This is a genomic window from Nonomuraea sp. NPDC052116, assembly GCF_040680035.1.
Taxonomy (GTDB): Bacteria; Actinomycetota; Actinomycetes; order Streptosporangiales; family Streptosporangiaceae; genus Nonomuraea; species Nonomuraea angiospora_A.
Genome location: NZ_JBFAWA010000005.1, coordinates 171,441 through 227,733 on the forward strand (window position 1 = coordinate 171,441; position 56,293 = coordinate 227,733).

Consider the following 56,293-nt stretch of genomic DNA (forward strand, 5'->3'; position numbering starts at 1 on the left):
CTGGCGCTGTCCAACTCCGCGTCCTCGCTCGAGACCGCCGCCTCGGCGCTGCGTACCTCGCACACCGAGATCAGCTCCATCTGCCGGGACCTGACCACCAGCGCCGCCACCTACAAGACCACCTACTACCGCGAGCACCCCGACGCCAAGGAGGCGGACGTGGAGCCCGGGTTGAGGAAGCTGGTCGAGCAGGCCAAGACCGAGGCCCAGCCATGGGTGGACTCGGCGAACAAGGCGGTCAGCAAGGCCAAGAAGGACATCAACGGGCTCCTGGACGATCGCACGCTCACGTTCCACGCGATCCCGGATGTCTCCACGCAGGAGTTCACACCGGCGCCCGGGCGGAAGATCGAATGGGAGCCGGATCCCGAGTACCAGCCGCGCACCACCCTGCAAGGGGCCGGCGGGAACGGGCCCGGCGGCGGTGGCCCGTCCGGTTTCGGGGGTTACGGCCCCAGCGGCCCTCCGCCCGCCGGAGGCGGTCCCGCGCCGACGGGCCAGGTCAAGGAGTGGATCGAGCAGGCCATCGCGATCCTGGCGAAGAACGGCGTGCCGACCTCGAAGATGAACGCCAGCGACATCTGGATGATCATCCAGCACGAGTCCGGCGGGAATCCCAACGCGATCAACAACTGGGACTCCAACGCGGCCAAGGGCACGCCGTCCAAGGGCCTCATGCAGACCATCGACCCGACGTTCAGCTCGTACTCGCTGGCCGGGCACAAGAACATCTACGACCCGGTGGACAACATCATCGCGGGCGTGCGGTACGCGATCTCGCGCTACGGCTCGGTGTCGAACGTGCCCGGCGTGGTCAACTCCAAGCGCGGCCTGGACTACGTCGGCTACTGAAACGACAGATGGGCCCGGATCTCAGCGATCCGGGCCCATCTGTCGTCAGAACGGGCGCTCAGGCTCCGCAGCTGCCCCAGGCCGCGCTGGTGCTCGTGCCGCCGGCGCTGCCGGAGAAGCGCACGCACTTGCCCCTGGCGGGCAGCTTGACCGGGCCGGCGTAGTACTCGAAGCTGCCGGAGTCCGTCTGGCTGCCGCCGCCCTGGACCTCCAGGGTCGCGCTGACCGGCGTCTTCTTGCCGATGTCAGTGGTCTTGATGGTGACCACGCAGTTCTGGCCGGTGCTGTTGTTCCAGAGCTGGTACGTCACCCCGCCGCCGAACGGGCTGGACCGCTGGACCGAGAAGCCGGAGCCGCACACCTGGGTGGGCGAGTACGGGTTCGTGGTCTTGGTCGGGGTCGGCGTCGGCTTGGCCGTCGTCTTCGTGGGGGTGGGCGTGGGCTTGGCCGTCGTCTTGGTGGGCGTCGGCGTGGGCTTGGCCGTGGTCTTGGTCGGAGTCGGCTTGGCCGTCGTCTTCGTGGGAGTCGGGGTGGGCTCCGGCTCCCTCGTCGGCTCCTTGGTCGGAGTCGGGGTGGGCTCCGGCTCCTTCGTGGGCTCCTCGGTCGGCGTGGGCGTCGGCGTGGGCGTCCTGTCCACCGTCTTCGTGACGGTCGCCGTCGGCTTCGCGTGCCGTGTCTTGCTGGGCGTCGGCGTCGACTCGGCCGTGTTGTCCGCGGCCGGCTGCGTGGCGGTGGGGACCGGCTGCGTCGGGACCGGCTGGGTCGGGATCGCGGCCGGGGTCGTGGGCACGGTGGTCAGCTCGGGCACCTGGGGCGCGGTCGAGGACGAGGACCACTCGGTGGGCAGCGTCAGCGGCCCGACGCCCGAGTCGTCCGGGGCGGCCGTGGCACCCCAGGGCACGGTGGCCTCGGGCTGCGTCTGCTGCGGGTCGGCGCCGCCGCCGAGGGGGTCCGTGCCCTGCGGGCCGGTGGTCGCCGGGGCGCTGGCGGGCACCGGGATCTCGTCCGCGTTGGCCTGCGCCATGGAGGCCGGGTTGACCTGCTGCAGCTTCACGTACCTGTTCGCGCCCCACAGGCCCAGGACCGAGATGAGCGCGACCACGGCGACCCCGGCGACCAGCCCCAGTGGGAAGCCCCGGCGCGGCCGGGCGGCGGCCCCGGAGGGCACGGCCTCGAGCCTGATGTGCTGCGGCTGCTGGTCCGGCTCCGGCGGGCCCCACATCGGCGTCTCGGACTGGTGCTGATGCGGCACCGGCAGGCCCTGCATGGGCGGACCCTGCATCGGGGGACCCTGCATGGGCGGGCCCGGCACGAACGGCGGGCCCTGGACGGGCAGCGGGCCGTCCTGCAGCATCGGCGGGCCGGCGACCAGCGTGTCCTGCGGCGGCACGGGGCCGCCCTGGCCGGGCACGCCGGGGACCGGGATGCCCTGGATCGGCACGCCCTCGATGGCGGTCTGCTGGGCCGCGGGCGGCTTGGCGTTGCCGCCGAGCAGCTGCATGAGCGCGCTGTACGTGGTCGGCCGCTTGCCGACCTCCTTGGACAGCGCCGCCAGCACCACCCTGCGCACCGGCTCGGCCTCGATGTCCACCTCGGGCTCGCCGGTCAGCACCGCGTCACGGTCGGCGAACGGCGCCTTGCCCGTGGCCGCGAACGCGATGGTCGCCGCCCAGGCGAACACGTCCGCGTAGGGGCCGTACTGCAGGCCGAGCAGCTGTTCCGGGGCCTGGTAGGCGATCTCGCCCACCGGCTCGCCGATCCCGGCGTCGGTGACCCGCGGGCCCTCGGGGCCGAGGATCACGTTGTGGGGTGTGAGCGACTTGTGCGAACGGCCGGCGAGGTGGACGGCCGACAGGGCGGTCAGCACCCCGACCGCGACCCGCTCGAGCGCGTCCCCGGTCAATGGCCCGTCATCGGCCACCGCCTGGGCCAGGCTCTTGCCTTCGACGTGCTCTCTGACGACGTACGGGCGGTCCTCGTGCATTCCGGCGTCCAGGACCCTGGCCACGTACGAGCTGGAGACCTGTTTGGCTGCCAGGTGCTTGACCGGCGCGTCGGCGTCGGCGTCCGGCTCCGCCGGGAGCAGCTTCACCGCGACGATGGGGGCGTCCTCGGCCTCGCGGCCAAGGAACACCTCGCCCCGCGGCCCCTCTCCCAGCCGGCCAACAATGCTGAGATCGCCGATCCGCTCGGGATCACCAGGGCGCAAAGCGTGCATGACTAAACCTTTCACGGCAAAGCATGATCTGGACACATTGAACCAGATCTTTCACTTCAGCATCAGAAGTTTCGGGCCGTACCCGACAATTCACCGTTTTGTTTCCTTGCAGCCCGAGTCACTCCGGGCGGCCGGGCCGCCAGCCCCTGCGCCGGCCCATCGGGATCATGACGCGGGCGATCGCCACCAGCAGCGCCAGCCCGAGCGCGGACCCGGCGACGATCAGGGCCAGGTCGATCGCGTCGTGGTCCACGGGCGGGACCTTGGCCACGGCCTCCGCGGCGAGCGGGCTGGGCGGAGGGGGCGCGACCACGGGGGCGCCGGCGGGCTCGTACGGGAGGATCGCGCTGAGCGCGAGCATCGGGTTGACCATGCCCGCGCCCTTGCCGCCGCCCGTGGCGCCGTCGGCGGTGGCGATGATGCGCTGGCGTACCTGGGCCTGGTCCAGCTTCGGGAAGCGGGCCCGGACGAGCGCGGCCACCCCGGCGACGTAGGGGGCGGCGTAGCTGGTGCCGTTGAGGTCCTTGAAGTAGGAGCGGCCGGGCCAGGTGGACGTGACGCCCTGGCCAGGGCCGAGCACGGCGACGGGAGTCTTGACGTTGGAGAAGTTGGACAGGATGCCGTTCGGGCCCGCCGCGCCGACCGCGAGCACCCCCTCGTAGGCGGCCGGATAGGCGGGTACGGGGGTGCCGTCCTCCTTCGTGACGTTGCCGGCCGCGGCCACGATCACCGCGTCCTTGGCGAGCGCGTACTGCACCACCTCGCGCAGCGAGGGCAGGTCGCTCGTCGAGACCGACACGTTGATGACCTTGGCGCCCTCGTCAGCCGCCGCCTTGATGGCCTTGACCAGCAGATCGGGGTCGCCGTTCCGCTCGGAGGCGGTCTGCTTGTACGACAGCAGCCGCGCGCCCGGCGCCATGCCGTAGAAGAGCACGCCCTGCATGTACTGGGCGCCGATGATGCCCGCCACCGCGGTCCCGTGGCCCACGCAGTCGCGGTAGCCGGTGCCGGTGAGGTCGGCCCGGCCCGCCAGGCGGATCTGCGGATGCTGCAGATCGACGCCGCTGTCGACGATGGCCACTTTCACGCCCGCGCCGGTGGACAGCGACCAGACGCGTTTGGGGTCGAGCCGTTTCTGCGCCCAGGATTCGCCCACCTGCATGGTGCCCCTGGGCGGCCGGCACTCGTCCCTCACGGCCGCGGGCGCCAGCGGGACCTGCAGGGCGAGCACGCTCGCCACCAAGGCGCGACCAATCATGAGGAAAAAGCGTAGCTTGCCGGATTCGGGCGGCGGCGGGGCCTGCCCGAATCAGCCCCGAATCAGGCCCGAATCAGCGCCGGTCCGGCTTCGGTCCGGCATCGGCATCGGTCTGGCTTCGGCTTCGGTTCGGCTTTGGCGGAAGGAAGCCCCGGCTCCCTTGCCAGGGCCCCGATCCGTTGCTCATTTCGTTGCGGACTCGATGTTCTGGCGGTAGGTGCCGATGACGCGCGAAGCCTCCTGCAACTCCTCGGTCATGCGCTGGAAGGCCGTGCGGTAGTTCTGCCACGCCTGTTGGAAACGCTGGGCGCCCGGCCCCGTCCACGCCGTGCCGACCTTGGCGGCCTCGCGGTCGAGCGCGGTCATGGTGGTGCGGACCGCCTCCGACTGCTGCGTGAACTGACTGGCCATCTGCTGCATTTCCGCGGGGTCGCCGCCGAGCATGCTCTGGCTCATGCATACCTCCTGGAACATGGGGAAAGCGCCCTCAACTTAAGGGGTGACCACCTACCGTCGCCTGAGTTATACCGAGCGGCTATGGTCTACCCGAGGACTGTTCGGATTCGTCTCGGGGAGCGCTCGGGTCATGCGCGAGGTTGTGGTGACCGGCGGAGGCACCGGCATCGGATACGCCGTCGCGGCCGCGTTCGTCTCGCTCGGCGACCGCGTGACCATCACCGGCCGCCGCGAGCACGTGCTGAAGGAGGCCGCGGCGCGGCTCGGGGCGGCGCACGTGGCGTTCGACGCCTCCAGCCCCGCCGCCGTGAAAGAGGCGCTCTACAGCCTGCCACCGCACGTGGACGTGCTGGTCAACAACGCCGGCGGCAACACCAACCTCGACCGCAGGCAGCCCGGCGAGCTGACGGACGTGGCCGAGGCCTGGTGGGCCAACCTCAACGCCAACCTCATGTCCGCCGTCCTCGTCACGACCGCCCTGACGCCGCGCCTGACGGAGGGCGGCCGGATCGTCTCGATCGGCTCCATCGCCGCGCGCGGCACGGGCTCCGGCTCGTACGGCGCCGCCAAGGCCGCCCTGGAGTCCTGGACCGCCGACCTGGCCGCCGAGCTCGGCCCCCGGCGCGTCACCGCGAACGTGGTCGCCCCCGGCCTCGTCCTGGACACCGAGTTCTTCCGCGGCCGGCTGACCGAGGACGGCATCAGGGCACGCGTGGAGAACACGCGGAACGGGCGTCCCGGCACCCCCTCTGACGTCGCCGATACCGTTCTGTTCCTGGCCTCCGCGGGAGCCAGGCATGTGACCGGGCAGGTGCTCCATGTGAACGGCGGCGCGTACCTGGGCCGCTGAGCCTCTCAGGAAGGACTTAGGTCGGTGCGGAAGGTTCTGATCGCCAATCGCGGCGAGATCGCGGTACGGGTGGCCCGCGCGTGCCAGGACGCCGGGATCGGAAGTGTGGCCGTCTACGCCGACCAGGACCTCGACGCCCTGCACGCCAAGGTCGCCGACGAGGCGTACGCGCTGGGTGGCCGGTCCCCCGCGGAGACCTACCTCGACATCGCCAAGCTGCTCGACGTCGCGCGGCGCTCCGGCGCCGACGCCGTGCATCCCGGATACGGCTTCCTGGCCGAGAACGCCGCCTTCGCGCAGGCCGTCATCGACGCGGGCCTGATCTGGATCGGCCCGCCGCCGGAGGCCATCGCCGCACTCGGCGACAAGGTGCGGGCCAGGCACATCGCGCAGAAGGTCGGCGCGCCGCTGGTCGCGGGCACCAAGGACCCCGTCTCCGGGGCGGCCGAGGTCGTGGCGTTCGCGGAGGAGCACGGGCTGCCGATCGCGATCAAGGCGGCGTACGGCGGCGGCGGGCGCGGCATCAAGGTGGCGCGCAACCTGGAGGAGGTCGCCGAGCTGTACGAGTCGGCCGTGCGCGAGGCCGTCGCGGCGTTCGGACGGGGCGAGTGCTTCGTGGAGCGCTACCTCGACCGGCCGCGCCACGTCGAGACGCAGTGCCTGGCCGACGCGCACGGCAACGTGGTCGTGGTCAGCACGCGCGACTGCTCGCTCCAGCGCCGCCACCAGAAGCTGGTGGAGGAGGCGCCGGCGCCGTTCCTGTCGCGGGAGCAGCTCGAGATCCTCTACTCCGGCTCCAAGGCCATCCTGAAGGAGGCGGGCTACGTCGGGGCCGGCACGTGCGAGTTCCTCGTGGGGCAGGACGGGACGATCTCGTTCCTCGAGGTGAACACCCGGCTGCAGGTCGAGCACCCGGTCACCGAGGAGGTGTCGGGGATCGACCTGGTGCGGGAGATGTTCAGGATCGCCGACGGGGAGGCGCTGGAGTACGGCGACCCGGAGCTGCGCGGGCACTCGATCGAGTTCCGGATCAACGCGGAGGACGCCGGGCGCAACTTCCTGCCCGCCCCCGGGACGCTGACCGTCATGCGCCCGCCCACCGGGCCCGGGGTGCGCCTCGACGCCGGCTACGAGGCGGGGATGACGGTGCCGCAGACGTTCGACTCGCTCGTGGCCAAGCTGATCGTCACGGGCCGGACGCGGCAGGAGGCGCTGGAGCGGTCGCGGCGGGCGCTGGCCGAGTTCGAGATCTCGGGGATGCCCACCGTGCTGCCCTTCCACCGGGCCGTCGTGTCCGATCCGGCGTTCGTCTCCTCACCGTTCTCGGTGCACACGCGGTGGATCGAGACGGAATGGGAGAACACGGTCGCGCCGTACGAGGACGAGATCGTCTCGGGCCCGGACGCCACCGCCGCCGCGCGCGAGACGGTGACGGTCGAGGTCGGGGGCAAACGCCTCGAAGTGGTGCTGCCCGCCGGGTTCGGCGCGTCCGCGCCGGCCCCCGCGAAGGCGCCGCGACGCGGTGCCGCCCGCGCCGGGAAGGCGTCGGCGGCGGGCGGAGACGCGCTGGTCAGCCCCATGCAGGGGACGATCGTCAAGGTCGTGGCCACGGACGGGGACGTGGTGAACGAGGGCGACACGGTCGTGGTGCTGGAGGCCATGAAGATGGAGCAGCCGCTGGCCGCCCACAAGTCGGGCACGATCACGGGGCTCACGGCCGCGGTCGGGCAGACGGTCACGTCGGGCGCCGCGATCTGTGAGATCAAGGACACCTGACGGAGTTCCGGCATCTTCGCCACGGTGTGCGCCCGCGCGCTCGCGGACAGGTAACGTGCGACAGTGAGGAACTTTGCCGATCGCTCGTTCGTCCTCATGGGCGAAGGAGGCTTGCTGCCAATGACCCACTCGCTGCGCCGAGCAGGGGCCGCGCTTGCGGCTCTGATCGCCGGTCTAATCGTCGTGCTTGCGCTGTCCCCTGCCGCCAACGCGGCGGCACCCCCTGATGCTCAGTCGGTGGTGTCCTACTGGAAGGACAAGAAGGACCCGCTTTTCGTGGAGTCCGGTTCACCGCTGTCGTCGGACCAGCAGGATGAGATCCGTGACGCGCTGAAGGGGGCCAAGAGCAAGATCTATACCGTGGCGCTCCCCGACGGCACGCTGGACAACTCCACGATTGCGTCGTACATGAGCTCGCTCAACTCCGAGCTCACGAAGGCCGGCCGCAACCGCGCCACGTTCGCCGTGCTCGACGGCGAGACGTTGTTCGCGGCCTCGAGCGCCATCCGCCAGCAGGGTGTCGCGGGCAGGCTGGCCAACCTTGCGGTGAGCGCCAACTCCGGCAACGTCGTGGACGGCATGAAGGACTTCGTCAACCGCGTTGACCTCGCCGTCGACGGCAAGCGCTCCGCGCTCGACACCGGCAGCCAGGCCAACCCCGGCGCCGGCGGCACCGCCGCGCTGATCGCCCTGGGCGGCCTGGTCGTGGTCGGCGGTGGCGGCTACTTCCTCTACTCCAGCAACCGCAAGAAGAAGAAGGCCATCCAGGACGCCAAGGACCTGGCGGCCGTCAAGCAGACCGTGGACGAGGACGTCACCAAGCTGGGCGAGGAGATCACCTCCCTCGACACCGACGTGACGCTCGCCGGCCAGGGCGGCAAGCACATCGAGGAGTGGCAGCAGGCGCTCGACTCCTACGAGAAGGCCAAGACCCAGCTGGCCAACGTCCAGCACGCCGAGCAGGTCCGCGAGGTCACCCAGACCCTCGAGGACGGCCGCTACGCGCTGGCCGTGGTGAAGGCCAAGGTCCACAACGACCCGGTCCCCGAGCGGCGGGCCCCCTGCTTCTTCAACCCGCAGCACGGCCCGTCCGCCCGCGACGTCCGCTGGGCGCCGCCCGGTGGCGCCGTCCGCGACGTGCCCGCCTGCAAGATGGACGCCGAGGCCGTGGAGCGCGGCTTCGACCCGCAGATGCGCGAGGTCATGGTCGACGGCCAGCGCCGCCCCTACTACGACGCGGGGCCCGCGTACCAGCCGTATGCGTACGGCTACTACGGCGGCTTCGGCGACATCATGACCGGTATGTTCATCGGCACCATGATGGGCAGCCTGCTCAGCGGCGGCTTCGGCTACGGCGGCTACGGCGCCGGCTATGCCGAGGGCTACGCCGACGGCGGCGGAGGCGACTTCGGCGGTGGCGGCGGAGACGGCGGCGGCTGGGGCGACTTCGGCGGTGGCGGAGGCGACTTCGGCGGAGGCGACTTCGGCGGAGGCGACTGGTAACCCCCAGCCCCTACGGAAACCACGACGAGCGCTCCCCCTGGGCCCACAAGCCCGCGGGGAGCGCTCGCGCGTCAGGCCTCACTCGGCGATGTGGGCCAGCAGCCTGTCCAGCGGTCGCGGCACGCGATCGAGATCGAGGGCCGCGACGAGCAGGCCGGCATAGCGGATTTTGCGTCCGCCGCCTGACCCCATGAACCGGCGCAACTGGTCGTGAGTGGCCCTCCCGCGCCACGCGGGTTGCTTCTGGAGCGAGCGGAACGAGCTGAGCTCGCCCTCGGCGTCGACGACCTGCTCAACCATGGCGGTGCCGAGAGCGCGGATCAGCTCGTCCTCCAGGTCGGCGACGCACACGAAGAATCCGAGCGCCTCCAGATCGCTGCGACTGAGGTCGGATCCGAGGCCGGCACGCTCGAGGCTCCTCCGGAAGTCGCCCTCCTCCCCGACGTCGCACAGACCGGCCAGCCGGAGATCGCGACCGTTAGGGCCGAACTTGCCGAGATACGTCCCGATGTTCGTGGCACCGCCCATCGCCACCAGGGAGATGCCTTCGGCCGCCAGGTTCCGGCCACGGCGCTCGGCCAGCGCTTCGACGGCCGACTTGTCACTGACTCCCTCGACCAGGACCACGGTTTGCGTGTCGCTCACGAGCCCAGCCTCGCACCGAACCCTGGAGAGGTTCATCCCCTTTTATGCGCTGGAAGATCACGAACCGCCGAGCATCGGTTCAGTTGAGAACCGCGGTGGCTTCGATCTCGACCAGATGGTCGGGGATGTCCAGTGCCGCAACGCCCAGCAGCGTGGCCGGTGGGACCGGAGTGACCCCCAGCTTCGCACCCGCACGGGAGATGCCCTCCAGGAGCGCGGGCATCTTGTCGGGGGTCCAGTCGACGACGTAGACGGTCAGTTTCGCCACGTCGTCGAAGGAGCCGCCCACCTCGGCCAGGGCGGTGGCGATGTTGAGGTAGCACTGTTCGACCTGCGCGGCGAGGTCGCCTTCGCCGACCGTGACCCCCTGCGCGTCCCAGGAGACCTGTCCGGCGAGGAAGACGAGCTTCGTCCCTGATGCGATCGACACCTGCCGGTAGACATCGATTTTGGGCAATCCGTCGGGGTTCACGAGAGTGATGGCCATGCTGCCTGCCTCCTTGTCCGGGCGTCCGCCGAACCAGGACGCCCGTGATCTCTTGTAGTTACCCAGAAACCATAAGAGAGTGTGCCCTGACATGGAAGAACGCACTTTTTAGTGACTGGGGAACCTGATGGTGACCGCGGATCAGTCTTCCTCGGGCCATTTCTCCTGGATGTGCAGGCAGATCAGCGCGGCGTGGGAGAGCGGGGTGGCGGGGTCGTCGATGTCGCCGTTGGTGGTGTAGTCGAGGAGGACGACGTCGCGGTCGGCGGCGAGCAGGCGCAGGCGCTCCACGAGATCGCCGGTCTTGTGCTCCAGGACCCAGCGGTAGGCCGGGAGGTAGATGCGGCGCCGCGCGGCCTGGTAGGTCAGCAGCCGGTCCCCGTGGAGGCCGTCGCGGTGGCCGCGCACCGGCCCGTGCTTGCGTACGGTGCGTTTGAGGCCGGTCATGGTGGTGATCGCGAGCTTGGCCGGGTCGACGTCGGCGGTCTCGAAGACTTTGAGCGCCTGCCAGATCCCCTCGACGCTCTGGCTGGTGACGCCCGGGGTCTGCGGGACGGGGATGCCGCCGTGCGGGTAGAACGGGCTCAGCCGCACCCATGGCTCGTCCGCCTTGGAGGTCACGTCGATGACCTCGGCGCCGGGGAAGGCCTTGGCGAGCGATGCAGCCGAACGGCGGCGGCCGGCAACCTGGATCGACACGAACGGCACCCCTTCGCGAGAGCGGACGGGTTCAGCTTGGACTACGGGAGTGACAATTTCCGCGCTCGCCGGGTGGGCTTCCTAGCATGGGGTGCATGCTCATCGTCATCGGCGGCCTCCCCGCGACAGGCAAGACGACGCTCGCCCGGCTCCTCGCCGCCCGCATCGGCGCGGTGCACGTGCGGATCGACACCATCGAGCAGGCGATCGTCCGCTCCGGCCTGGCCCGCCACCCCGTCGGCCCCGCGGGATACGTCGTCGGTTACGCGCTGGCCGAGGAGCACTTGCGGCAGGGGCTGACGGTGATCGCGGAGTCGGTGAACCCGCTGGGCGTCACCCGCGACGCCTGGCGGGAGGTCGGGGTCAAGGCGGGCGTTCCGGTGGCCGAGGTGGAGGTGGTCTGCTCCGATCCCGCCGAGCATCGGCACCGCGTGACCTCGCGTTCGATCGACATCCCCGACCTGCGGCCACCTGACTGGCGGGAGGTCGTCGAGCGCGAGTACGAGCCGTGGGAGCGCGAACGCGTCCTCGTCGACACGGCCGGACAGGCCCCCGAGGAGTCGCTCGACGCCCTTCTCCGGAGTCTTGAGCGCGCTGGGGGCTCCGGCTCGTAGGGTCGGGCGCATGGGGGTCCGCGTGTTGTGCCTGCGCCATGCCGAGTCGGAGAACGTCGTCGCCGGGGTGGCCGGGGCGCTGCCTCCGGCGAAGCTGACCCCGAAAGGGCGGGTGCAGGCGGCGGAGGCGGCCGAGCGGCTGCGGGGAGAAGGCGTCACCCGGATCTACGCCAGTACGGCGGTGCGCGCCCGGCAGACCGCCGAGATCATCGCGCGGGCGCTGGGGCTGCGGGAGGAGGTGGTGGCGCTGCGAGGGCTCGTGGAGTTCGGGATCGGGCGGTTGGAGGGCACCGCCGACCCGGCGGTCCGGGCGCGTACCGCCGAGGTGTTGCGTTCCTGGGTCGTGGACGGGCGGTTGGGCGAGGCGGTGGCGGACGGCGAGACCGGGCACGCGGTCGTGGACCGGATGGTCTCCGCCTTCACCTCCATCGCAGCCGCCCACCCGAGCGAGCCAGCCGCTCACCCGGGCGAGCCAGCCATCCCCCCGGGCGAGACAGCCACCCACCTGGATCAGCCGGCCGCCTGCGGTGGCGGGGCGGTCGCGCTGGTCGGGCATGTGGGTAGTCTCACCGCCGGGCTCAGCGTGCTGTGCCGCGGGCTGGGCGAGCGGGTCTGGGGAGCGCCGCTCCCGCACGCGGTGCCGTTCCCGGTCGAGTGGGACGGCCGGGCCTGGCGGTGCGCGTCGTGGCCGGCCTTACGACAAGATCGATAAGTGACCTACCTCGCCCAGGGCCCCCGCGTCGGCATCCGCCGCATCGGCCACCGCGACCGTACGGAATTCCTGACCCTCAACCGGGAGAGCGCCGACCTGCTCGCCCGCTGGATGCCCGGCGCCCCCATCACCACCGACGAGGCCTTCGACGGTTACATGGCGCGCTTCGACGACCCGGCGAACGAGGGGTTCGTCATCTGCCGGGTCGACACCGGGGCGATCGTCGGCCGGGCCAACCTGAACAACATCATCCGGGGCACCCGCCAGGACGGCACCCTGGGCTACTGCGCCTACTCGTCCACGACCGGCCGGGGCTACATGACCGAGGGGCTGCGGCTGCTCGTCCGGTACGCGTTCGGCGAGCTGGGGCTGCACCGCGTCGAAGCCAACATCCAGCCGTCCAACACCCCCTCCCTGAACCTGATCAGGCGGGCCGGCTTCCGGCGAGAGGGGTATTCGCCGGACTTCCAGTTCATCGACGGGGCGTGGCGGGATCACGAGCGATGGGCCGTCACGGCCGGTACGGGCCCGGGTGGCGCATAGCCCAGACGGTGCCGCGGGCGATGCTCTCCTTGAAGGCCGCGGAGGTCCTCCGCGCCAAGGTCGTCCACTCACCCGATGCTAGGTCACCCTCCTGCAGGTGGCCCATCCGCGTCGCAGCGCCGGTAGCGCCGCAACCTCCGGTACGACCGCAGGCCGCCCTCCGCGTCGATCCGGGCCTCGTAGAGGGCGAGGATGTCGTCCGAGGAGGGGATGCGACGGTCTTCGACGACCTCGACGCCGATCTTCCAGCCGCCCTCGACCGGTTCGACCGCCGTGACCCCTTCGGCCTCCTTCGCGGTCAGATCGATGATGTGGCGGAGCCCGATCCCGCCGGCCGTCACGGCCGTCAGCCCCTCCGCACCCGAGTCGGCGGCCCTTGAGGGCATGCGCGGCTCAGTCATTGCGTCTCTCCCCTCGCCTCGGCCAGCCTGCCCCCAGAGGGGGACGCGAAACTCCACGAGGCGAAAGGCGGACAGGGTACGAACCGTTCCTGGGCGTGCGGGTCGTGCTGCGGCTGTGGGCCGCCGGGTGGATGTGCTTCACTGCGGCGATTTGGGCGAGTGGACAGTATTCGCGGATGTCTATCGCTCAAATGTTCTAGCCATGGATGCAAACTCTTGGTAGCGTTTCGGTGACACATCGTGGAGGCGAGAGGCGGGGTGGACGGATGCAGGTCGTGCTGTACACGCCCGGGTGCCGCCACGAAACCGCTCCGAGGCAGGGGCGGCGACGTGAGTAAGCTCACCGCGACCGCGACCTGCACCGCCCACGGCTCGATCGTGGAAAAGACCGGCCAGGTCGTTTCTCAGCCGCTGCTGGCGCAGCGGGTCGCCTGGCTGACCGGCCTGGCGCGAGAACTCACCACCGGTATCGTCGCGGCCCGATGGAATGCGGCTGATCTGGATGCGCTGGCATCCGGGGTGGGGCTGGACGGGCGCGCGTTGCCGCCCAAAGGCTGGATGGCCGTCCGGCGCCTGGGCTGGGGCATGACCCCCGCGACGGGCGTGTATGTGTGCGATCGCGTGGTGCGGTGCGCGCAGGAGCAGGCCGCCCGCGCGTTGCGGCTGGCGCTGCACCGCCGCCGCCTGGTGGCGGCGATCGTGGCGACCTGGCCCGGCAATCCGCGCGCCCGCACCGACGCCGAATGGGACGCGCTACGCGCCGTACTGCCACAGGGAGTGACGGCAGCGCAGATCCGCAACCGCACCCGACAGATCACCACGTATCTCAACAAGCATGAGGCGTTCCCGACCGACCTGACCGACCTGGAGCAGCCCCCGAACGTCGCGGCGCAGATCCTGCTGGCCGCGGCCGACCAGCAGCTGGTCACCCTGCAGCGCACCGGCGACCACGGCGCCCGGTTGCGGGTGCGGCTGCCCCTGCTCGCCCGCCTCCGGCCGAGACTGGGCCTGGCACGTGCTGCCGATCACCTTGCCACCGACCGTGCCGCCACAGGCAAAGCTGTGCACGCCCACCCTGCGGGTGAAAGACGGCCGGGTGCGCGTCGATCTGCCGTTCCAGATCCCGATCAGCTTCGCGCCCGCCACCGGACATGTGAGCGGGATGGGGTTCGACTGGGGCGTCAACACCCTGCTGACCAGCGTGACAGGGAGTTTGGCCGAAGGCCGGGTGATCTCCGATGGGTGGCCACTCACCTACGACGCGAGCGGCATCTCCGCCAAGCTGCACCGGCTGCGAGCCGAACGCGAGCACCTGGCCGCCAAACACCAGCATCAGGAACGGCTCCTGACCGGCATGACCGTCACCGATCCCCGCTTCGCGCAGCTGACCAAGGCCCGCCAAAGCATCGGTGTCGAGCATGAGCGGCTGTGTGCCCGTATCCGGCACTTGAACAAGGCGCTGGCCTGGTCGGCGGCACGCTGGACGGTCGATCAGACCGTCGCCGACGCCGCGACGGTCATCTACCTGGAAAACCTGGCCACCCTGGAAGCACGCGGGCGCCGAGGACGCGCGAACGCGCGCCTGTCGGGGCAGGTGCGCGGGCAGATCGTCGAGGCGATCCGGCACCTGGCGGCCAAGCACACCATCGCCGTGGTCACCGTCCCGGCCCGCGGCACCTCCCGGTACTGCCCCCGCTGCGGCGACGGCACCTCACGGCTGCGACATGGCCCAGCCCCGGACCGGCTCGCCGAACGCGGCTGGGCGTGGGCATACTGCCCGGCTTGCGGCCTGTCCTGTGATCGGGACTGGGCCGCGGCCGAACGCATCCTCGCCCGCGGACTGCTGGGCCAGGACGCCACCCGCACCGACCGCGCCACCGGGACCCGCACCATCGGCAAGGTCGTGGAGGGCAACGTGGCCCGCGCCCGCCGACCGGCCAAGCCCACCCGCGCCGCCCGGCGAGCCCGCCGCACCCGAGCCGACCTGCACCCCCGGCCGGCGGCGCGGGACAGATCCAAGAGGCGTCCCACCCCGAAACGGCCGGCCCGCACCGCGAAGAACCCGGCAAACAACCCGGTGACCACATCGATTGATCATGTCAGCTCGGCAGACGATTGGCCGACCTCCAGCCGTGAGCCCGACCGGCGCACGGTGCCCGCCCCGGCCCCCGGCACGCCCGGGGTGGGACAGCGTCCGGCGGGCCATGCACCCAAGCCGGGACGGCGCGAGCCGTACCGGACAGGGCATGTCAGGAATTCTCACCACCGGACCGGCTTCCACCACGCCAAAGCCACCCCCGTGCTCGCGCTTGCCAAGCACGGGAGCAGCCCACAGCAGGCTACGCCCACCCGAACTACCTGATTCCTTCAGGGAACCACAGAGAATTCAAGACGCTTGACGCCGCTTTGGGTCAGGTGCTGGCGCGCACGGCCAGGAGCGGGGTGAGGAGGGTGGAGTCGGGCACCGCGCGGCCTTCGAGCTTGTCCATGACCAGGCGGACCGCCTCCCTGCCCACCTCTTCGGCCGGGATCAGCACGGAGGAGAGCGGCGGGCTGGCCCGCTCGGCCACGTCGTCGGGGCAGATCGCCACCACCGCCACGTCGTGCGGCACCCGGCGGTCGAGCTGCCGCAGCGCCGCCAGCACGTGGCCGACCGCGGCCTCGTTGTGCACGACCAGCCCGGACAGGCCGGGGCGGTCGAGGAGCAGGCCGCGTACGGTCTCGTACACCTCGTCGAACGTGTCCTCGCACGGCAGCGCGACGCCCTGCAGACCGTGGGCGGCCACCGCCTCCACGAACCCCTCGCGCGTCCGCCGGGCGAACCCCGTCCCCCGCTCGTACACCACGGAAGGCGCCCCGAGCAGCGCGATCTCCTCGTGGCCGCGTTCGGCGAGGTGATCCACGCACCGCGCGCCCGCGGCGGCGAAGTCGAGGTCGACGCACGTCAGCCCGGCGGGCTCGGCGGGGAAGCCGATGAGGACGCTCGGCTCGGCCAGTTCGCGCAGCAGCGGCACCCTGCGGTCGTCCAGCTCGACGTCCATGAGCACCAGCGCGTCCACCAGCGCGCTCGCGGCCACCCGCCGGATGCCCTCGGTGCCCTCGTCGGCGGTCAGCAGCAGCACGTCGTGGTCGAACCGGCGCGCGGCCGTCACCACCGCGCTGGCGAAGCGCATCAGGACGGGCACGTGCATACCCGCCCGCAGCGGCAGCACCAGCGCGATCACGTTGGAGCGCTTACTGGCCAGGGCGCGGGCGCCGGCGTTGGGGTGGTAGCCGAGCGCGCTGATGCTGTCGAGCACCCGGCGCCTGGTGTCGGCCGAGATCGTCCGCTTGCCGCTGAGCACGTAGGAGACCGTGCTGACGGCCACGCCCGCGTGCTTGGCAACCTGGGAGATCGTGACCGTGCGCCCGCTCAAGCCCGGGCTCCGAAGTCGAGCCGGGCCAGCGTGACGCCGTCGTCCTCGAACACGGCATAAAGGTCGTGCACGCCGTCCGCGGCCGCGAGCGGGGCCGTGATGGCGTGGTAGGCGTAGCGGGCGGTCCTGGGGACGGGGAAGGTGGCGAGGGCCTCCCCGTAGAGGGGGTCGCCGCGGCGGATGGTGATCATGCCGCCTTCCGCGCTGCCCGCCGTCGCCACGCACGTCGTGGCCCCGCTGAGATCGACCTGCCGGAAGAGGATCCAGGCGCCCTCCGCGTCGGACCTGACGGCGTCGCCGTCCACCTTGGTCTCGTCCACGAACGTGATCGCGTCGTACTCGTCGTGCGCCGCCGCGCGCAGCAGCCCCGACTGGGGCGGCACGCTCTCGCCGTCCACCTCGAAGCGGGCGCTCAGGCGCAGGTCGGTGGCGCTGCGGCCGACCATGAGCTGGTGCGGCGCGCTCTCCACGACGAACCTGCTCCTGGTCACGTCCCAGAACGCCAGCTCCGGCACCGGCAGGGTCAGGGTGACGGCGCGGCTCTCGCCGGGCGCCAGGCGGACCTTCTCGAAGCCGCGCAGGCGGCGCAGCGGCTGCTTGACGCGGGAGCGCTGCTGGTGGGTGTAGAACTGGACGACCTCCACGCCGGGCCGCGGGCCGGTGTTCGTCACGGTGACGCGGGCGCGCACCAGGTCGCCGTCCAGTTGTACGCGCAGGTCGGCGTACTCGAACATCGTGTAGCTCAGGCCGTGGCCGAACGGGTGCAGCGGGACGCCGCGGAAGTACAGGTACGTGGCGTCGGAGGCGATGATGTCGTAGTCGAGCAGGTCGGGCAGCTCCTGCTCGGAGCGGTACCACGTCTGGGTGAGGCGGCCCTCGGGGTCGGCGTCGCCGAAGAGCACCTCGGCCAGGGCGTGGCCGTACTCCTGGCCGCCGTGGGCCGACCACAGCACGGCCGGGACCTCGTCGTCGGTCCAGGTGAGCGGGTAGCCGCTGGTGATGACCATGACGGTACGGGGGTTCGCCTTGCGCACGGCCCGCACCACGGCGTCCTGCCCGGGGGCCAGGGCCAGCGTCATGCGGTCCTCGGTCTCGCGGCCGTTCACGAGGGGGTGGTCGCCGACCACCACGACCGCCACGTCGGCCGCCGCGGCCAGGCGGGCGGCCTGGTCGGTGCCGCTCCTTACCACGTCCATGGCCAGCCAGACCGCCTGGTCGGCGTCGTCGACCAGGCGCAGCACGCCGTCGTCGCCGGCGCCGACGTAGCAGCCGGTCGAGATGTGGCGCAGGGCGAGCGTGCCGCGCGGCCGCTCCTCCATCCGGAACGTCTGGCGCACCTCCCACCCGTTGGGGCCCGGCTGGTCGTTCACCAGCGTGACGCCGTCCACCGACACGAACCGGCCGGTCGCCACGGCCCGCAGCGCGTAGGCCCCGCCACCCCAGTCGAACAGGTCGAACGCGCCGGTTTCCGAGCTCACGCGCAGCGGCCCGCCCGCGGGATCGGCGGCCACCGGCCCGGCCTCGGCGGTCAGCGTCACCCGGTCCACGGCCTCGCAGAACACCGTCTCGCACCGCTCGCCCAGCCCCTGGCGGGCGGTGACCGCGTACGGGAGGGTGCCGCTGTACCAGTCCTCCAGGAGCGCGTCGCCGAGCTGCCCGATCACCGCGACCTTGGTCACGCCGTCGAGCGGCAGCAGCCCGTCGTTCTTCAGCAGCACGAACGAGCACCGCGCCGCCTCCCTGGCCAGCGCCTGGTGTTCGGGGCAGTTGACCACGTTGTCGCTGACGTCGTCGTACGGCGTCGCCGGGTCGAACTCCCCCAGCCGGAACCTGATCGACAACGCGTGCCGCACGGCCCGGTCCACGTCCTCCTCGGCCAGCAGGCCCTGGGAGAGCGCGTCGCGCAGATGGCCGAGCGTGGCCTCGCAGCGGTCGTCGTCCTGGGTGAAGCTGTCGAGCCCCGCCTTGATCGCGTGCGCGTACGCCTCGGGCAGCGTGTCGTGGTAGCCCTGGAGCGCGGTGAGGTTGCCCGGCGCGTACGCGTCGCTGACCACCAGCAGGTCGTCGGGCGCCCACGCGCGCAGCGCCTCGCCGATCAGCGGGCTGAGGTGCGCGGGGCGGCCGTTGACCAGGTTGTACGACGGCATGACCGCCACCGCCACGCCCTCCTCGATGGCGGGCCGGAAGGCGGGCAGCTCGTACTCGCGCAGCACCCGCGGCGGCAGGTTGCTGGAGGTCGTGCAGCGGTCGGTCTCGTTGTTGTAGGCCAGGAAGTGCTTGAGCGTGGGGGCGGTCTTGAGGATTGCGGGAGCGCTCCCACGAAGTCCACGCGCATAGGCCGTGGCCATCACGCCGGTCAGCCACGGATCCTCGGAGTACCCCTCCTCGTTGCGTCCCCAGCGGGGGTCACGCAGCGGGTTCACCACCGGGGCCCACACGTTGCGCCCCGCGCCCGCCGGGTCCTTGTGGTGGAAGGCCAGCACCTCGTCGCTGGTGGCCTCGCCCACCCTGCGCACGAGGTCGGGATCCCACGTCGAGGCCAGCCCCACGGCCTGCGGGAACACGGTGGCCGGTCCCAGCCAGGCCAGCCCGTGCAGCGCCTCGGTGCCGGTGCGGAACGCGCCGAGGCCCAGCCGCTCGACCGGCGCCTGGTACTGGTGCAGCAGCCCCACCTTCTCCTCGAGGGTGAGCCGGCGCACCAGGTCGTCGATCCGGTCGGAAATCGGGATCGCTGGGTCGCGGAAGGGTTCTTGCATGGTCATCCCTCTGAGAGTGTCGAAGCGCTTCGACGACCGGCCTGGGGAAGTTACACGGACATTTCGGTGGGTTGACTGAAGAGTGCACTTCCCGGTGACCAAGGTCAAGGGACTCGGGGCAATCTCCCCGAATCAATGGAGTCGAGCACCCTCGCGGCACCGCCCAGCGCGGCCGCGTCGTGGCCCAGCGTCGAGGCGACGACCTGGCAACCGCCTGACCCGGAGGCGATCACGCGGTCGTCCATCTCGTCCTGGACGGCGGGCAGCAGCCACGGCGCCAGCGGGACGTAGTAGCCGCCGAGGATCACCACCTCGGGATTGAGCAGGTTCGCCAGGATCGACACGCCCTTGCCCAGGCTCCGGCCCACCGACTCCAGCGTGGCCAGGGTGGCCGGGTCGCCGGCGCGGGCGAGGCGTACGGACTCCTCGATCTCCACCTGGATCTCGGCGGGAGAGGGGTCCTTGCCCAGCACGGCGCCGATCCCGGCCATGACCTCCAGGCAGCCGCGCCGCCCGCAGTGGCACTCGGGACCGTCGGGATCGAGCTGGACGTGGCCGATCTCGCCGCTGTAGCCGAGGCGGCCGCGGCGCAGCCGCCCGTCGAGGATGATCCCCGCACCGACGCCGATCTCGCCGGTGAGGTAGACAAGGTCGGAGGCCCCCGCGTGCGCGCCGAAGCGCTGCTCGGCCAGGGCGGCGAGGTTGGCGTCGTTGTCGACCTGGATCGGGAAGCCGGGGTCGCGCAGCGCCTTGGTCAGGTCTCCGCCGATGTCGGCGTCGCGCCAGCCGAGGTTGGGCGCGATGCGTACGGTGCCCTGCACGTCGACCAGGCCCGGCACGGCCACGGCCAGGCCCAGGACCTGGCGCTCCTCCCTGGCCATGCGGTTGACCACCCGCCGGATGATCGCGCCGACGCCCGCGACCCCCTGGTTGACGGACTCGCCGCCGCCGAACGAGCGCCGCCACGTCAGCAGCCGCTCCCCCGCCAGGTCGGTGGCCACGGCGGACACGTAGTCGACGTTGATCTCGACCCCGATGGCGGCGTACGGCGAGCCGTCCAGCACCAGCATCGTGGCCGGCCGCCCGACCCGGTTCTCCGTCAGCCCCGTCTCACGGACCAGCCGCCGGTCGATGAGGTCCGCGACGAGACTGGAGACCGTCGCCTTGTTGAGCCCGGTGGAGGCCGCGATGTCGGCCCGCGAGCAGGGCGCGTGCTCCCGGACGAACCGCAGCACGACCGCGAGGTTGGTGGCCCGTACGTCGGCGAAGTCGGCCGGCTGAGGGCCGGTCGTAGAAGTGATCAAAATCAGCCCCGTTCCCGCCAAGAGATGACCCCAGCATGCCGCATCCCGGGCTCCCTTCACCAACAGGAGTCGATGCCGCGCAGCTTCTCATCGGCACCAACCTGTGACGTCGCGATCCCTTGTGGCCACGGTCACAGTCTACTAATTTGTTTGGTCGTAATACCAACTAATTTTCATAAGGCCATCCCCACTTGGAGAAGGGAGCGGGCCATGGCAACCAACACGTCCCGCCGCGGATTCCTCGGCCTGGTCGGTGCGAGCGTTCTGGTGGCCGGCTGCGCCGAGAAGAAGCAGCTGTCCAAGGGTACGGCCGTGGCGGCCGACAAGCTCAAGAGCCTGGTGCCCACGCGGATCCCGTTCGAGATCCCCGGGCTCAAACCCGATCTGCCCGGCGCCGAGTTCGTCTCGCCCGGCTTCCTGACCCGCCCGGCCACCATGGTGCAGGCCGTCACCACCAAGCCGCTGACCAGCGGCAAGGAAGTGACCGCGATGACTCCGCTGTGGGGCACGGTGCCGCCCGGCCTGGGCAGCAACTCCTACTACGACTACGTCAACGAGCGCCTCGGCGGCGTCGTGCGCTTCAACATCTCCGACGGCAACACGTACGGGCAGAAGCTCAGCACCCTGCTGGCCAGCGGCGACGTGCCCGACATGCTCATGGTCCCGGGGTGGGAGCTCATCAAGATCGCCCACTTCACCGAGGCGGTCAACAAGCTCTTCACCGACCTGTCCCCCTACCTGGCCGGGGACAAGGCCAAGGAGTTCCCGCTGCTGGCCAACTTCGACACCGCGGCCTGGCAGTACGGCGTCTTCGGCGGCGTCCTGCAGGGCATCCCCTGGCAGAACGACCCGTACCCGTTCGCCACCTTCGTCCGCCAGGACATCCTGAACGAGCTGAGCCTGCAGCAGCCCAAGAGCGGCGACGACCTGCTCGTGCTCGGCAAGGCCATCACCGACACCAAGAAGAAGCGCTGGGCGTTCGGCGGCGGCATGGAGCAGGAGATGCAGCGGGCCTTCGGGGCGCCGCGCGAGTGGCGCAAGAAGAGCGACGGCACCCTCGAGTACAAGTACGAGACCGCCGAGTGGGCCGCCTCGATCGAGTTCATGACCAAGCTCTTCGAGGCCGGGTGGGTGCACCCCGACATCGTCGCCAACAAGGACGCCGACAACAAAGCCATCTTCGGCAGCGGCCAGATGATCATCTACCGGGACGGTCCCGGCGCCTGGCACGAGAACCTGGGCCGGTTCCAGGCCGACAACCCCAAGTTCGACATGCAGATCGTCGCCCCCTACCCGGCCAAGCCCGGCGGCAGGACCATCATGTGGCGCAACGAGCCCGCCGGCATGTTCGTCTTCATCAAGAAGGGTCTCGGCGACGCCCGCACCCGCGAGCTGCTGGCCCTGTCCAACTGGTGCGCGGCGCCGTTCGGCACCCAGGAGTACGAGCTGGTCTTCAACGGCGTCGAGGGCAAGCACTACGACGTCAAGGACGGCAAGGTCGAGCAGACGGCGCTCGGGCGCAAGGAGGTCGCGCCCACGTACATGTTCCTGTCGGGCCGGCCGAACGCCAACGAGAAGAGCCAGTACAAGGGCTTGGTCCAGGCGCAGTACGACTGGCAGACGCAGGCCTCGAAGATCCTGAACAACGACCCGTTCGTGGGCATCCGGGTGGAGACGCCCTCCAAGATGGCCGGGCTGGCCACGCCCACCGAGGACAAGATGCAGGAGATCTTCCGGGGCAAGCGGCCGGTGTCCGAGTGGCCGAAGATCGTCAAGGAGTGGCAGGAGCAGGGCGGGAACGAGGCGCGCGAGTTCTACATGAAGGTCGCGCGGGAGAACGGCAGGCTGTGACCCCGGCGACTCTCGCGAGGGGCTTCTCATGGGCGTGACGACGGCCAGGCGAACGGCCCGGCACCCCTTGAGCGTCGCGGCCAAGCCCCACGAACTGACCTGGCGGGCCAAGCTCCGGCGGGACTGGCCGCTGCTCGTGATGAACCTTCCGATGCTGCTGCTCGTCCTCGCCTTCTGGTGGATCCCAGCCCTGGGCAACGTCATCGCGTTCCAGGACTACAACCCGTACACCGACGGGATCACCGGCTCCCCGATCATCGGCTTCACCAACTTCGCGCTGCTCTTCCAGGACCCCCAGTTCCTGCGCGCCATCGCGAACACCCTGTCCATCACGGCCTTCCAGCTCGTCTTCTACTTCCCCGTGCCGATCATGCTGGCGCTGCTGCTCAACAGCATCGTCTCGGCCCGGCTGAGGGCGTTCGTGCAGGGCGTGGTCTACATGCCGTTCTTCTTCTCCTGGGTGCTGGTCATCGCCATCTTCCAGCAGATGTTCGGCGGGGCGGGGCTGCTGGCCCAGATCCTGCGGGAGCGCGGCCACGAGGCTGTCGACTGGATGACGAATTCGGACACGTTCATCCTGCTGATCACGTCCCAGACCGTCTGGAAGGACGCCGGCTGGGGGGCGATCATCTTCCTCGCCGCCCTCAGCACCATCGACCCCAACCTGTACGAGGCCGCCGCCGTGGACGGAGCCCGCCGCTGGCGTCGCATGTGGCACATCACGCTGCCCGGGCTGCGTCCGGTGATCGTGCTCCTGCTGATCCTGCGGCTCGGGGACGCGCTGAACGTCGGGTTCGAGCAGTTCATGCTGCAGCGCAGCGCCGTCGGCAGCGCGGCGTCCGAGGTCTTCGACACGTTCGTGTACTGGTCGGGCCTGCGTACCGGGGACCTGGGGTACGGGGCGGCGGCCGGGCTGTTCAAGGGCCTGGTCGGGCTGCTGCTCATCGTGGCGGCCAACCGGGTCGCGCACGCGTTCGGCGAGCGAGGGGTGTATTCGCGATCATGACGGTACTCACCTCCCGTAAGCCCTCCCGGCTCGCGCCGTGGGAGGAACGCCCTTCGCCGTTCGGTCAGCTAGGCAAGGGCACGCTGATCACGCTGGTCGTCGTGGTGGTGCTCGGCCCCCTCTACACCATCGTCCTGACCAGCCTCAGCTCGGCCGCCACGGTCAACCGCGCGGGCGGGCTGGTGCTGGTGCCGGAAGGGATCACGTTCGAGGCGTACGAGCAGATCTTCTCCGACACGGTCGTCAGCAGGGCCGTCCTGGTCAGCACGGGCGTCACGATGGTCGGGACGCTCCTCAGCGCCGGCGTGAGCATCCTGGGCGCGTACTCGCTGTCGCGCCCGGGCTCGTTCCTGCACCGCCCGCTGCTGTTCAGCGTGCTGCTGATGTTCGTCTTCTTCCCCGGCATCATCCCGGTCTACCTGATGGTCAGCGGCCTGGGCCTGAAGGACAGCTACTGGTCGCTGATCCTCCCGACGGCCGTCTCGGCGTTCAACGTGGTGGTGCTGCGCTCGTTCTTCATGAGCATCCCGGGAGAGGTCCTGGACAGCGCCCGCATCGACGGGGCGGGCGAGTTCCGCATCCTGTGGCGCATCGTCCTGCCCATGTCGAAGGCGGTCACGGCCGTGGTGGCGATGTTCTACGCGGTCGGCTACTGGAACGCCTGGTTCAACGCGATGCTGTACATCGACGACACCAGGAAGTGGCCGCTGGCGTTGATCCTGCGCCAGTACGTGGTGGACTCCAACCCGCTGCCCAGCGCCACGGCAGGCGTGACCGGGGACGCCCCGCCGACACTCGCCATCAAAATGGCCATCGTGGTCATCGCGGTGATCCCCGCCTTGATCATCTACCCCTTCGTCCAACGCCACTTCACCAAGGGCGTGATCGTGGGCGCCATCAAGGGCTGACTCCACGAGGGGGGCGCTGCGCGCCTTGGGATTTCAGGCAGCGCCTCCCAAAGGGGCTCCGCCCCCTTTCGATCCCCCTCGACCCCCGCTCGCTGCGCTCGCCGGCACCCGCCCGTTGCCCGATTACCGGGTTGGCCTGCTGGAGCCCGCCCCGAGCGGCCCTCGCTACCGCTCGGACGTGTCCATCGGGGTCTCGCGGCTTCGCCACGAGGCCTCTGGCGAGGGCGCTTCGGCTCCAGGGTGATTGCCGACTGAGGCACAAGGCCATGCGCCGACCGTGTCGGTACGCATGGCCGGGCTGTGGACCTCACGCCGTAGATTGGCGGCGTTCATCCATTCGAGAAAGCTGGTTGTCGTGTTCGGTGAGGTCGCTGAACGTTACGCCAAGTTGGTCAGCCGGATGACGTGGGAAGACGAGGCGTACACCGTGACACTCCCTGACCACGGCGTGCTGACGGTCGAGGACGCCGTGCGCCGACTCGGGCTCGACGCCGCCACTGTGCATGCTCCGAGAGAGGTTCAGCCGGAGGATCTCTGCCTCCAACGTGTTGGCACTGGCATCGTCACGTGGTCGAACAACCCTTACCCCGATGGCAAGGAGGTGACGGATCGACTCGGTGGCGATGGATTCCGACACTGGTATCTGTCCGGAGACATCGATGGCAACACCACCCTGTACGCCCGCTACGGAGACAGCGAGGGGCAGCTTCGATTTCCCGAACCTTGGGTACTGCCCTTCATTCCCTGGACCGAACAGATCGGGCCACTGGCGCACTATGCGGAGTATTTCGCCGGCGTCTACGACACCTGGTCGGGCGACCCCGAGACGTGGTCGGACAACCCGGACGTGTCGGCGGTGGGCACGTGTCTTGCGGTGATCGAGTTGGAAAGCGGCGTTCGTCTGGACGAGAAGCTGCGCAGGGGTCCGAAGACATACGTGCCGATGCCCAGATGACCCCCGCCTGCCGACTCGGCTACCCAAGAGCTCCTAGCTCGCGGACGGCGGGCAGCCTTCGATCGTCGAGTGCAGGGGTGTCCAGCGGTCGCCGTGGACGCCGAACTCGCCACGGGGTCCGATCATGAAGGCGTAGGGAAGGGCGGTTCGCTGCATTCCTGCTTCGAACCACCGCCCTTCAGCTGGCGACTCATAGTGCGGAGCGGGAGGAAGCACGAGCCCGCCCCAGCGCCTCGCATAGGCGGCCACCCGGTCGATCTCAGTGGCGGGGATGCCCAGTCGGCGGCCAGTCGGCTCGGAAGTTGATCGACAGCGGCGCGTTCGCCCTCGGTAAGGGGGATGGCGGCGACCATGCGCTGCAGGTTCTCCTTGGTCTGGAGGTGGGGCCTTGGAAGCGACCAGACTTCAGATTCGTTCGACTTCGAGTACGAGCTTGCCGGTGGTCCGGCCCGACTCGATGCGGCGGTGGGCCTGCGCTGCCTGATCCAGCCGTAGCGACTCGACCTGCACCCGAAGCTCCCCACCGGCGGCCGCGGCCACAGCCCGACGCAGCGCCCGGCCTGCTTCCGCTGGGAAGGCGGCGGAGAAGGCCGCCAGGTTGAACCCGGACACCATCTTGTTGGTGAACCACAGTTCGTTGGCCGAGATCCCCACGTCCTCGGCGCCGGAGGCGTTGCCCATCACCACCATCCGGCCCATCGGCGCGAGCAGGTCCAGGCTGCCGCGTCGGGCCGGACCGCCGACCATGTCCACCACGACGTCGAACCGGCCGGCCTCGGCCACCTGGTCGCGCAGGACGACCTCGTCGTAGCCGAACGCCCTGGCGGTCTCGATCTTGGCGGGGCTGCCTACTGTGCCCACCACGCGGCCCGCACCAAGCAAGCGGGCGGCCTGGCCGAGCTGGCTGCCCACGCCTCCGGCGGCGGCGTGCACGAGCACGCTCTCCCCGGGTTCGATGCGGGCCACCCGGTCGAGCACGAGGAACGCGGTGGTGCTGTTGGAGGGCAGCGCCGCCGCGATGCCCAGCCCCAGGTCGTGGCCGTCCAACGGGGCCACCAGGTCCGCGGAGGTGACCACCGTCTCCGCGTAGCCGCCGCTGTCGACAATCGTCAGGGCGGCGACCGACTGACCCACGCGCAGCCCCTCGACGCCGGGGCCGAGCGCCCGGATGCGGCCGGACACCTCGATGCCGGGTACGAAGGGCAGCGGTACGTCCACCACGCCCTGCCGGTAGAGGATCTCGGCGAAGTTCGCGCCCGCGTAGGCCACGTCGATGGAGACCTGCCCAGGCCCGGGCTCGGGGAGCTTGACCTCGTCGAGGCGGAGGACGTCCGCGCTGCCGAATTCGGGGATCGTGATTGCCTTCATGCCGTCCATCGTGCTGGGACGGCTTTCGGTAAGGCAGTGTCAGCTCATCCTGGGTGTGCCACCACCAGGCTCTCCACCTTCGCCTTGGTGTCGGTGTCGGGATGCGGCGTGTGCAGCACCACGTTGAGGTCCGTACGATCCGGCAGCCGGAACAGCGAGTACTCGAAGACGAGGTCCCCGGCTTCGGGGTGCGTGATCGCCTTGATCCCCTGGGAGCGGGAGCGGACATCCGGCCGGGCCCACAACTCGGCGAACTCCGCGCTGGCACCGCACAGCTCTTCGGCGATCTGCCCGAAGAGCGGGTCGTCGTGATAGCGGGCCGCGCCGGCACGGAAGTCGGCCACCATGTCCGGGGCGAACTCGTGCCATTCGGTGAATCTGCCGCGGTAGATCGGATGGGTGAAGAACGCCACCATGCAGTTGCGGACCTCGCCGTCGAATCCGAACACCCACCTGGCCGCGTCGTTCATCGCCACCAGGTTGTAGTGCCGATCCAGCACGTGCGCCGGGTTGGGCATCCAGGCGTCCAGCACCGCGCGCAGCTGCTCGCTCACCGGCGCGCCCGGCCGGCCCGCGGGGTCCGGCGGGTTCAGCCCGGCGAGCACGTACAGGTGGGCCCGTTCCGCCTCGTCGAGCTGCAGCGCGCGGGCGACCGCGTCCAGCACGGCGTCGGAGACCTTGATGTCGCGTCCCTGCTCCAGCCAGGTGTACCAGGACACTCCCACCCCGGCGAGCACCGCCACCTCTTCCCGGCGCAGTCCCGGAGTGCGGCGGCGCCCTCCGGCGGGCATACCGGCGTCGGCGGGGGTGAGAGCCTCCCGCTTGCCACGCAGGAACTCTTTGAGCTGGTCACGGCGAGCTTGACTGGCAGTCACCAACACACCATAGGCGACCATAGACCACCACCCCTTCTCCTCGAGTCGACCAGGCCCTGGACCGGCAGGTGCGGCATGGCCGCGCCGTGGGCGAAGATGATCCCGAACGCGGATCCGTCCGGGCTCATGTCCACCGTGGTCGGCCTCGTCTCCGGCCCGCGGATCGCGACGTGCGCGCGCCCGCAGTGCTCCCGGATCACCAGCCAGATCGCCGGAGAACGCGCCACTCAGGCGGCGGGGAGGGGGTCCTGGCCGAGCAGGCGGTGGCCGTTCTCGGCGGAGGCGCGTACGGCGGCGAAGCCGTAGGCCGTCATCGCCGACTCGTACTCGGCCAGCGCCTGGAGGAGCGGCCGGCCGGCGGCGGCCGCGCCGAGGGCGGCGGTGAGCGCGCTCGCGTCGCGCAGGGCGGTGTTCGCGCCGATCCCGCCCGCGGGGCTCATCGCGTGGATGGCGTCCCCGAGCAGCGTGACGTTGGCGGCCGGCCAGGGCTCGATCGGCACGCTGGTACGGAGCACCAAGGCGAAGACCGTGGAGGTGTCCCAGTGGTCGATGATCGCCCGGACCCGGGGGTGCCAGTCCTCGATCGCCCGCAGGGTCAGGGCGCGCAGCTCGGTCCCCGACATGGCGCGCAGTTCGTCGTCGGGCGGCAGGAGTTCGCGGCGGGCGCCGAAGGAGCAGGTCATGTAGTCCTGGGTGACTCCTGATTCGGCCGGCACGGGCTCGGGAAACTCCACCGGGGCGACGCCGACGAAGCTGCCGTCCGGGCCGATGATCGGGGTGAACACGGCGAACATGTCGTCCAGGAACAGCTCGCGGGTCCGCGCCGTGAGCGGCACCTTGCCGTACAGCTGCCGCAGGCCCGTGTCCACCACGCGCGCGTGCGGCAGGTACTGCCTGCGCACCGGGGAGTTGACGCCGTCCGCCGCCACGAGCACGTCACCGGTCGCGGTGCCGCCGTCGGCGAAGTACGCGGTGACGCGGCCGTCAGAGCCGGTGCGATAGTGCGTGAACCGCTTGCCGAACCGGACCGTGTCCGTCAGGCCGGAGAGCAGGATCCGCCGCAGCGTCAGCCGGTCGACCGCCAGGTGCACGCCGTCGTCGGACGGCTCCAGGACCGTGAGCCGCTCAAGCCGGTGGTCGAAGACAGGCGTGCTGGTACGCGGCAGCCCGGCCGTGGCGCGGAACAACCGGTGCAGCCGCTCGGGCAGGTTCGCGGCCAGGGCCCGGTCGCCGTGCTCGTCTATGTGGATGCGGTAGCCCTGCTGCCGCGAGGTCAGGGTTTCGTCGCTCTCGTACACGGCGACGCTGATGTTCCTCTGCCGGAGCCCCTGTGCGAGGCACAGCCCGCCCAGCCCCGCACCGATGACGATCACATGCATGTCCCGCGGTCCTCCCGTTGAGCCTTCCCTAGCAGTGCGAGGGAGACTCTAACATCGCTAGGGACTGCCTTGCACTGCTAGATTGGTGCGTGGCAGACGGAGGAGTTCGCGCATGGCACGTCAAGATCCCGGCTTTCCCGGTGGCATCGAGGAGACCGAGCCGAGGCTGGACCGCGCCCAGATCGCCCAGGCGGCCCTCGACCTCCTGGACGAACACGGTTTCGACGCGTTCAGCATGCGCAAGCTCGCCGTGGCGCTCGACATCAAGTCGCCGTCGCTCTACTGGCATGTACGCAGCAAGGACGAGCTGTTCGACCTGCTGATCGACGTGGTCCTGGGCAAGTGCCGGCTGCCGGCCGAGGACGACCGCCCCTGGACCGAGCGGCTGGCCGGCATCGGGCTCGAACTCCGCCAGGTCCTCCTCGCCCACCCCGCGGCCACCCGGCTCCTGCCGGGCAGGGTGCCCTTCGGGCCGAACGGGCTACGGCTGGCCGACCACATCATCGGCGTCCTGCGCCAGGCCGGGTTCGACAACCGGCTGTCGAGCTACGGCTACCTGCTGTTGCTGTTCTACGTCACCGGTTTCGCCGGTCAGGAGATCGCCTTCGGCAAGGGCCCCGACAACCCCGCCCGCCTCGCCCAGATCACCCGTTTCCTACGCGAACTGCCCGCCGATCGCTATCCCCACGTGACGGCCGTGGCGGACGAACTCACCGGCGCCCCCGTCCTCACCCGCCGCTTCGAGCTGGGCCTGGCCGGGATCCTCAACGAACTCGACCACGAACGCCGTAAATGACCGCGAAAGACGAAGACCTGGCCACTGGCGGCCAGGTCGTCATCAGGGTCTGCACTACGCCTCGCTCAACGGCGACGGCGGCTGCGGCGGCGGCTGGAACGGCTGCTGCTGTCGCTGTTGATCCTCTTCTTCGGCCCCAGCGGATTGGGCCCAGGGGGCTCCATGGCCACGGGCAAGATCCTCGCAGCTGACATGTAACTCGGGAAGATCATGATTCGCTCCTTTCGAGAATGCGACGGAGCGGTCGACGGACTGGAGCGCACATTCCCAACCGGCTATTCGGACATACCCCTCATACAGCCACATTACCCCGCAAACCATTCCCCAGCTCTGGCTCGTCCGAAACATGAGTCTTGAGAGCCCTCGGGGCGTTCAGCCCGCTGCAATCCGATTGCATGGCCGGTTAAAAATACTCCCCAATGTCAGAGTCGGCGGAGGGGGATGCGACGGATGCGGTTCGCGGTGCTGGGGCCTGTGCGCCTCTGGCGAGGAGACGTCGAGCTGAACTCCGGTCCTCCGCAGCAACGAGCCCTGCTCGCCCTCCTGCTGGCGTACGCGGGACGGCCCGTGAGCCTGGACGAGATGGTCGACGTCCTCTGGGGGCAGGACCCGCCGTCCAGCTCGATCAACGTCGTCCACAGGTACGTGGGCAACCTGCGCCGGTTGCTGGAACCGGGGCTGCCGCCCAGGGCGGAGGGCGGCTGGCTGCTGCGGGGCGCGGGCGGGTACCGCCTGAAGGCCGACGCCGGCACGCTCGACCTGCTGCGCTTCCGCCACCTGGCCGGGCAGGCCCGCTCGGCCGCCCCGGCGGAGGCGGTGGAGCTCTACGCGGAGGCGCTGGCCGTATGGCAGGGGGAGGCGGCGGCGGGCATTCCGGCCGAGGTGCGGTCCCTGCCCGTGTTCACCGCTCTGGAGCAGGAGCGGATCATGGTCGCGCTGGAGGCGGCCGACGTGGCGCTGGAGCACGGCGGGATGGTCGGACTGCTGCCCGCGCTGAGGGCGGCGGCCACCCGGCATCCGCTGGACGAGCGGCTCCAGGCCAGGCTGGTGCTCGCCCTGGCCACCACCGGCCGCCAGGCCGAGGCGCTGGACACCTGGCAGGCGGTCCGGGACGAGCTCGCCGAGGAGCTGGGCGTCGAACCGGGCCAGGAGTTGCGCGCCGCCCAGCAGCGCGTACTGACCGAGGCCGCCGACGGGCTCGCGACGGACGCTGCGGACACGGTGGTGCGGCCCGCGCAGCTGCCCGCCGATCTCGCCGTCTTCGCGGGCAGGCGGGCCGACCTGGCCAAAGCCCTCGCCCTGCTCGACGGCGACGCGCTGAGAACGGTCGTGATCAGCGCCATCGGCGGCATGGCGGGCGTCGGCAAGACGACGCTGGCGGTTCACTGGGGGCACCAGGTGGCCCACCGTTTCCCGGACGGCCAGCTGTACGTGAACCTGCGCGGCTTCGACCGCCTGGGCTCCGCCATGGACCCCGCCGAGGCCCTGAGGAGCTTCCTGGAGGCGCTCGGCGTGCCGCCGCACCGGATCCCGGTCGCGGTGGACGTGCAGGTCGGGCTGTACCGGAGCCTGCTGGCCAAGCGCCGGGTGCTGATCCTGCTGGACAACGCCCGCGACGCCGAGCAGGTACGCCCGCTGCTGCCCAGCAGCCCCGGCTGCCTGGTGCTGATCACCAGCAGGGACCGGTTGCCGGGCCTGCTGGCGACGGAGGGGGCGCTGCCGATGACGCTGGACCTGTTCCCGGCCGAGGACGCCCGGGAGTCGCTGGCCCGGCGGCTCGGCGAGGAGCGGGTCGCGCGGGAGCCGCAGGCGGTGGACGAGATCGTCGAACGGTGCGGCGGCCTGCCGCTGGCCCTGGCCGTGGTGGCCGCCCGCGCCGCCGCCAACCCGGTCTTCCCCCTGTCCGCGATCGCCGCCGAGCTGCGCGGGACGCCCGCGACGCTGGACGCCTTCGCGGACGGCGATCCGGCCGTCGACGTGCGGGCGGTGTTCTCGTGGTCGTACCGGTCGCTCAGCGCGGAAGCGGCCCGCCTGTTCCGGCTGCTGGCGCTGCATCCGGGGCCTGATATCAGCGCCGGGGCGGCCTCCGCCCTCGCGGGCGAGCCCGTACGGCGTGCGCTGAACGAGCTGACCAGGGCCAGCCTGCTCACCGAGCACGCCCCCGGCCGGTACGCCGCGCACGATCTGCTGCGCGCGTACGCGACCGAGCTCGTGGCGGACTCCGAGGACGATCGGGACGCGGCCGTAGGACGGCTGCTCGACCACTACACGCAGCAGGCGCACGGGGCCTGCAGGAAGTTCGCGCCGTTCTGGGTGCGGCCGGAGCTGGGCCGGCCCGTGCCGGAGTTCGATGACGACCGGCAGGCGCTGGCCTGGTTCACGGCCGAGCACCCCGTGCTGATGTCCGTGGTGGAGCTGGCGGCCCAGGACGGGTTCGACACGCACAGCTGGCAACTGGCCTGGGCGCTGGAGCGCTTCCTCGACCAGCAGGGACACTGGCGCGACTGCGCGACCGTACAGCGCCATGGACTCGCCGCCGCCCAGCGGCTGGGGCACCGGACCGCGCAGGCGCACCTGCATCGGGCGCTGGCCCGCGCCTCCGCGCGGCTCGGGGACTATCACGTGGCCTGGCCCGGCATCCGGCGTTCGCTGGAGCTGCACGAGGAGCTGGGCGACCTGGCCGGGCTGGCCACCGCCCACCGCAGCCACGCGTGGCTGCTCGACCAGGTCGGCCGGTACGAGGAGTCGATCCAGCAGGCCGAACGGGCGCTCGCCCTGTACGCGGCCACCGGCAACCCCGCCGGCGAGGCCAGCATGCTGCACGCGCTCGCCTGGACCCACATCAGGCTGGACCAGGACTGCCGGGCCGCCACGTACCTCCAGGACGCCTTGATCAAGCTGAACGGCCTGAGCAACCGCTACGGCGACGCTGGTGTCCTGGACGGCCTCGGCTACGCCCTGCACCGGATGGGCGACTACGACCGGGCCATCGTCTACTACCGGCACGCCCTGGCCCTCTACCGGGACGTCGGCGACCGCTACAACGAGATCGGCACCCTGCGCCACCTCGGCGACAGCCACCGCGAGGCCGGCGACCATGACGCGGCCCGGGACTCCTGGCAACAGGCCCTGGACCTGGTCGACGAGGTCGTCGATCCGTCGACGGCCGACGAGATCCGCTACAAGCTCCTCTGCCTCGACATGCCCGACCTGGTGGGCGCCGAGAGAGGCGTCAGACGCTCCTGCCGCGGCGGCCCCTGACCACGCGCCCGGCGCGTCAGCCCCGCTTGTTGTAGAGGTGGAGGGCGAGCGGCCCGCACACCGCGGCGATGGCAGCGGTCGCGATGAGCGACCAGACGAGAGATCCCCCGGTGCCGGCGGCGTCGTTCATCAGGCCCCTTGCCGCGGCGGCGACGTGGCTGAGCGGGTTGACCTCGACGAAGGCCTGGAGCCAGCCGGGCATGGTGCCGGGCTGGACGAAGATGTTGCTGGCGAACGACAGCGGCATCAGCACGACGTTGGCAATGCTGATGACGACGGCCGGATCGGGCACGAGCAGGGCGACCGCGGCCCACAGCAAGGACAGGGAGAGCCCGAAGGCGACGATCAGGGCCACGGCGGCGAGCACGCCAGGTGCGCCACCCTCGGGCCGGTAGCCCATGATCAGCCCGAGGACCACCACGATGCCGGAGGCGAACAGGTAACGGGCGGCATCGCTGAGCAGGCCGCCGAGCACGAAGGCGCCGCGCCAGATGGACAGCGAACGGAAGCGGTCGAAGGCTCCGGTGGTCACGTCCTTGGCGAGCCGGGCACCGCCGTACATGGTGACGATGGCGATGCTCATGCTCAGCGTGCCGGGCAGGAGGAAGGTGAGGTAGTCGCCGGTCGAGCCGCTGACGGCGCCGCCGAACAGGTAGGTGAACAGCACGGTGAACAGGATCGGGATGGCGATCGAGTCCACCAGCTGTTTGGGGTCGTGCTTGATCTTGAGCATGGCTCGCCGGCCGAAGGTCGCGGAGGCGGCCAGCGCCCCGGCGCGGCGGTGTTGCCGGCCGGTGGCGAGCAGGATGTCGATCGGGGAGGTCTGCGCCGTGGCGGGGCGCGTGACGGCGGCCGGTGTGCTCATACGTTCACGTCCTGGTGGTCGGTGGTGGCTGGGTGGCCGGTCAGGGCGAGGAAAGCCTCGTCCAGGCTGGGCTGTCCGAGAGCGACCTCGGCGACGCCCACCCGGGCGTCGGCGAGCCGGGTCATGGCGTGCCCGACCAGCCGGCCCACGTCCGTCGCGTCGGCCGGGGTGGCGAGCAGCATGGACAGGGAGAGCGGGTCGGCGGCCAGGCGGACCGTCCCGTTCAGGGCGGCGGCCAGGATCTGCCGCGCTCGCGGACGCTGCTCGCCGTCGAGGAGCCGGACGCGCAGGGTGCCCGAGCCGACTCGGGATTTGAGCTGGGCGCTGGTGCCCTCGGCCACGATCCGGCCGCGGTCGATGACCACGATCTGCTCGGCGAGCTGGTCGGCCTCCTCGAGGTATTGGGTGGTGAGCAGCACCGTGGTGCCGGCCGCGGCGATCTGGCGGACCAGCTCCCAGACCCGGGTACGGCTGCGCGGGTCGAGCCCGGTGGTCGGCTCGTCGAGGAACAGCAGGTCGGGGGTCACGATCAGGCTGGCCGCGATATCCAGCCGGCGGCGCGTCCCGCCTGAGTATCCGCCCACCGGGCGGCCGGCCGCGCCGGTCAGGTCGAAGGCGGCCAGCAGGTCGTCGGCCCGCTGCCTGCCGGCGGCGTGGGGCAGGCCGTGGAGGCGGGCGAGGACGGTCAGGTTCTCGTACCCGGTCAGGTCCTCGTCCAGGGCGGCGAACTGGCCGGTCACGGCCACCCGGGCGCGGATCGCGTCCAGTTCGCCGATCACGTCGTGGCCGAGGACGCGGGCGGTGCCGCCGTCGGGCCGGGTCAAGGTGGCCAGGATGCGGATCGTGGTGGTCTTGCCCGCCCCGTTGGGGCCCAGGAACCCGAACACCTGACCGCGCCGGACCGTGAGGTCGATCCCGTCCAGTGCCCGGTTCTCGCCGTAGACCTTGACCAGGCCGTACGCCTCGATCGCCGGCTGCTCCCCAACCGCGCTGTTCTTTGACATGCCGTAAGACTTATTTATCTCTTACAGATTGTCAAGGTTATGCCGAGCGGATATCATCGCTGCGATGGCCGACACACTCGACCCCGCCAGGCCCGCCCGCCGTCGCCGGTCCGACGCCCGGCGCAGCATCGACGCGATCCTCGACGCGGCCCGCGTCGCGCTCGGCGAGCGACCCGACGCCAGCATGGAAGAGATCGCCACCGCGGCGAACGTCAGCCGCCAGACCGTCTACGCGCACTTCCCCTCACGCGACGCCCTCATCGACGCCCTCATCGAGACCGCCGCCGCCGAATACTCCGCCCTGCTCGACGCCGCCGGCCTCGAGACCGCGCCGCCCGCCGACGCGCTGGCCCGGTTCCTCGACGCCGGCTGGCGGTTCCTGAGCCGCTACCCCCTCCTGCTCGACCCCACCACGACCTCGGTCCACCGGCCCAAGAGCAACGACCCCCACGACGTCGTGCCACCGCGCCTCGAACGGCTCATCCGGCGAGGCCAGGACACGGGCGACCTCGACCCGGCACCCCCGGCCGCCTGGCTCGCCGCCGCCGTCATCGGACTCCAGCACGCCGCCGCGGCGGAACTCGCCGACGGCCACCTCACCGCCGACGAGGCGGCGGCCCTGTGCCTGGAGAGCACGCTGCGTCTCTGCGTCCGGCCGCCTGCGAACCGCTAGGACGTGCGCGGTGGGTCGGTTCCGTACGGCCGACGGGTCGTAGAACGGACCTCCGGCCGGCAAGCCGTGTGACCATTCCCGCCCCGGTCGCGTCTGCATGTGACGTGACAATCGAAACCGTTCGGGGGGCGACATCATCGAGGAGCTGTACCGCGAGCACTGGCCGCTCGTGTGCGGGTTCCTCCTGCGCAGGACCCGTGATCCGCATCTCGCCGAGGATCTGGCGCAGGAGACGTTCATCAAGGCGACCAGGGCACTGCTCGGCTGGCGCGGGGAGAACGCGGCGGCCTGGCTCCTCACGATCGCGCGCAACACCCTGCTGGATCACGTCCGCAGAAGCCGCCGCGAGCTGGCCCTCCCCGACCCCGACGAACTGGGCGTACCACCGCTGCACGTGGAATCGCTCGACGTGCGCGACGCGCTCGAGCGGCTGCCCGAGCAGCAGTGCCGGCTGCTCAAACTGGTCTACTTCGAAGGCTTCTCCATGGTGGAAGTCGCCGCGATGACCGGCAGGTCCCACAACTCGATCAAGACCGCGGTGTGGCGGGCGAGGGCCGCCTTCGCCGACCTTTACCAGGAGAACCCATGAACATGCCCGAGATGCCTGAGATGCCAGACCTGCCGGACTTCGACCCCAAGCGCACCCGGCGCGCGGTCCGGCGGGGACTGTTCAGGACGGTCGCCATCGTCCTGGCCGTGCTGGCGCTGCTCGCGGTGGCCGCGACCGAGGGCTCGTCCCTGGTGCAGACCCGCGGCGACCGGGAACGCCGCATGCAGGCCGTACTCGGCACCGCCTTCCAGATCTACAACCCGGCCTATGCGGTGACGATCGGCTCCTGCTGCCAGACCACGCCCGTCTCGATGTCGTTCGAGGTGGCCGCGCGTCCCCTGGGGCCGGTCGGGGCCTGGCCGGTCGGGAGCGAGTCGTACACGCTCAGCCAGGACTTCTTCGGCCGCGTGGGCCGCCTGCCGCTGGGCCACACCGCCAACACCAGGCTTTCCCAGTCCCTGTTCGACCTCGGCACCACGCTGACGACCAAGGACGAGGTGCGCGCGGTGCTCGCCCGGCTGCCCGCCGACCTCAGCACGCTGGCGGTGGTGGAGTTCGAGCAGCCGCTCGGCGAGGCCGGGCTGAAGGCGTTCGTGAAGCAGTACCGGACCTGCGCCGAACGGGTCGTGTACGAGCGCAGACCCGGCTCCCTCCCGATCACCTGGGGCTTCGACTACTGGGCCGACGGGATGGACCTCGGCAAGGGCGGCGACATGACCGATGACGCGTGCGGCGGCGGCCTGCCGCGGTTCCGCGAATGGGCCGGCCTGCTGCGTGACCACGACAACGCCAACCTGCGCTCCTTCGACCTGTCCCTGGACCGGCTGCGCAAGGCGGCCGAGGCCGGGCTCGCCTACGGCTATGTGGACCAGCTCAGCTCGGTCCGCGAGCTGCGGGAGCTGATCAAGGACCCGAAGGTGCGCACGATCCGCCTGGCCGGCGTGGCGTTCGACCTGGACCGGGCCCGCCCCTAACGTGGGGCGAGGATGGCGCGCTCCAGGTCGAGCTCCGCCGGCGCCATCCCGGCCACGGCCTGAAGCTCGATCGTACGGAGATCCAGCGCCCGCATCAGCCAGTCGATCGCCGTCTCCGACGAGGACGCCCCGATCGCACCGAGCGCCGGCCAGCGCATGCGGTGCGGCACCGTCATATCCGTCGAATCTGACTGATGCGGAGTGGGCTGCCCGAACGGCTCACCGGACGCTTACGCATCATGGCCGGACGCGGGGAACCGCCCATGGCCAGGTGCGTCGACTCCCCGACGGTCAAGGCGGCCGAGACCGTCGGGGCCACTCGGGCGGGCCGAAGGTCTCGCCGACGGCCGCCTTGAGTTCCTGTACGTTCGCGAAGGTCCGCGGTTCGGAACGCTATTGCTCGGGCGGGACGGCTGCCAAGTTCAGCACCCAGTACCTGGCCGGCTTCTGCTCCTTGGTGACGCCCCAGTAGAGGATCGTGCTGGCCTCCGACGAGGTGCCGACGCCCCACCAGTCGCCGACTCTCGTGATCGCGGCCTGCTTGCCGGTGTTCAGGTCGTACACGGTGTCCCCGGACTGCAGGAAGCGGTCGAGAATGGGGTAAGGGGAGAGCCCGCCCATGAACCCGGCCCCTGGCAGCCTGCGGAACCCGCTTCCGTCGGGGCGCTGGATGATGCCCCTGTCGTCCAGGCGGCCGTGGCACCAGGTCGGCCCGCATCGCAGGCCCGTCGTGCCCGCTTTGACGGTGATCCTGGTCTCCGTGCCCTCGGCCAGGTTGACGATCTTCGTCTGGTTGGCCTCCAGGGTGTCGGGCCCGTCACCGATGTCACTGGCCCAGGGCCAGTGGATCAGGTGCAGGTTCTCGTCGCTCAGCAGCTCGATGGTGCTGCCCAGGAGCGGTTTCTGTTGCACCCCGCCCTGCACGGCCGACCAGACGACCTGATCTCCGTCGAGTCCGATGGCGTTGATGGCGTACTCGGTCGTCGTGTAGATCTTCTGCGCCTTGCCGCCGGACAGAGGGACCCACCAGATCTCCGCGACCCTGTTCTGGTTCTTGTCCGTGCCGGTCGCGTACCAGGCGACGTTCGTGCCGTCGGTCGTGGCGCTCTGCGGGTAGTACTTCTTCAAGCCCTTGGTCGCCGGCACCTTCGTGACCAGCCGCGCCTTGCCGGTTTTGGTGTCATAAATCTCGATCTTTCCGGCCTTTTCAAACGAGGACTCCGCCATCAGCAGCACCTCGGTGGCGTTGATCCCGGTGACCGGGCGGTAGCGCCAGCCGTCGGCGTTCTTGGCGGGCATCTGGAAGAGCGCCTTCGGCCACAGCCTGCCGACGGGCATGCCCGCGGGACCCCTGGGCGTCGCCGTCACGGTCGTGGTGGTCGTGGGTTGGGCCGTCTCGTGCCCCTCACCGAGCCGACGAGTCACCGTGATCGTGGGTTCCGCGACCGCCCCGCGATCTTCCTCAGCTGAGGGTTGGGCAGCCGTCTCGATGCCTTCGCCGCCTCCGCTGACGAGGATCCCCTTGGTGGCGGCCGTACCCGCGCCCACCACGACCACCACCGCGGCCGCCGCCAGCAACTGCGCGCGCCGCCTGGTCCTCCGGCTCCTGCGCTCGCCGACCCCGGCGAGCAGGTCGGGCTCCGGAGCCTGCTCGGCTGCCTGCCGCAGCGCCCCCACCAGATCACCTTCCGTCTTCATGCCGGCCCTCTGCTCGTCTCCCGATCTCATGTGCGTCCCCTTTCGAGCACAGCGGGCCTGATCCTGAGCGTGGCGAGCGCCCGGAACGCCTGGCTGCGCACTGTTCCCCGAGAGATGCCGAGGATCGCGGCGATCTCGTCATCCGGCAGGTCCTCGTAGTACCGCAGGACCAGCACGGCCCGCTGCCTCCTGGGCAGCGTGGCGAGCTCCTTCCAGAGCTCGCCGAAGGTGTGGGTGTCGTGGTGGGCCCCTTCCGGGACCTCGTCGATTACGTGCTCCTTGCGCCGCCTGCGCCACCAACTGATGTGCTGGCGGGCCATGGTCGTGCGCACGTACGCCTCGGGGCTGTCCTTGTTGCGTACGCGGCTCCAGGTGTCGCTCACCTTGAGCAGAGCCTCCTGGACGAGATCGGCGGCGTCCTCGGCGTTGCCGGTGAGCACGTAGCCGTAGCGGAGCAGGGCTGATCCCCTGGTCCGGACGAAGTCTTCAAACTCCACACCACCGGGACGCATGAGCCGCTCGCTCTGTTGCAAAGATCCTCACCCGAAATGATCGCGTACCTGTTCGAGTCCGCGCGGCATGGTGGAAGGGGGCGCGGAACAGCGTGGGCGTATGGAAATACCGCCAGATGGCCACCTCGGCGGACCACGTGGCCCACCCCTATGTGGACGTCGTCGGCCAACCTGGCGGCGGCGGGAGTCATGATCTTTTTCTTCGTGGCCGCGATCGGGACCTATGTTCACCACGGCCGGCGTCGCGACACTGACAATCAGTTTCGCCATCCCGTACGCGGCACGAGCGCGTTCATGGTCTCTCTGATCGTCGGTGAGGTCGGCGGCTTCGCCGTACTGCTGGCCGGATTCGTTCGGGCACAGCTTTTGTGAGTTGAGCGCCACACCATCAGAGCGGGGGACTCACAGGTCCAAGACCTTGGGTCGAAACTGCGGCGGATGCCCCGTCCTCCCGCTACTTCCTCGTGATGCCAGGCACCAGGGTTCCGACGCGGCTGCTGCGTCCTGGTAAGTTATAGGTCAATCACTAACCTAGGAGTCGATATGGCAGCCGAGGAAGACGACGCCGACCGCCGCGCCGCCGCCCAGCACACCGTGGCCGAGCACCTGCGCCTTACCGCCGCAGGACGCACGGACGAGTGGGTGGCGCTGTTCGCCCCGGACGCGGTGCTCGAGTTCCCGTTCGCGCCGGCCGGCGTGTCCCGACGGGTAACGGGGCGGGACGCACTGCTCGCGCACATGAGGAGCTTTCCCGAGACCTTTGACATCGAGTTCGTCGACCTGGTGTTCCACGAGACGGTCGATCCGAGTCTCGTGATCGCCGAGTTCCGCTCGACGGGCACCGCACGGCCGACCGGCAAGCCGTACCAGCAGAGGTGCATCTCCGTCGTCCGGACCGATGACGACGCGCTCATCACCCACTACCTGGACTACTGGAACCCGCTGGTAGCGATCGAGGCACTCACACCCCCCGACGTGCCGTCCGACCCTGACCTCAGCGTGACTTTTGGAGGCTGAGGGGAGCCATGTTTAACTGATGCCCATGCCCGCCGCCGGCACCAGCACAAAGAGCGACGAACGACGTCCGGCCATCATGGCCGCCGCGATCGATTGCTTCGCCCAGAAGGGCTTCTACGGTACGACGACGCACGAGATAGCCAACCGGGTCGGCATCTCTCAGCCGTATCTCTATCGCCTGTACCCGAACAAGGAAGCGCTGTTCGCGGCGGCGGTCGACCACGTGTCCGTCGTGATGACCGAAACGCTGGTCGCGCACTCGTCGGCGTCGGGTGGGGCCGGGCCGGAGCCCGAGGCGGCGTTGGATGCGGCGCGCGACGCCTACGCCGCGCTCGTCGCGGACCGGACCATCCTGCGTTTCCTCATGCACGCGAACTGTGCCGCCGGCGAGCCGCTGGTTGGGCAGGCCGTGCGTCGGTGCTACGCCAAGCAGGTTGACACCGTTCGGCAACTGCTGGGCGACGACGACGCCGTGCGGCACTGGTTCGGCGCCGGAATGCTCGACAACGTGGTCGCCGTGCTGGGTCTGGCCGACATCGACGAGCCGTGGGCGCATGTCCTCGCCGCTCGATGACCCGACACCGAGAAACGGGCGGGTGCTGGCGAGCGGGGGTGAGGGGGATCGAAAGGGGGCGCCGGCTGGAATCCCGTGGCGCGCAGCGCCCCCCTCGTGGAAGGCCTTGCCTACGCCGGGGCGCAGGTGAGGGTGGCGGGTGGGGTGTTGGTGCCGGTGAAGGTGCCGGTGAAGCCGAACGACGTCGTCCCGTTCGGGGCCAGGGTGCCGTTGTAGCCGGCGTTGACGACGCTCACGTTGGCGCCCGTCTGGGTCGGCGTGCCGCTCCAGAGCTGGCCGATCTTCTGGTCACCCGGCCAGGTCCAGGTCACCTTCCAGCCCGTGATCTGCGCCGCGCCCGTGTTCTTGACGGTGACCTCCGCCTGGAAGCCGCCCGACCACTCGTTCACTCCCTTGTACGTCGCCGCGCAGCCCGACCCCGTGGTGGGAGTGACGGTCGGGGTCACGGTAGGCGTGACGGTGGGGGTGACCGTCGGGGTCGGGGTGGGCGTGACGGTTACCGGCGGGCCGGTGCGGTCGCCGTACAGGATGCCGCGGCCGTTGGTGCCGACGTAGACGCGCCCGTACACCCTGGGGTCGCCCGTCAGGGCCTCGCCCATGTTGCCCCACTGGTGCTTGTCGTCGTTGATGCGCGCCCAGTTCGCCCCGGCATCGTCCGAGCGGTACAGGCCCGTGACGCCGCCGATCGTGGCCACCGCGAAGACCGCCATGTACGTGCCGCCGGGCGCCGCCTTGCCGAAGCCGACGTTCACCGAATTGGTGATGCCCGACAGCTTCGTGAAGGACGCGCCGCTGTCGGTGGAGTGCCACAGGCCGCCGTCGCCGGCCAGCCACAGGTCGCCCTCCTTGCCCGGCACCGCCTTGATCTTGCCGCTGGTGGGCAGGCCCGAGGCGGCGGTGGCGGTGAAGGTCGCGCCGCCGTTGGTGCTGACGTAGAGCCGCCCGCCGTTGAAGCCGTAGAACTTCATGGCGTTGACGCGGTCCGACTCCACGATCGCCCCCGTGGGCAGGCCGGACGCCTGTTGCCAGGAGTTGCCGTACCCCACCGAGTAGACCGGCGTGACGCCCTTGGGCGCCCAGACGAAGCGGGAGCCGTCGGCGGCGGCCGCCACCGTGCCGCCCTCGTCGATGCCGCCCGGCTCCGTGCCCTGGAACCAGTTGGCGCCGCCGTCCGTGGAGAAGGCCACGTGGCTGTCGTTCGGGCGGTCGGAGTCCTTGAAGCTGCCCGCCCGGACCAGGATCGACGGGGACTTCTCCGCGTAGTCCAGGCTGGTGGTCGTGGTGAAGACCGGGGCCGTGAACATCATCGACGGCACGGCGTCCAGGTTCGTGTGGCGGAAGCCGCCGATGTCGCCCAGGGCGCTGACCAGGGACGCGCCGCTCGGCGGGCTGATCAGGTCGAGGACGGCCGTCTCCTCCAGGCCCTTGGCCATGGGTTTGATGGTGAACTGGGTGTTCGAGTCCCACTTGGCCAGGTCCTCGGTGCCGTAGATCGTGGCACCGGTGCCGTACATCATCCTGTTGGAGTCGAGCGGGTCGATCTCCAGGGACTCCGTCATCCAGCCGAGCTTGGGCGTGACCTCAGGGGGCTGCGGGTTGGCGCCGAAGGTCAGCCACGGGTTCTCCGAGATGTCCTGCTTGTAGCGGAAGCTGCGGTTCGGGTACGAGGTCCAGTCCCACACGCGGGTCCAGGTCGCGCCGGAGTCCGTGGAGCGGAAGAAGATCACGTCGGGCCACCAGGAGATCTGCGTGGCCACCATGATCGTGCCCGGCTTCTGCCGGTCGATGGTCAGGCCGCTGTAGCCGAAGTAGTCGTCGGAGCTGGACGACGGGATGGGGCTGATCTGGGTCCAGGTGCCGGTCGCGGTGGCGTAGCGCCACACGTCTCCCTTGGCGCCGTCGTACGGGCCGCCGGTGTCGCTCGTCGTGATGTAGAGGTAGCCGTTGGTGGTGTCCAGCACGCCCTTGTGGGCGAGGTAGCCGGTCGGCTGGCCGGCCACGCGCGACCAGGTGACGCCCGCGTCGGTGGTGCGGTAGACGGTGTTCTCCTTGTCGGCGACGCCCACGTAGATGGTCTTGGTGGCGGTGCCCTTGGTGGACGAGCGCGGGTCGTAGGTCACCCAGACCACGCCCGGCTTGTGGCTGAGGTAGCCGTTGGAGTCGTTCGGGTCCTGGGCGTAGTTGCCCGGGTTCGGGAAGCTGGCCACCTTCGCCCAGGTGGCGCCGTAGTCGGTGCTGCGCCAGAGCCCGTTGCCGTTGGGGGTGCCGAAGTAGAGGACGCTGTTGTTGTTCGGGTCCACCGACAGCGCCTCGCCCATGCCGCGGCCGGGCATGTTCCCGCCCAGTTTGAAGGGCAGCGGGGTGACCTGCCAGTTGTCGCCCTTGTCCGTCGAACGCAGGATCGCGCCGTTGTTGGGGTCCCAGCTGTTGGTGTACATGCCGACGGCGGCGTACACCCGGTTGGTCTGCACGGGGTCGGTGGCGAGGCTGATCACACCGTTGTAGCCCCACTTGTCCCAGCCGGCCCAGTCCAGCAACGGGGTCCAGGACTTGGTGGACTGGCTCCACCGGTACGCCCCGCCGATGTCGGTGCGGGCGTAGATGAGGTTCTTCTCCGTGGGGTTGAAGATGATGCCGGGTACGAAGCCGCCGCCGTCGATCCTGACGTTCTTGTACGCGTACGGATCCGAGGCGACGGCCGAGACCGGCGACATCCGCACGACAGCCGCCACGAGCAGCACGGCGGCGACCGTGAACATGACCAATAATCTTCTTCGCATGCGCGGCTCTCCCTTTCCAGGCACGCCAGCAGGCGCCCCAAAGGCTTCAGATGACCGCCATGCACGAGCAGAGTGCAGGGACCCTGACCGTCACCGCGCCTTCGCGCATGAGCTACTCAAGAAGGCTCACACACGGGCGCGCCGACGGTCAATAGTTTGGACATACAACGAATTAAGGACGGCAGCATGGAGTTTCCCGAATTCCGGGTGGACGGGAAGGTCGCGCTGGTCACGGGGGCGGCCAGGGGCCTCGGGCGGGCCATCTCGCTGGCGCTGGCCAACGCCGGGGCCGACGTCGCCATCGGCCTGCGGGACATCGGCGAGGACGGCGGCCTGGCCGGCGAGATCACCGGGCTGGGGCGCGCCGCGCTCCCCCTCCAGATGGACATGACGGTCCCCGGCCAGATCTCCCGGGCGGTGGAGGAGACGCTCGACCGGTTCGGGCGGATCGACATCCTGGTCAACAACGCCGGCATCGCCCCAGGCAACCCCGCCGAGGACGTCACAGAGGAGGATTTCGACCGGACGCTCGCGGTCAACCTGAAGGGCACCTTCCTGGCCGGCCAGGCCGTGGGCCGGGCCATGATCCGGCAGGGGTACGGCAGGATCGTGAACGTCGGGTCCCAGGCCGGCGAGGTCGCCCTGCCCGGCGAGTCCGTCTATTGCATGACGAAGGCGGCCATCGCCCACCTGACCCGCTGCCTGGCGGTCGAGTGGGGCCCGCACGGCATCACCGTCAACAACGTGGCCCCGACCTTCATCCGCACCCCGGGGACCGAGCAGGCCCTGTCCGACCCGGCGTTCGAGGCGGACGTGGTCGAGCGGATCGCGGCGCTGCACCGCATCGGCGAGCCCATGGACGTGGCCGGCGCGGTGCTGTTCCTGGTCTCGCCCGCCGCCTCCCTGGTCACGGGGCACACGCTGGTGGTCGACGGAGGGTGGACCGTCCGATGATCACACGCGGCTGAGTTCGCGGCTGCGCGCGGCGGCCCACAGCGCGATCGCGATGTAGAGGACCTGCTCGGGGATCCGTTCCCAGAGCGGGGTCACGTCCTGGCCGGCGAGGGCGGCGAACACGTTGGCCGGCAGCAGGCCCACGAAGAGCAGCGCCAGGCAGATCCCGGCGGCCCTGCGGGTCCTTTCGAGCACAAGCCCGGCCGCGCCGGCCAGCTCCAGCACGCCGGTCAGATAGACCACGAAGACCGGGAACGGCACGAACGGCGGCACCATGGCCACCATGTCACCCCGGTTGGGCATGAACGTCACGCCCTCCGGGACGAAATGCGCGCTGGCCGTCATCACCAGCATGACCGCCAGCCCGTGGGCGGCACTGACCCTCCAGGTGGCGAACCTGGCCACACCCAGCGCGCCCAGCAGCCGGAACGCCAGCGTGGCGACCAGCAGAACGATCACGATCACCGGAGCCTCCATTGGATAGTCGAGTTATCTAGGCAATAGATAGCACAACTATCCAAATGAGGCAAGGGGGTGTTCCGTGGCGGCCATGACCATGCTCATGGCCGCCACGAAACGTCATCGGGCGAGCGCGAAGTCCTTGATCCGCAGGTCACCCTTGAACACGAGGTACAGGCTCCCGCTGCCCGCCTTGACCGTGGCGGTCGCCGTACCCCACTGATAGACGCCGCCCGTGGCGGGCACCTGGACGGTGCCCAGCAGGGCGCCGGTCGGCGAGCCGGAGCGCAGCTCCAGCGAGCCGCCGCTCACCGAGGACACGCCGGCCGTGAACTTGGAGCCGAAGGAGGCGCCGGTGAAGGAGACCCAGTCCCCCGCCGACCCTTCCACGGCCTCGCCGCCGGCCTTGGTCTCGTCCGCGAACGCCACGCCCGCGTAGTCGTCGAAGTCCATCGCCCGCGTGGTCTTCGCCAGGTCACGCACAGGGACGGTCTCGCCGGAGACCCGCAGCGTGGTGGACTGGCGGATCCGGTCGGACGCCGAGCCGACGAGGACGTCGTGGGTGGCGCTCTCCACGGCCCACTTGCCCCGGGTGTAGTCCCAGACCGCCAGGTCGGACTTCTTCAGGGTGAAGGTCACCGTACGGGTCTCGCCCGGGTTCAGCGTGACCCGCTGGAAGGCGCGCAGCTGCTTGACCGGCTGCTTGAAGCGGGATTCGCGCTGGTGGGTGTAGAGCTGGACCACCTCGTCGCCCTTGACCTTGCCGGTGTTGGTGACCTTGACGCTCACCTTGTCGCCCTGGACGGTCAGGCCCTGGTACCCGAACGTGGTGTAGCTCAGGCCGTGCCCGAACGCGTAGAGCGGCTTGCCCTTTCCGTACAGGTACGTCATCCCGGTCTTGGTCAGGTCGTAGTTGTAGATGTCCGTCGGGCTGTCGCCGGCGGGCCAGGTCTGGGTGAGCCGGCCGGCCGGGTTGACGGCGCCGAAGAGCACGTCGGCGACGGCGTGACCGGTCTCCGCGCCCGCGTGGGTGGTCCACAGCAGGTTCGGGGCGTCCACGACGACCGGGTAGCCGGCCTCCAGGACGACGACGGTGCGCGGGTTCGCCCTGCGCACGGCCTCGATCAGCCGCCGCTGCCCGGCGCCGAGCTGCAGGTTGGCACGGTCGTGGAACTCGCGCCCGGCCACGAACGGGTGGCTGCCCACCACCACGACCGCGACCTCGGCCTTGGCGGCCTGCGCGGCGGCCGCGGCGACGCCGTCCGAGACGATCTCCTTGCCGAACTTGGCCGCCTGCGCCTTGGGCGCCAGGCCGAGCGTGCCGTCGGCGGAGACGGTCACGTACGGGTCGGGCAGGCCGTACCAGCCCTCGACGGTCTCGTAGCCGGCGTACCTGATCAGGTAGCTGCCGTCGGCCTGGTCGCGCTCAAGCTCGAATTGCTGCTGTACATACCAGCCGTCGGGTTCGGCGTCGTCGGTGTCGAGCGAGCGCCAGTCGCCGCCGAGCAGCTTGCCGTTGCCGGCGTTGCGCAGCGTGGACACGCCGCCGGTCCAGTCGGTCAGGTCCCACTGGGAGGCCGCGGTGGGCGCCGTGTCGATCAGGGCGGCGTTGTCGTCGGCCCCGGTGCCGGTGGCGGTGAGGTACTTGCCGGAGGCGAGGTGCTTGAGCGCGATCCGCTCCAGGCCCGCGCCGGTGCTGACGTCCCCGACGCGCTCCTTGATCCCGTCCAGGGGCGTGACCTGGTACGGCGCCTTGCCCCCGTACCAGTCGCGGTAGAGCGTCCCGGCCAGCGGGCCGACCACGGCCGCCGACCTCGGCTCCTTGAACGGCAGCGCGCCGGAGTTCCGCAGCAGCACCGCGGCCCTGCCCGCGGCCTCCCGGTTGAGTCGCTGGTTGGCCGGGCTGTTGATCACGTCCTTGGTGATCTTCTTGTACGGCCCGCCGTCCGGGTCGAAGTGCCCCAGCCGCGTCCGGATGGTCAGCACGTTGCGCACGGCCCGGTCCACGTCGGCCTGGGTGATGAGCCCCTGGTCGAGCGCGGCGGTCAGGTGCTCGGCCAGCGGCCCGGCGTTGCTGTCGTCGATGGTGTAGCTGTCGAGCCCCGCCTTGAGCACCGCGGCGAACGCCTCGGGCTTGTTGTCGTAGTACTTCTCCAGCTCGGTGAGCGCGTACGGCCCCCAGGCGTCGCTGACGTTGTAGAGCGTCTTGTCCGTCCACGACCTGACCGTGCTGCCGAGGTCGGGGTTGACGTGGTTGGGCCGCCCGTTGACCAGGTTGTACGACGCCATGACCCCGGTCGCGGCGTTGGCCGAGATGGCCGCCTTGAACGCCTGCTCGTAGTACTCGTGCTTGAGCTTCGGCGTCAGGTTGGAGGAGCTGGTGCCGCGGTTGGTCTCGTTGTTGTAGGCCAGGTAGTGCTTCAGGACGGGCGCGGTCTTCAGGTAGACGGGGTCGTCACCCTGCAGACCCTTGCCGTAGGCGGTGGAGATGGCCCCGGTCAGCAGGGGGTCCTCCGAGTAGCCCTCCTCGTTGCGGCCCGCCCGCGGGTCCCGCAGCAGGTCCACGACGGGCGCCCACACCTGAAGACCCCACAGGACCGGGTCGGCGTCGTTGTAGCCGCGGACCTCGTCGCCGACGGCCGACCCGACCCGCTTGATCAGCTCGGGGTCCCACGTGCTGGCCAGCCCGACGGCCTGCGGGAACACGGTGCCACTGGCGAACTTCTGGCTCCAGCCGTCGTTGAGGTGGTTGGACCAGCCGACGCCGTGCAGCGCCTCGGTGCCGTTCTTGTGGTACGCGATGCCCAGCCGCGGGATGGCCGCCTGCGACTGGTGCAGCAGGCCCAGCTTCTCCTGGAGCGTGAGCCGGCCGAGCAGGTCGTCGACCCGCTGCTCCACTGGCAGGGCCGGGTTCTGGAACGGGAGGCCGGCGGCCTGCGCGGGAGGTACGGCCAGTAGCGAGGCCGCCAGCGTGAGGGTGGCTAATAACGGGATCTTTCGCATCAATGGTTCTCCATCACTTGATGGCGCCGACCGTCACACCTCGGGTCAGCGTCCGCTGGAAGATCAGGAAGAAGGCGACCGCCGGCAGGAGGCCGAGCAGCGCCGAGGCGCTGGACATCGTCGCGTCCATGTACTTCTCGCCCTGCAGCACGGCGAGCGCGACGGGCACCGTCTGGGTGTCGTTCGAGATCAGGAAGATCAGCGGCAGGAAGAACTCGTTCCAGGTCCAGATGAAGAAGAAGATCAGCAGCACGTTGAGGGTGGGTCTGCTGATCGGCACCACGATCCGCCACAGGGACCGCAGCCGCCCCGCGCCGTCGATCGCCGCCGCCTCAAGGATCTCCTTCGGGAACTGGCCCAGGACCGCGCTCAGCAGGTACGTGCCGAACGCCGCCTGGATCACCGTCATCACGATGATCACCGACAGTTGCGTGTCGTACAGCCCGACCGCCTTGGCCAGGTAGTACAGCGGGTAGGCCAGCGCCTCCTGCGGCAGCGTGTTGGCCACCAGGAACAGCACGAGGATCGACAGCCGGCCCTTCACCCTGCCGATGCCCAGCGCGTACGCGTTGAGCACCGACAGCACGACGGCGAGCACGGCCACGGACGCGCTGATCAGGAGGCTGTTCCAGAGTTTCGTGCCGAACTCCACCCGGTTCCAGAAGTCGACGAGCCCCTGGAGGTAGAGCCCGTCGGGCAGGCTCAGCGGCCCGTCGGAGCTGTACTCGGCCGGCGACTTGACCGCGTTGATCGCCACGATCGCGAACGGGAACACCATCACGACCGCCAGCACGACCAGCGCGAACAGCACCGCCCAGCGTCCCGGGCCCCTCATTCCGCACGCTCCTGGACCCGCAGGAACAGGAACGTCACCACGATGATGATCAGGGCCAGCACCGTGGCGATCGCGGAGCCGTACCCGACGTTGCTCTTCTGGAAGAAGTTCAGGTACGAGAAGTACGACGGCACCATCGTCGCGTTGCCGGGCCCTCCGCGGGTCAGCACGAAGATCGGCCCGAACACCTTGAGCGCGGCGATCGTGCACGTCAGCAGCACCACGAAGATCTCCGGCCGGATCTGCGGGATCGTGATGTGCCAGAACCTGCGACACCACGAGGCCCCGTCGATCTCGGCCGCCTCGTAGTAGGCCGGGTCCACGCGCTGCAGGCCCGCCATGAAGATCACCACCGGGTAGCCGAGCTGGAACCAGACCATGACCGCCATGACCGTGGCCAGCGCCAGGTCGGGATCTCCGAGCCAGTCGAGGTCGAGGCCGAAGATCTGGTTGATCGCGCCGTACGACGGGTGCAGCATCCAGCCCCACACCACGCCGGCCACGGCCACCGGCAGCACCTGCGGCAGGTAGTACATGGCCCGCAGCGCCGAGGCCGTGCGCGGCCCGAACTTCTTGCCGATGTAGTCGAACAGGGCGGCCGCCAGCACGAGGCCGATCGCGGTCGGCACGATGGCCATGGCCACGATCAGGCCTACGTTGTGCTGGAACGACTGCCAGAACCGCTCGTCCTTCAGCAGCCTGGTGTAGTTGTCGAACCCGATCCACCTGGGCGTGCCGACCCCCGACCAGCGGGTGAAGCTCGCGCCCACGTTCATGAGGAACGGCACGACGATGACGACCAGGAACAGCAGCAGGCTGGGGGCCAGGTAGAGCCAGTACCCCCTCGTGCGCACCCTCATCTAATTACCGATGTCGGCGAGGTTGTCCTCGTACGGCTTGGCGATCTCGTCCAGCACCGCGGCCGGGGCCTTGCTGCCGTTGATGAGGTTCTGGACCCCGGCGACGAGCACGTCGTAGTAGCCGGGCGCGGGCCAGTCGGGGTAGAAGGCCAGGCCGTCCTGACTGGTGAGCTTGTTGAACGTCTCGATGAGCTCCTTGCTCTTCGCGTCGGTGATCGCGGCCGGGTCGGCGGCCACGGGGACGCCGCCGGAGTTGCCCAGAAGGTTCTGGATGTCCTTGCTCATCGTGATGTCGATGAAGTCGTAGGCCAGGTCCTTGTTCTCCGACTTCTCGGGCACGACCCAGATGTTGCCGCTCGATCCCGGGGACATCGTGGCGCCGGGGAAGAGGAAGTGGCCCCACTCGAACTTCTTGATCTCCGAGGCGAAGCGGCCGTACCACCAGCTACCGCTGATCATCATGGGGAACTTGCCGTTCATGAACGCCACGCCCATGTCCTCGGCCTTCAGCCCGGACGAGTTCTTGGCGATGTAGCCCTTCTTCACCCAGTCGGCGAACGTGTCGGCGCCGTAGGTGAACTCGGGGCCGTGGAAGTCGACCTTGCCCTTGTAGGACTGGAAGGCGTCCAGCCACGGCTTCTGCGCCTTGGTCAGCGCGAGCTGGTAGAGGATCTGCTGGGCCGGATACTCGGCGCCGGCGGTGCCGATGGGGGTCACCCCTGCCTTGACGAACGTGTCCATCGCGGCCGTGAACTGCTCGAACGTCGTCGGCACCTGGACCTTGTGCTTGTCGAACAGGTCCTTGTTGTAATAGACCATCACGAACTCGCCGTAGTTCGGCACGCCGTACCACTTGCCGGAGCCCATGACGCCGCGGTCGTCGTACTTGGCGGTGGTCTGCAGGCCGCCGGGCAGCAGCTTGTCCCAGCCGCGCTTGGCGGCCTCCTCGCTCAGGTCGGTGAGCAGCCCCTGCTTGGACAGCAGACCGGCGGTGGCGTTGCCCTTGTTGTACTCCATGATGTCGGGGGCCTCGTCGGAGTTGAGGACCATGCTCGCCGTCTTCTGGATCTGCTCGAAGCCCTTGGCCTCGAACTTGATCTTCACGTTCGGGTGGGACGCCTCGAACTTCTTGATCGCCTCGGTCCACGCCTTGCCCATGGCGCTGTCGGCCGACTCGTAGTGCCAGAGTTTGAGAGTGCGCGGCTGACTGCTGCTCTGGGCGGTCGGGGTCTCCGAGCCTCCCGAGCCGCACGCCGACAGAACCAGGACCGCGACGGCCAGCGCCGCCGCGGCTCTTGACTTCACCATGATCCCTCCAGGGGGTGTTACGAGATTTCGGCCCGCGCGGGAGCACCGGCCACCGGGGCGATCTCGATCCCGGTGACGCGCTTCGGGCCGGTGACGGCGACGCGCAGCACGTCGCCGTCCCTGGTGGCGACGGCGACCGTCACGCCGTCCGCGTCGTGGATTTCCGCAGTCGCGTCGCCGCCCCCGAAGGCGACGAGGGTGATCTCGGCCGGCACGTCCACCGTGTCCCCTGGGTCGGTGACCACCGGGATGAGCGCGCCGTACCGGACGAAGAGGGGGATCTGGTCGAGCGGCTTGCCGACCGTGACATAGCGGGAGCCTTCGAGCACCTCGCCCGTCCAGTAGTCGACCCACGTGCCGCGCGGCAGGTACACCTGGCGGGAGCCTTCGGGCGCGGTCATGGGGGCGACGAGCAGGTCCCGGCCGAGCAGGTACTGCAGGTCGGCCTGCCAGGCCACCGGGTCGTCCGGGTGGTCCACGCACAGGGCCCGCATCATGGGCGCGCCGGTGCGGGCCGCCTCGACGGCCGCCGTGTAGATGTAGGGCATCAGCCGGTAACGCAGCTTCAGCGCGCCGACGGCCTGCTCCTCGACGGCCGGGAACTCCCACGGCTCGCGGGTGGTCGTGCCGTGCAGGCGCAGCAGCGGGGAGAGCGCGCCGAACTGGGTCCAGCGCACGTACAGGTCGTCGGTGGGCCGGCCGGTGAAGCCGCCGGCGTCGTGGCTCCAGAACGGCACGCCGGACAGGCCGTGCGCGAGGCCGCCCCTGATCGTGCTGCCCATGGCGGCGTAGCTGGTGTAGGTGTCGCCGCCCCACTGGGCGCTGTGGCGCTGGCCGCCGAGGTACGAGGAGCGGGCCCAGACCAGGTCGTGGCCGTGCACCTCGCGGGTCACGGCGGCGACGGCGTCGTTGAACAGCAGGGTGTAGACGTTGTGCAGGTCGGTGCCGCTCATGCCGTTGAAGGCCACGGAGTCGGCGGGCACGCCCTCGGCGAAGTCGGTCTTGAACGTGTCCACGCCCTGGCGCAGGAGGTCGCGCAGCAAACCCTGGAACCAGGCGACGGCCTGCGGGTTGGTGAGGTCCACGATCCCGCATGCCGGGAACGACCCGTGCCAGCAGTCGGCGACGTACGTCTCCCCCGCCCGATTTTTCAAGAAATATCCGGCATCAGATGCCTGCGTGAAAGCGGGGCTCAGGTGGGAGACATACGGATTCATCCACAGGCAGACCCGGAACCCCATCCCCTTGAGCTCGGCCAGCATCGCGTCCGGGTCGGGGAAGTTCACGGGGTCCCACTGCAGGTCGGACCAGTGCCCGTCGCTCTGCCAGTAGGTGTCCAGGTGCAGCACGTCGCACGGGATGCCGCGCTCCCTGATCGTCCGCGCCCTGGCCAGCACCCGCTCCTGGCTGTCCACGCAGAACCCCGACGAGATCCACGTCCCGAACGCCCACTTCGGCGGCAGCGAGGGGCGGCTGGTCAGCAGGTCGTAACGGTCCAGGACCTCCGGCGGCGTCGGCCCGGCGATCACGTAGTAGTCCATCACGTCGTCCGGCACGAGGATCTGCACGACGCTGTGCGTGGACTGGCACACGTCGAACTCCGTCGGGGCCCCGCTGTCGACGAGGACCCCGTAGCCCTTGCTGGAGACGTACAGGGGGATGTTCTTGTACGCGCGCTGCGACTCGGCGCCGAACGCGTCGAAGTTCCACATGAGCGGGCGCTGGCCGCGCTTGTCCAGCCGGGTGAACGACTCCCCGAACCCGCTGAAGGCCTCGTCGGGCGCGGCGGCGAAGCTCTCGTGGTAGGCGACGGGGGCGCCGTTGACGCTGGAGCGGCCGAAGGGCAGCGTACGCAGCCGTCCGCTGATGTCGGTATGCCCCCGATCCTGCTCGACCAGCGTCTTACCGGTCGCGTCCGTGAACCTCAGGTGCCACGGCGCCAAGCTGATCTCGGCCCGCAGCGAACCCGCGTCGATCACGATCGGCTCGCCCGGCGCGACCCCGGCACGTGCCCCTGGATACGTGCCGGGGGTCACCAGGGAGATGGCCCCTTCCGAGCGCGGCCGGGCGGTCGCGTCCTCCGACAACCGCACCCGGATGACTCCCTCACCGGCCACTCCCACCTGGACGACCAGCGTCTCCTCCGCCGTGGTGACCGCTTTCACCATCACCTCGGCGCCGTCGGCCGCGACCAGCTCCGCGGCGGTCACCGCCGACAGACCACCCTCGCCTCGTCCGCGAACCGGAAGCTCGGGCGGGTCCGCGACGAAGTACTCGTGCGCGACCAATGGGGGGCGATAGGGCATGGAAGCTCCTTACGAACGGCTGCGCCAACTCGTGAGTTAGTTTGCTGTCCATACCAACAAACGTCAACGGTCCCGCTCCTCCGCATCCGCAAGTGGAGGAGAGACGCGGATCACATCCGACGGGTGTTACGTCCTTGCCGGACCGCGTGTCTTGGGGGTGGAACAGCAGGCAACGGAAAGAACGGAAAGACAGTCATGAGCAAGGTCTGGTTCGTCACCGGTTCGTCGCGCGGCCTCGGCCGCAACTTCGTCGAGGCCGCGCTGTCGCGCGGCGACAAGGTGGCCGCGACCGCGCGGACCGCCGCAAGCCTCGACGAACTGGTCACCGCCTACGGCGACGCGGTGCTCCCGCTCGAGATGGACGTGACCGACAAGGCCGCCGTCTTCGAGAGCGTGAAGCGGGCGAAGGAGCACTTCGGCCGGCTGGACGTCAAGGTGGGGCTTTGGCCGGCGGGTGGGTTTCGGCGTCCGGGGCGAGCACGGCGGACGACGCGGCACCCGGACCCGGCCGATCGCAGGCGGGCCCTGGTCGCCGAGCCGCCGAAGTGGGCCGCGCTCAGGCCGATCGCCTCGCCAAGGGGAGCTGAAGGGGTCAGATCGCGTGGCCCGGCTGCATGAGGCGGCGGGCGGCCTCGGTGATGGAGCCCGAGAGCGACGGGTAGACGGCGAACGTGTGCGCGAGCTGGTCGACGGTCAGCCGCTGCTGCACCGCCACCGACACCGCCAGGATCAGCTCGGAAGCGCGCGGCGCCACCACGACGCCGCCCAGCACGATCCCGGTGTGCGGGCGGCAGAACAGCTTGACGAAGCCGTCGTTGAACCCCTGCATCTTCGCCCGCGCGTTGGTGGCCAGGGGCAGCTTGACGACGTTGGCCTCGATCTCGCCCGCCTCGATGGACCGCTGGGCGACCCCGACGGCCGCGATCTCCGGGTCGGTGAAGATGTTGGAGGCCACCGTGGCCAGCCGCAGCGGCTGGACGGCCTCCCCGAGCGCGTGCCAGACCGCGATGCGCCCCTGCATGGCCGCCACCGAGGCCAGCATGAGCACGCCCGTGCAGTCGCCGGCCGCGTAGACGCCGGGCGCGGACGTGCGCGAGACCTTGTCGACCTTGATGAAGCCGCCCTTGTCGAGCTGGACGCCGGCCTCCTCCAGGCCGATGCCGGCGGTGTTGGGGATCATGCCGACCGTCATCAGCGCGTGGGTCCCCTCGGCCGTGCGGCCGTCCTCCAGGGTCACGACCACGCCGTCGGCCGTGCGCTTGACGGAGGCGGCGCGCGAGCGGCCCATGACGTTCATGCCGCGGCGGCGGTAGACCTCTTCGAGGACCTCGGCGCCGTCGGCGTCCTCGTTAGGCATCATCCGGTCGCGGCTGGAGACCAGCGTGACCTCCGAGCCGAGCGAGCGGTACGCGCCCGCGAACTCCGCGCCCGTCACACCCGAGCCGACCACGATCAGGTGCTCGGGCAGCTCCTCCAGGTCGTAGAGCTGGCGCCAGGTGAGGATGCGCTCGCCGTCGGGCTCGGCGCCGGGCAGCACGCGCGGCGTCGCGCCGGTGGCCACGATCACGACCTCGGCCTTGATCGTACGGTCGCCCGCCCGGACCACCTGCGGGTCGACCAGCCGCCCGCGCGCCCTGATGATCTCGACGCCCTCGGCCTCGACCCGGGTGGCGATGTCGGCGGACTGGGCCTGGGCCAGCTCCTTCACGCGCTTGTTGACCAGCGGCAGATCGACCCCGACCACGCCCGCGTCACCGTCGGGCCCGCCGGAGAACGCCACGCCCAGGGACGGCGCGTCGAGCAGCGCCTGCTTGCGGACCGAGGTCGCGATCAGCGTCTTGGACGGCACGCAGTCGGTCAGCACGCACGCGCCGCCCGGGCCGTCCTGCTCGATCATGGTGACTTGCGCGCCTAGTTGCGCGGCCACCAGCGCCGCCTCATAGCCGCCGGGTCCGCCACCGATGATCACGATCCTCGTCACGTAACCCATTGTCCCGCATGGTCTCGGTAAGGCTGCAACTGGGCCGTTGCCACCCGCACACGCCTGATAAAAGGTTCAAGATCATGATGGCTGGTATCATGCCGCTCGGTGACGGAGGGGTGACACGTCGTCCCCACATCCGTAGTGATGGACCGACTCGGCCGCCCAGCGTGGCAGGATGGCGCGGTAGCTGGATGACGTGCAGCACCCGCCGAGAGGGGTGGACCGTGGCGTGGCTTTCAGGTCCTGCAGGAAAGCCGAATGAGCCCAGGCTTTATGCCGCGTACGGCTCGAACATGGACCCCGAGCAGATGGCCATGCGCGCGCCGCACTCCCCCATCTGGGGCGTCGGCTGGCTGACGGGCTGGCGGCTGACCTTCGGCGGCAGCGACCCCACCTGGGAGGGCGCGATCGCCACGATCGTCGAGGATCCCGACGAGCACGTGTTCGTGGTGCTCTACGACGTGCCCGACTGGGAGGAGACCTCACTCGACCAGTGGGAGGGCGCGCTGCGCGGGGCGTACCACAAGGTGCGGCTGCGGGTGCAGACCCTCGACGGGGAGGTCGTGGCCTGGTTCTACGTGCTCGACGGCTACGAGGGCGGTCTGCCGTCGGCCCGCTACCTCGGCAGCCTGGCCGAGGCGGCGGAGCGGGCGGGCGCCCCCGACGACTACGTCAAGGAGTTGCGGGAGCGCCCCTGCACCTCGTACGGCGGTTAACGCAGCGGCTGGTCCTTGGTCTCCTTCAGCACGAAGATGTAGACCAGCGTGGAGATCAGCGCCAGCGCCGACATGTAATAGGGGAACACCTCGACGTTGCCGGCGTCCTTGAGCGCGGTGCCGATGAGCGGGGCGGTGCCGCCGAAGAGCGCCACGGTCAGCGAGTACGGGAAGCCCGCGCCGGCCGCGCGCACCCTCGTCGGGAAGAGCTCGGAGTTCACCGCGGCCGAGATCGAGGTGAAGCAGCCGAGGAACACCATGCCGATCAGCTGCACGAGCAGCAGGCTCCCGAACGAGTTGCCCAGCGTGCTGAGCAGCGGCACCGGCAGGAC

General features: G+C 70.1%; 51 protein-coding genes (2 of these 51 only partly in view). 23 read left to right on the forward strand and 28 right to left on the reverse strand.

The window, feature by feature from the left end:
• On the forward strand, positions 1-852 hold the 3' portion of the coding sequence (locus AB0L65_RS11080) for a transglycosylase SLT domain-containing protein (protein WP_364243215.1). Its footprint begins 243 nt before the window's first position; 852 of the gene's 1,095 nt are visible here — the last part of the coding sequence; its start codon lies off the left edge, out of view; its stop codon occupies positions 850-852.
• 58 nt (positions 853-910) lie between these two features.
• Here the strand turns inward: AB0L65_RS11080 and AB0L65_RS11085 are convergent, their stop codons facing one another.
• From AB0L65_RS11085 to AB0L65_RS11095, 3 genes are all read right to left on the reverse strand, one after another.
• Positions 911-3,070 carry a protein kinase gene (locus tag AB0L65_RS11085; RefSeq protein WP_364243218.1) on the reverse strand — a complete coding sequence of 720 codons (2,160 nt, stop codon included), beginning with the start codon at positions 3,068-3,070 and terminating at the stop codon, positions 911-913.
• Between the two features lie 118 nt (positions 3,071-3,188).
• The gene (locus tag AB0L65_RS11090) at positions 3,189-4,328 is read right to left on the reverse strand and encodes a S8 family serine peptidase (protein ID WP_364243221.1); all 1,140 of its coding nucleotides are present in this window, start codon (positions 4,326-4,328) and stop codon (positions 3,189-3,191) included.
• A 183-nt stretch (positions 4,329-4,511) separates the two neighbouring features.
• The gene (locus tag AB0L65_RS11095; RefSeq protein WP_026214895.1) at positions 4,512-4,784 is read right to left on the reverse strand and encodes a WXG100 family type VII secretion target; all 273 of its coding nucleotides are present in this window, start codon (positions 4,782-4,784) and stop codon (positions 4,512-4,514) included.
• A gap of 130 nt (positions 4,785-4,914) precedes the next feature.
• Here AB0L65_RS11095 and AB0L65_RS11100 point away from each other — a divergent pair, with 130 nt between their 5' ends.
• From AB0L65_RS11100 to AB0L65_RS11110, 3 genes are all read left to right on the forward strand, one after another.
• Positions 4,915-5,634 carry an SDR family oxidoreductase gene (locus AB0L65_RS11100; protein ID WP_364243224.1) on the forward strand — a complete coding sequence of 240 codons (720 nt, stop codon included), beginning with the start codon at positions 4,915-4,917 and terminating at the stop codon, positions 5,632-5,634.
• Between the two features lie 24 nt (positions 5,635-5,658).
• Positions 5,659-7,410, forward strand: coding sequence for a biotin carboxylase N-terminal domain-containing protein (locus AB0L65_RS11105; RefSeq protein ID WP_364243227.1), 1,752 nt, complete (start codon positions 5,659-5,661; stop codon positions 7,408-7,410).
• A gap of 120 nt (positions 7,411-7,530) precedes the next feature.
• A complete protein-coding gene (locus tag AB0L65_RS11110; RefSeq protein ID WP_364243230.1) occupies positions 7,531-8,913 on the forward strand; it encodes a hypothetical protein in 1,383 nt (460 codons plus the stop codon).
• A gap of 78 nt (positions 8,914-8,991) precedes the next feature.
• Here AB0L65_RS11110 and AB0L65_RS11115 read toward each other — a convergent pair whose 3' ends face one another.
• The 3 genes from AB0L65_RS11115 to AB0L65_RS11125 all read right to left on the reverse strand — a co-directional run bounded on the left by AB0L65_RS11115 (position 8,992) and on the right by AB0L65_RS11125 (position 10,744).
• Positions 8,992-9,540: a TOPRIM nucleotidyl transferase/hydrolase domain-containing protein gene (locus tag AB0L65_RS11115; protein WP_364243232.1), complete on the reverse strand. Its 549-nt coding sequence runs from the start codon at positions 9,538-9,540 to the stop codon at positions 8,992-8,994.
• Positions 9,541-9,637: 97 nt separating this feature from the next.
• On the reverse strand, positions 9,638-10,045 hold the full coding sequence (locus AB0L65_RS11120; protein WP_364243235.1) for a RidA family protein: 408 nt from the start codon (positions 10,043-10,045) through the stop codon (positions 9,638-9,640).
• Between the two features lie 141 nt (positions 10,046-10,186).
• Entirely contained in the window at positions 10,187-10,744 is a 558-nt protein-coding gene (locus AB0L65_RS11125) for a hypothetical protein (RefSeq protein ID WP_364243238.1), read from the reverse strand.
• Between the two features lie 95 nt (positions 10,745-10,839).
• Between AB0L65_RS11125 and AB0L65_RS11130 the strand changes: the two genes are divergently transcribed.
• From AB0L65_RS11130 to AB0L65_RS11140, 3 genes are read left to right on the forward strand one after another with little or no spacing between them, the layout of a single operon-like run.
• Positions 10,840-11,358: an AAA family ATPase gene (locus AB0L65_RS11130; protein WP_364243241.1), complete on the forward strand. Its 519-nt coding sequence runs from the start codon at positions 10,840-10,842 to the stop codon at positions 11,356-11,358.
• Positions 11,359-11,368: 10 nt separating this feature from the next.
• Positions 11,369-12,070 (forward strand): histidine phosphatase family protein, encoded by a 702-nt coding sequence (locus AB0L65_RS11135; protein ID WP_364243243.1) that lies wholly within the window; start codon positions 11,369-11,371, stop codon positions 12,068-12,070.
• Entirely contained in the window at positions 12,071-12,613 is a 543-nt protein-coding gene (locus AB0L65_RS11140) for a GNAT family N-acetyltransferase (RefSeq protein WP_364243246.1), read from the forward strand.
• An 83-nt stretch (positions 12,614-12,696) separates the two neighbouring features.
• On the opposite strand, the gene gvpO is transcribed toward AB0L65_RS11140, so the two are convergent.
• Complete coding sequence (gvpO, locus tag AB0L65_RS11145) at positions 12,697-13,014, reverse strand: gas vesicle protein GvpO (RefSeq protein ID WP_364243248.1); 318 nt, start codon at positions 13,012-13,014, stop codon at positions 12,697-12,699.
• 753 nt (positions 13,015-13,767) lie between these two features.
• Positions 13,768-14,043 (reverse strand): hypothetical protein, encoded by a 276-nt coding sequence (locus AB0L65_RS11150; RefSeq protein WP_364243251.1) that lies wholly within the window; start codon positions 14,041-14,043, stop codon positions 13,768-13,770.
• Between AB0L65_RS11150 and AB0L65_RS11155 the strand changes: the two genes are divergently transcribed.
• A complete protein-coding gene (locus tag AB0L65_RS11155) occupies positions 14,030-15,376 on the forward strand; it encodes a transposase (protein ID WP_364243254.1) in 1,347 nt (448 codons plus the stop codon). The two genes, AB0L65_RS11150 and AB0L65_RS11155, sit on opposite strands and share 14 nt — an antisense overlap.
• A 49-nt stretch (positions 15,377-15,425) precedes the next feature.
• Here the strand turns inward: AB0L65_RS11155 and AB0L65_RS11160 are convergent, their stop codons facing one another.
• The 3 genes from AB0L65_RS11160 to AB0L65_RS11170 all read right to left on the reverse strand — a co-directional run bounded on the left by AB0L65_RS11160 (position 15,426) and on the right by AB0L65_RS11170 (position 20,490).
• Positions 15,426-16,430 carry a LacI family DNA-binding transcriptional regulator gene (locus tag AB0L65_RS11160; protein ID WP_364243256.1) on the reverse strand — a complete coding sequence of 335 codons (1,005 nt, stop codon included), beginning with the start codon at positions 16,428-16,430 and terminating at the stop codon, positions 15,426-15,428.
• On the reverse strand, positions 16,427-19,192 hold the full coding sequence (locus AB0L65_RS11165) for a glycoside hydrolase family 3 C-terminal domain-containing protein (RefSeq protein WP_364243259.1): 2,766 nt from the start codon (positions 19,190-19,192) through the stop codon (positions 16,427-16,429). The genes AB0L65_RS11160 and AB0L65_RS11165 overlap by 4 nt, the downstream gene beginning before the upstream one ends.
• A gap of 98 nt (positions 19,193-19,290) precedes the next feature.
• Complete coding sequence (locus AB0L65_RS11170; protein ID WP_364243262.1) at positions 19,291-20,490, reverse strand: ROK family transcriptional regulator; 1,200 nt, start codon at positions 20,488-20,490, stop codon at positions 19,291-19,293.
• A 210-nt stretch (positions 20,491-20,700) separates the two neighbouring features.
• Between AB0L65_RS11170 and AB0L65_RS11175 the strand changes: the two genes are divergently transcribed.
• From AB0L65_RS11175 to AB0L65_RS11190, 4 genes are all read left to right on the forward strand, one after another.
• The gene (locus AB0L65_RS11175; protein WP_364243265.1) at positions 20,701-22,341 is read left to right on the forward strand and encodes an extracellular solute-binding protein; all 1,641 of its coding nucleotides are present in this window, start codon (positions 20,701-20,703) and stop codon (positions 22,339-22,341) included.
• Positions 22,342-22,369: 28 nt separating this feature from the next.
• Positions 22,370-23,347: an ABC transporter permease subunit gene (locus AB0L65_RS11180; RefSeq protein ID WP_364243268.1), complete on the forward strand. Its 978-nt coding sequence runs from the start codon at positions 22,370-22,372 to the stop codon at positions 23,345-23,347.
• Positions 23,344-24,255 (forward strand): carbohydrate ABC transporter permease, encoded by a 912-nt coding sequence (locus tag AB0L65_RS11185; RefSeq protein WP_364243271.1) that lies wholly within the window; start codon positions 23,344-23,346, stop codon positions 24,253-24,255. Before AB0L65_RS11180 ends, AB0L65_RS11185 begins: the two co-directional genes overlap by 4 nt.
• Positions 24,256-24,532: 277 nt before the next feature.
• Complete coding sequence (locus tag AB0L65_RS11190; RefSeq protein ID WP_364243274.1) at positions 24,533-25,210, forward strand: hypothetical protein; 678 nt, start codon at positions 24,533-24,535, stop codon at positions 25,208-25,210.
• Positions 25,211-25,615: 405 nt separating this feature from the next.
• Here AB0L65_RS11190 and AB0L65_RS11195 read toward each other — a convergent pair whose 3' ends face one another.
• The 3 genes from AB0L65_RS11195 to AB0L65_RS11205 form a co-directional block, all read right to left on the reverse strand.
• The gene (locus AB0L65_RS11195; protein WP_364243277.1) at positions 25,616-26,578 is read right to left on the reverse strand and encodes a zinc-binding dehydrogenase; all 963 of its coding nucleotides are present in this window, start codon (positions 26,576-26,578) and stop codon (positions 25,616-25,618) included.
• Between the two features lie 44 nt (positions 26,579-26,622).
• Positions 26,623-27,453 (reverse strand): helix-turn-helix transcriptional regulator, encoded by an 831-nt coding sequence (locus AB0L65_RS11200; protein ID WP_364243280.1) that lies wholly within the window; start codon positions 27,451-27,453, stop codon positions 26,623-26,625.
• Between the two features lie 227 nt (positions 27,454-27,680).
• Positions 27,681-28,832 carry an NAD(P)/FAD-dependent oxidoreductase gene (locus tag AB0L65_RS11205; protein WP_364243283.1) on the reverse strand — a complete coding sequence of 384 codons (1,152 nt, stop codon included), beginning with the start codon at positions 28,830-28,832 and terminating at the stop codon, positions 27,681-27,683.
• 112 nt (positions 28,833-28,944) lie between these two features.
• Here AB0L65_RS11205 and AB0L65_RS11210 point away from each other — a divergent pair, with 112 nt between their 5' ends.
• Positions 28,945-29,628 carry a TetR/AcrR family transcriptional regulator C-terminal domain-containing protein gene (locus tag AB0L65_RS11210; RefSeq protein WP_364243286.1) on the forward strand — a complete coding sequence of 228 codons (684 nt, stop codon included), beginning with the start codon at positions 28,945-28,947 and terminating at the stop codon, positions 29,626-29,628.
• Positions 29,629-30,069: 441 nt separating this feature from the next.
• On the forward strand, positions 30,070-32,889 hold the full coding sequence (locus AB0L65_RS11215; protein ID WP_364243289.1) for a BTAD domain-containing putative transcriptional regulator: 2,820 nt from the start codon (positions 30,070-30,072) through the stop codon (positions 32,887-32,889).
• 16 nt (positions 32,890-32,905) lie between these two features.
• Here AB0L65_RS11215 and AB0L65_RS11220 read toward each other — a convergent pair whose 3' ends face one another.
• Both AB0L65_RS11220 and AB0L65_RS11225 read right to left on the reverse strand, forming a co-directional pair.
• Positions 32,906-33,754, reverse strand: a complete 849-nt coding sequence (locus AB0L65_RS11220) for an ABC transporter permease (RefSeq protein ID WP_364243292.1) — start codon at positions 33,752-33,754, stop codon at positions 32,906-32,908.
• A complete protein-coding gene (locus tag AB0L65_RS11225; RefSeq protein ID WP_364243295.1) occupies positions 33,751-34,758 on the reverse strand; it encodes an ATP-binding cassette domain-containing protein in 1,008 nt (335 codons plus the stop codon). Before AB0L65_RS11225 ends, AB0L65_RS11220 begins: the two co-directional genes overlap by 4 nt.
• A 64-nt stretch (positions 34,759-34,822) precedes the next feature.
• On the opposite strand from AB0L65_RS11225, the gene AB0L65_RS11230 reads away from it, so the two are divergent.
• From AB0L65_RS11230 to AB0L65_RS11240, 3 genes are all read left to right on the forward strand, one after another.
• Entirely contained in the window at positions 34,823-35,431 is a 609-nt protein-coding gene (locus tag AB0L65_RS11230) for a TetR/AcrR family transcriptional regulator (RefSeq protein WP_364243298.1), read from the forward strand.
• Positions 35,432-35,576: 145 nt separating this feature from the next.
• Positions 35,577-36,020 (forward strand): RNA polymerase sigma factor, encoded by a 444-nt coding sequence (locus AB0L65_RS11235; protein WP_364243800.1) that lies wholly within the window; start codon positions 35,577-35,579, stop codon positions 36,018-36,020.
• Positions 36,021-36,031: 11 nt separating this feature from the next.
• A complete protein-coding gene (locus tag AB0L65_RS11240) occupies positions 36,032-36,955 on the forward strand; it encodes a hypothetical protein (RefSeq protein ID WP_364243301.1) in 924 nt (307 codons plus the stop codon).
• Here AB0L65_RS11240 and AB0L65_RS11245 read toward each other — a convergent pair.
• The 3 genes from AB0L65_RS11245 to AB0L65_RS11255 all read right to left on the reverse strand — a co-directional run bounded on the left by AB0L65_RS11245 (position 36,952) and on the right by AB0L65_RS11255 (position 39,150).
• Complete coding sequence (locus tag AB0L65_RS11245; protein ID WP_364243304.1) at positions 36,952-37,131, reverse strand: hypothetical protein; 180 nt, start codon at positions 37,129-37,131, stop codon at positions 36,952-36,954. The two genes, AB0L65_RS11240 and AB0L65_RS11245, sit on opposite strands and share 4 nt — an antisense overlap.
• Positions 37,132-37,348: 217 nt before the next feature.
• Positions 37,349-38,683, reverse strand: a complete 1,335-nt coding sequence (locus AB0L65_RS11250) for a hypothetical protein (RefSeq protein ID WP_364243307.1) — start codon at positions 38,681-38,683, stop codon at positions 37,349-37,351.
• Positions 38,680-39,150, reverse strand: a complete 471-nt coding sequence (locus AB0L65_RS11255; protein ID WP_364243310.1) for a SigE family RNA polymerase sigma factor — start codon at positions 39,148-39,150, stop codon at positions 38,680-38,682. Before AB0L65_RS11255 ends, AB0L65_RS11250 begins: the two co-directional genes overlap by 4 nt.
• Before the next feature lie 204 nt (positions 39,151-39,354).
• Here AB0L65_RS11255 and AB0L65_RS11260 point away from each other — a divergent pair, with 204 nt between their 5' ends.
• The 3 genes from AB0L65_RS11260 to AB0L65_RS11270 all read left to right on the forward strand — a co-directional run bounded on the left by AB0L65_RS11260 (position 39,355) and on the right by AB0L65_RS11270 (position 40,756).
• Positions 39,355-39,537 (forward strand): hypothetical protein, encoded by a 183-nt coding sequence (locus AB0L65_RS11260; RefSeq protein WP_364243312.1) that lies wholly within the window; start codon positions 39,355-39,357, stop codon positions 39,535-39,537.
• Between the two features lie 171 nt (positions 39,538-39,708).
• A complete protein-coding gene (locus AB0L65_RS11265) occupies positions 39,709-40,182 on the forward strand; it encodes a nuclear transport factor 2 family protein (protein ID WP_364243314.1) in 474 nt (157 codons plus the stop codon).
• A gap of 19 nt (positions 40,183-40,201) precedes the next feature.
• Entirely contained in the window at positions 40,202-40,756 is a 555-nt protein-coding gene (locus AB0L65_RS11270) for a TetR/AcrR family transcriptional regulator (protein WP_364243317.1), read from the forward strand.
• 110 nt (positions 40,757-40,866) lie between these two features.
• Here AB0L65_RS11270 and AB0L65_RS11275 read toward each other — a convergent pair whose 3' ends face one another.
• Positions 40,867-43,536: a cellulose binding domain-containing protein gene (locus AB0L65_RS11275; RefSeq protein WP_364243320.1), complete on the reverse strand. Its 2,670-nt coding sequence runs from the start codon at positions 43,534-43,536 to the stop codon at positions 40,867-40,869.
• A gap of 186 nt (positions 43,537-43,722) precedes the next feature.
• On the opposite strand from AB0L65_RS11275, the gene AB0L65_RS11280 reads away from it, so the two are divergent.
• Positions 43,723-44,490 (forward strand): 3-oxoacyl-ACP reductase family protein, encoded by a 768-nt coding sequence (locus tag AB0L65_RS11280; protein ID WP_350731357.1) that lies wholly within the window; start codon positions 43,723-43,725, stop codon positions 44,488-44,490.
• Here the strand turns inward: AB0L65_RS11280 and AB0L65_RS11285 are convergent, their stop codons facing one another.
• The 6 genes from AB0L65_RS11285 to AB0L65_RS11310 all read right to left on the reverse strand — a co-directional run bounded on the left by AB0L65_RS11285 (position 44,491) and on the right by AB0L65_RS11310 (position 53,261).
• Positions 44,491-44,955 (reverse strand): hypothetical protein, encoded by a 465-nt coding sequence (locus tag AB0L65_RS11285; protein WP_364243324.1) that lies wholly within the window; start codon positions 44,953-44,955, stop codon positions 44,491-44,493.
• Positions 44,956-45,069: 114 nt separating this feature from the next.
• The gene (locus tag AB0L65_RS11290; protein WP_364243327.1) at positions 45,070-47,952 is read right to left on the reverse strand and encodes a glycoside hydrolase family 3 C-terminal domain-containing protein; all 2,883 of its coding nucleotides are present in this window, start codon (positions 47,950-47,952) and stop codon (positions 45,070-45,072) included.
• 13 nt (positions 47,953-47,965) lie between these two features.
• Positions 47,966-48,787, reverse strand: coding sequence for a carbohydrate ABC transporter permease (locus AB0L65_RS11295; protein ID WP_192790081.1), 822 nt, complete (start codon positions 48,785-48,787; stop codon positions 47,966-47,968).
• Positions 48,784-49,647, reverse strand: a complete 864-nt coding sequence (locus AB0L65_RS11300; RefSeq protein WP_364243329.1) for a sugar ABC transporter permease — start codon at positions 49,645-49,647, stop codon at positions 48,784-48,786. The genes AB0L65_RS11295 and AB0L65_RS11300 overlap by 4 nt, the downstream gene beginning before the upstream one ends.
• Positions 49,648-50,955 carry an extracellular solute-binding protein gene (locus tag AB0L65_RS11305; protein WP_364243331.1) on the reverse strand — a complete coding sequence of 436 codons (1,308 nt, stop codon included), beginning with the start codon at positions 50,953-50,955 and terminating at the stop codon, positions 49,648-49,650.
• Between the two features lie 17 nt (positions 50,956-50,972).
• Positions 50,973-53,261 carry a TIM-barrel domain-containing protein gene (locus AB0L65_RS11310; protein WP_364243334.1) on the reverse strand — a complete coding sequence of 763 codons (2,289 nt, stop codon included), beginning with the start codon at positions 53,259-53,261 and terminating at the stop codon, positions 50,973-50,975.
• A gap of 195 nt (positions 53,262-53,456) precedes the next feature.
• On the opposite strand from AB0L65_RS11310, the gene AB0L65_RS11315 reads away from it, so the two are divergent.
• Positions 53,457-53,879, forward strand: a complete 423-nt coding sequence (locus AB0L65_RS11315) for an SDR family NAD(P)-dependent oxidoreductase (protein ID WP_364243337.1) — start codon at positions 53,457-53,459, stop codon at positions 53,877-53,879.
• On the opposite strand, the gene AB0L65_RS11320 is transcribed toward AB0L65_RS11315, so the two are convergent.
• Positions 53,854-55,242 carry an NAD(P)H-quinone dehydrogenase gene (locus AB0L65_RS11320; protein WP_350731339.1) on the reverse strand — a complete coding sequence of 463 codons (1,389 nt, stop codon included), beginning with the start codon at positions 55,240-55,242 and terminating at the stop codon, positions 53,854-53,856. The two genes, AB0L65_RS11315 and AB0L65_RS11320, sit on opposite strands and share 26 nt — an antisense overlap.
• Positions 55,243-55,469: 227 nt before the next feature.
• On the opposite strand from AB0L65_RS11320, the gene AB0L65_RS11325 reads away from it, so the two are divergent.
• Complete coding sequence (locus AB0L65_RS11325; RefSeq protein WP_313044612.1) at positions 55,470-55,961, forward strand: gamma-glutamylcyclotransferase; 492 nt, start codon at positions 55,470-55,472, stop codon at positions 55,959-55,961.
• On the opposite strand, the gene AB0L65_RS11330 is transcribed toward AB0L65_RS11325, so the two are convergent.
• Positions 55,958-56,293 carry the 3' portion of an MFS transporter gene (locus AB0L65_RS11330; protein WP_364243340.1) on the reverse strand. It continues 966 nt past the right edge of the window, so 336 of the gene's 1,302 nt are visible here — the last part of the coding sequence; its start codon lies beyond the right edge, outside the window — the gene reads right to left on this strand; the stop codon is at positions 55,958-55,960. The two genes, AB0L65_RS11325 and AB0L65_RS11330, sit on opposite strands and share 4 nt — an antisense overlap.

What these genes read in the sequence shown, in the direction of transcription:
- AB0L65_RS11110 (WP_364243230.1), top strand. Translation starts at nt 7,531, where the DNA reads ATGACCCACTCGCTGCGCCGAGCAGGGGCCGCGCTTGCGGCTCTGATC.
- AB0L65_RS11250 (WP_364243307.1), bottom strand. Translation starts at nt 38,683, where the DNA reads ATGAGATCGGGAGACGAGCAGAGGGCCGGCATGAAGACGGAAGGTGAT.
- AB0L65_RS11210 (WP_364243286.1), top strand. Translation starts at nt 28,945, where the DNA reads ATGGCACGTCAAGATCCCGGCTTTCCCGGTGGCATCGAGGAGACCGAG.
- AB0L65_RS11230 (WP_364243298.1), top strand. Translation starts at nt 34,823, where the DNA reads ATGGCCGACACACTCGACCCCGCCAGGCCCGCCCGCCGTCGCCGGTCC.
- AB0L65_RS11240 (WP_364243301.1), top strand. Translation starts at nt 36,032, where the DNA reads ATGCCTGAGATGCCAGACCTGCCGGACTTCGACCCCAAGCGCACCCGG.
- AB0L65_RS11180 (WP_364243268.1), top strand. Translation starts at nt 22,370, where the DNA reads ATGGGCGTGACGACGGCCAGGCGAACGGCCCGGCACCCCTTGAGCGTC.
- AB0L65_RS11280 (WP_350731357.1), top strand. Translation starts at nt 43,723, where the DNA reads ATGGAGTTTCCCGAATTCCGGGTGGACGGGAAGGTCGCGCTGGTCACG.
- AB0L65_RS11305 (WP_364243331.1), bottom strand. Translation starts at nt 50,955, where the DNA reads ATGGTGAAGTCAAGAGCCGCGGCGGCGCTGGCCGTCGCGGTCCTGGTT.
- AB0L65_RS11130 (WP_364243241.1), top strand. Translation starts at nt 10,840, where the DNA reads ATGCTCATCGTCATCGGCGGCCTCCCCGCGACAGGCAAGACGACGCTC.
- AB0L65_RS11165 (WP_364243259.1), bottom strand. Translation starts at nt 19,192, where the DNA reads ATGACCATGCAAGAACCCTTCCGCGACCCAGCGATCCCGATTTCCGAC.
- AB0L65_RS11090 (WP_364243221.1), bottom strand. Translation starts at nt 4,328, where the DNA reads ATGATTGGTCGCGCCTTGGTGGCGAGCGTGCTCGCCCTGCAGGTCCCG.
- AB0L65_RS11135 (WP_364243243.1), top strand. Translation starts at nt 11,369, where the DNA reads ATGGGGGTCCGCGTGTTGTGCCTGCGCCATGCCGAGTCGGAGAACGTC.
- gvpO (WP_364243248.1), bottom strand. Translation starts at nt 13,014, where the DNA reads ATGACTGAGCCGCGCATGCCCTCAAGGGCCGCCGACTCGGGTGCGGAG.
- AB0L65_RS11120 (WP_364243235.1), bottom strand. Translation starts at nt 10,045, where the DNA reads ATGGCCATCACTCTCGTGAACCCCGACGGATTGCCCAAAATCGATGTC.
- AB0L65_RS11195 (WP_364243277.1), bottom strand. Translation starts at nt 26,578, where the DNA reads ATGAAGGCAATCACGATCCCCGAATTCGGCAGCGCGGACGTCCTCCGC.
- AB0L65_RS11265 (WP_364243314.1), top strand. Translation starts at nt 39,709, where the DNA reads ATGGCAGCCGAGGAAGACGACGCCGACCGCCGCGCCGCCGCCCAGCAC.
- AB0L65_RS11215 (WP_364243289.1), top strand. Translation starts at nt 30,070, where the DNA reads ATGCGACGGATGCGGTTCGCGGTGCTGGGGCCTGTGCGCCTCTGGCGA.
- AB0L65_RS11185 (WP_364243271.1), top strand. Translation starts at nt 23,344, where the DNA reads ATGACGGTACTCACCTCCCGTAAGCCCTCCCGGCTCGCGCCGTGGGAG.
- AB0L65_RS11100 (WP_364243224.1), top strand. Translation starts at nt 4,915, where the DNA reads ATGCGCGAGGTTGTGGTGACCGGCGGAGGCACCGGCATCGGATACGCC.
- AB0L65_RS11095 (WP_026214895.1), bottom strand. Translation starts at nt 4,784, where the DNA reads ATGAGCCAGAGCATGCTCGGCGGCGACCCCGCGGAAATGCAGCAGATG.
- AB0L65_RS11295 (WP_192790081.1), bottom strand. Translation starts at nt 48,787, where the DNA reads ATGAGGGGCCCGGGACGCTGGGCGGTGCTGTTCGCGCTGGTCGTGCTG.
- AB0L65_RS11315 (WP_364243337.1), top strand. Translation starts at nt 53,457, where the DNA reads ATGAGCAAGGTCTGGTTCGTCACCGGTTCGTCGCGCGGCCTCGGCCGC.
- AB0L65_RS11225 (WP_364243295.1), bottom strand. Translation starts at nt 34,758, where the DNA reads ATGTCAAAGAACAGCGCGGTTGGGGAGCAGCCGGCGATCGAGGCGTAC.
- AB0L65_RS11205 (WP_364243283.1), bottom strand. Translation starts at nt 28,832, where the DNA reads ATGCATGTGATCGTCATCGGTGCGGGGCTGGGCGGGCTGTGCCTCGCA.
- AB0L65_RS11260 (WP_364243312.1), top strand. Translation starts at nt 39,355, where the DNA reads ATGATCTTTTTCTTCGTGGCCGCGATCGGGACCTATGTTCACCACGGC.
- AB0L65_RS11175 (WP_364243265.1), top strand. Translation starts at nt 20,701, where the DNA reads ATGGCAACCAACACGTCCCGCCGCGGATTCCTCGGCCTGGTCGGTGCG.
- AB0L65_RS11270 (WP_364243317.1), top strand. Translation starts at nt 40,202, where the DNA reads ATGCCCATGCCCGCCGCCGGCACCAGCACAAAGAGCGACGAACGACGT.
- AB0L65_RS11290 (WP_364243327.1), bottom strand. Translation starts at nt 47,952, where the DNA reads ATGCGAAAGATCCCGTTATTAGCCACCCTCACGCTGGCGGCCTCGCTA.
- AB0L65_RS11245 (WP_364243304.1), bottom strand. Translation starts at nt 37,131, where the DNA reads ATGACGGTGCCGCACCGCATGCGCTGGCCGGCGCTCGGTGCGATCGGG.
- AB0L65_RS11310 (WP_364243334.1), bottom strand. Translation starts at nt 53,261, where the DNA reads ATGCCCTATCGCCCCCCATTGGTCGCGCACGAGTACTTCGTCGCGGAC.
- AB0L65_RS11220 (WP_364243292.1), bottom strand. Translation starts at nt 33,754, where the DNA reads ATGAGCACACCGGCCGCCGTCACGCGCCCCGCCACGGCGCAGACCTCC.
- AB0L65_RS11085 (WP_364243218.1), bottom strand. Translation starts at nt 3,070, where the DNA reads ATGCACGCTTTGCGCCCTGGTGATCCCGAGCGGATCGGCGATCTCAGC.
- AB0L65_RS11275 (WP_364243320.1), bottom strand. Translation starts at nt 43,536, where the DNA reads ATGCGAAGAAGATTATTGGTCATGTTCACGGTCGCCGCCGTGCTGCTC.
- AB0L65_RS11300 (WP_364243329.1), bottom strand. Translation starts at nt 49,647, where the DNA reads ATGAGGGTGCGCACGAGGGGGTACTGGCTCTACCTGGCCCCCAGCCTG.